We start from the raw sequence: 57,671 nt of genomic DNA on the forward strand, positions 1-57,671 counted from the left end.
TATGACTCCTCAGTTGAAGGAGCCTCGATGGTCTGCCCGCCTCAGGCGGCGCTCAACTCAGGCGCAAACCTCGTATCTACGTCTCGACCTCACCGCGCACGCCAATCCCGCGCAGCGGGTTCGTGCATCGGCCAGTTCAAGCCGAAATACAGCACCTGAATCAACGTCCGGTTCCGGGATGCCGCGCGTTTTTAACGTAGCGCCAGCTTAAAATGCCGCCGCCGTCAGGCGGCCGGTAACATCATGACGGGTAGACCGCGACGTTGATATTCCGGGCAAGGGTCAACAACTGATCGGGATCGCTGCTGCGGCTCTCGATCGTGATCTCATCGACATTATCGAAATACCGCTCCGGCTGAACCAGGTCGACCGTGCCGCCGGCCATGACGGGCGTATTGGCATAGCTGACCCGCACGTCACCGGCATCGTTCCCCGGCACGGTGACCGAGACGATATGGCTGGTGTTGCACATCCGGTGGATCGAAATGACGATGCGGCTAGCCTCCAGCCGCGCGCCGCTGAAATCGACCGCACACATCACAGGCACCCGGGCAACCAGCCTGAGCGTCGCCGTGGAGGCGTAAGCGGCAGGTGCCTGCGCGAGCGCCGACACCAGGAAAAATGCTTTGATGATCTTGCGCATGAACGGCCTCCGAAGAGACCCTTAGGACCCAGACTATGCCGATTAGCCTGCGAGACAGGGTTAATCGCCGATTAGGGCTGCATCGCTCAATTCTCCGAAATGGAGACGGTGATCACATCCTTATACTGCCCGGCATAGCTGCGCCGAATGTCGCCAAGCGTGACCGCAAGTTCATAGGCGCCACCCGACAAGGTCGCCGGTGGGTTGCGCGTGAGCGCCGTCGGCGACCGGAGGTTGATCTGCTGGCCGTCAAAGCGCGTGCTATAGCTGATCGGCGGCAGGGCGGCATTTTCCATATGGCGCAACACCCCACCATTTTCGGACGACAGGGAGACGGTCACGCTGCCGTTCGACCAGATATTGACGAACACGCGCTCGCTCTGCCCGCTATGCGCTTCGCCGAAATTGATCGATGCGGGCGCCATCGAGAGCGGACCGCCATTACCTCTGGCGGCCGCGCCGGAGATGTTCATTTCGATCCGCGCCGGTACCGCGACGTTCAGGCTGGCATTGGGACTGGTCAGAGCCAGTTCGCTATCGGCATCGCCGACCAGGCGCAGCGCAAGGTCGGTCCGATACAGGCCGCGCCGCATGATCTGCTGTGCCGGTATAACGATATGGATGCCGATCATGCGCTGCTGCCTCGCCCCGATCGTCAAGGAAAACGGCCCAATCTCGCCGGCTTCACCCCCGCCTCCTCCGCCGCCATTATCGACGCGGTAGAGGAGCCGGTCGGCACCGGAGAGGAGCGAACTGCCGCCGGTCGAGGGACGGGCGAACAGGCGCACGGTGCAGGCCGTATCGCCCGTGTTGGAGAGCTCCACATTGATATCGGCGACCTCGTTCGACGGCGCAAACGGGTTATAGGTCAGCGATACCACCGGCGTGACGGTGCGCCCAGTCACTGTGCAGGCAGCCTCGGCTTGGGTGGCAGCGGTGATTGCGAGGAACGCCGAGAGCAGCGAGCAGATCTTGATCACGGCTGATAGTCCTTCACGACGATGGTTCCGGCATTGACGATCGACGCCGCATCCTCAGCGACAGTCACCGTGGCGATCGGCGCGGCGGCTCCCGCGGGCCGCAGCGAATAGGAGCCGGGCGCGAGCTTTTGCGCTACCAGTCGACCCGTCCTGTTGGTGAAGAACTGGATCGCCTCGCCCTTGCCAGAAACCGGCGTCAACAACCCGGCAACATAAGGAATGGGGGCTCCCTTGCCGTCCAGCAGCGAAGCAATCAGCGTATGCGAGGCAGCCGAGCCGATCTCCCACAGATAGCCGCTCGCCGCGCCGGGCAGGATGTCGATCCGCCCGGCTCCGATATCGTAACCGGGCGGGAGGTCAGCGACCTTCACCTCAAGCACGTCGGGCTGATAGCCACGCTGCACCGGAACCAAGGCCGGACCCAGCACGCCCGTCCTTGCGGCTGGCCCAAGGCTGTAACGGCTGCTCACCTCGACCTGCGCGCCCTTCAGGGTCGGATGCCCGGCGACGATGGTGAAACCGCGATCCGCGTTACGCCCGAGCGCCAGGCGGTCATCGCTATACCCGACACCGAAGCTCAGCTGGATATCCGACGTCTGCGTCTTCTGACCATCGACACTCTGATAATCATGGACCACCGATGCGCGGAAGCGGTTGAAATAATGTTCGACCGCGATGTTCGCGCCGCGCCCTCCATCCTCACGATAGACCGACGCCTCGGCGCTGGTCTGCCCCAGACCTTCATAGCCGATCAGCGAATAATCGGCGGCGACACGATTGCGTTCCGAATTGTAATTGGTGCGCACGGACTGATTGCGGCCAAGCGGGATATTGAGCGACAGGCTGACCCGGTGATCGGTGCCGCGATCGTCCTTGCGATAGCTATAGGTGCCGCTGGTGGAAATTCTGCCAAAGCTGCGCGACAGGCCGACGCTGGCGGTGATGAGGTCGCCGAACGGATCGCGGCCCTTGCTATAACCCGCGCCGACCGTGGCATAGAGTTTCTCGCTCAGCGCACGTTGATAGCGGCCATTGATCTCGTAGCGATACGTGTTCGGGCGACTGTCGGAAAAGGTCATCGGCGAGAAGGCGGCGGAGCGCGTGATGAAATCGACCGCGAGCAGATTCTGCCGTCCTGTGCTCGAGACGCTGTTGAGCCGGTAACTGATCAGGGCGGAATATTGCAGTTTCTCGAAATCGCTGCGATCGAGCGCACCCTCTACGCCGAACACGCCGAACGGCGTGCCCACCACGGCCTGACCGGTGAACAGCGCATTGGCACGATCCGCCTGAACGCTGCCGCCGAGCGTCAACCAGTCGGTCACGCCGCGAACATAATAGCCCGAAAACATCGGCGAATGGCGGTAGCGGGTGCTGGAAAATTGCGAAAAACTGTCCTGCTGCTGCCCGATATTGGCCGAAAACATCGACACGCCCTGTTCGAGCAGCAGCGTGTCGGAAAAGAATGACAGGTTCAGCGTCTCGCTGCGCCCACTATCGTCGGTCACGTTCAGCTGTACGTCGTTCAGTCCGTCAAGGAATGGAAAATCGCGCAGGTCGTACTGACCGGCCGGCAGCGTCAGCGTGCGATACAGCGCGCCATTGACCATCACATCGACCCGCGACGGCCGCTCGAGCGTCAGCCCGCCGCGCCCGGCCGGGCGAAGATTTCGATAGGGCTGGATGTCCTGATACGACCGTTCGACGCCAATCCCCAGCAGGTTGGACGAAACCTGATATGACCCGGTCGTCTGCGGATCGAGATCGCCGATCGAGAAGCGCACGGCGTTTTCGACGTTGTCGTGGAACAATGTCGTGCCGCGACGGAAGATGTGGTTATTCTCACGGATCCCGCCGAGAAAGGTGAGATAGACGCCATCCTTGCCGCCATAATTGGCGAAGCCGCGCACGGCGAGCAGCGCCGGGTCGCGATCGATCCCGCCGAACCCACGGCTATGCTGCAGGCGCTGTGACAAGGTGAAGGTCGCGCCAGCCGCGAAGTCGGACGGGTCGACCGTTGCGGCGAGGCCCAGCGAGCTGCGATCCTGGATCGAGATGACATTGGTCGCGCGGGCATTGACCGGCAAATCGAGTCGCAGCTGCAGCCCGGCCAGGTCGAAGACCAGCGGAATATCGTCGCTGCGCAACTCCGCCACCGGCGCGAACGCCCGGTTGGCGATGCGCAGCTTCAGCTTGTCGAGGATCGAGGGTGACACGATCTTTTCGAGACGGGCGAGCAGTTGAATCGTATCAACCGATGCGTCGCCTGCGGCGTTGGTATCGACCGTCACTTCGCCGGCCGGTGCGCCATTCACCGTCAGGCCGATCGACAGTTTCACGCGCCGGGCGGCGCGCACCGGCGCTGGGCTGGTCTGCGGCGAGGCCGCCGCCGGCCCAGGTGCAGGCAGGGTCGATGCGGGCGGCGTCGGCGATGCGGTCATGGATTGCGCGCCTGCCGGCCCAGCACACCATATGATCGTGGCGGCGCTGGTCGACAACATCAGGGAACGGACAGGGCGCACGCCTTTTCGTCCGCGACTATTTGGCGGCGGTTTGCAGCGAGAAGCTCGCCTTGGCCCCCTCGCGGACGAATGCGGCACTGACCGGCAGCTCGATGATGCGGCTGGTTTCAGGTTCTATCAACGGCTGAGCCAATGCGTTGGACAATGCCTCGCCTTCCAGCGTCTCGACCTTGCCGTCGCCCCCGGTGAGCGTCCAGACACCGTTGCGCAGCCGCGCATATCCATTGCCGGAATTCTTCACCTCAATGCGCAACTTGGCCGTGGTCACGGCGGGCTTCACGTCGACGATCTCGAGTTGCGGCCTGGCGCCATCCGGCGACACGGCCGCCAGCGTGCCCATGTTGAACAGGAATTGCACGCCAGTCGATTTCTCGCCGCTGGTGTCGATCGGCAGTTGGACTACCGTGACGACATAAAGCACCGTTTTCGTGATCGCCGGATCGCCGACATATTGCACGCGGAAGGTCTGAAAGCCGTTGGGCGGAACGATCCCCTGCGGGGGGAAGATGAGGAAATCATCTTCGGCCGGTATGCGTTCTTCGGTGCCGTCGGGCAGGATTTTCCGGCGCTCGACCTTGAGTTCGACCGGCATTGGCTTGTCACCGGTATTTTCGACCCGCAGATCCTTCGAGGCGCCGCTTCCCGTCGGAGTAAGGTCATACGCCATCGGTTGGACGCGCACGGCCAGGGCCGGGGTCGCGATCAACGACATCATGGCAAGCGCCACGATCAGACGCTTCAACTTACTCTTCACGGTCTGCTCTCCCCCCCGGGAAAAATCAGTTCGGGGTGATTTCTATGGTGATGACATCGGTATAGTCGCCGGCGAGCAACCGCCCCGGTACGACCGGTATTGTGATGCTCAGCATGCCCGACGTTCCGGTGACTGACGCCAATCCGCTGATCCGCGAGACGAGCGGCGCGGTGAGCGACGTGTCCGCAATCGCGATCGAGACGTCGCCGTCCTGCGACAGGCGGTAACCAATCCGCTGAGCGCCGCGCACCAGGGCGCCGCCGTTCAGCGAAGAGACCTGCCTGGTGAATCCGTTGGTGTCGTTGCAGTGATAGATCACCGGCGTCATCGACTGCGCGCCGCGGATGTCGAGGCTGACGATTGCCGATGGCGACGTGACCTCGACCGTGCACACCGGCGCCACCACGCCGTAGATCATAGTGGTGGCGGTCGCTGAAGGCTGGACCGGGGCCGTCACGATGGCGGCCATTGGCAGGAAGAACAGCGGCACCGGCAAATTCCTGGTTCAAAAGGTAGAGGGCGGCCCGAAGGCCGCCCTCATGCCAGCTCAGTTCGCGGTAAGCGTGAACGAGATGGTGTCCTGATAGGTGCCGGCATAGGCCGGGCCGTTCGGTGCAGCGACGTTGACCGACATTGCGAACGTGGTCGCATTGATCAGGGCAGCGTTGCCGCCGAGTTGTGCGCTGTTGATCGACGTCGTGCCGTTCAGCGGAACCGCACCGAAGCCGCCGAGCGTCAGCGTGTAAGGATACTGGGTCGCGCTCACGCCGTTCTGATCAGCCAGATGGCCGTTGTGCAACGACGACACCGAACCGGTGAAGCCAGCCGCATTGTTGCACTGTGCCGTCACGTCGCCGACCGCTGTCGTGCCGCTGAGGTTGATTGCCGTCGTGCCAGGCGCCGAAATGGTGCAAACCGGTGCGACCTGGGCATAGATGGTGGTGTTCGCGGTGTTCGCGAGAGCCGGCGTTGCCGAGACGATGACCGAAGCAGCGGCAGCAATAAGAATCTTCTTCATTTTCGTACTCCAATAGATCATGAAATTATAGCATCGGAGCATCCGAGCTATTTTATTTGGGCATAGCCAGCCGTTCGAAGAAACGACCATTCTCCGTCAGCTGCGTCATGATGTGGTGTTGGGTTACGCCAAGCCGTTGATAGCTTTTTTAGTTCGTCGCCGAACCATTCCCCCGCCACTCCCCGTCACGAGCCTCCCGACTCGTTAACGTCTTCTTAAGGCTTGTCTTGGGTAGGCGGCAATCTGGATTCTTTCTTAACCCCCATAGATTTCCTTACAATTATTGGCACTGATTGTGCCAAAATCGCACGTCGCAGGAGTGAGTCGGAACCCTTTCAAATCTTTTGAAGATTCCTGATCCAGCGCAGGGACATTATGGTTAAACTGCCATATTGGATGTTTTGGCCGATGTTGGCCATGACTCGGGGGAGGCGTTCGAATGACTATCACGACGCTCGACCAGCGTGGCATCGACGAGCCGCATTTTCTCGGATCATCCCAGTTGCAGGCAGGAATGATCGTCCGATACGAACAGCCCGCCGCTGAGCTGATCGATCATATCACAGGCTATCATGTCTACGGAGCAAGCGGCGCCGCAGCGATGAACCGGATCGACTGGTTTCTGCCTGGTACCGCCAATATCCGCGTTACCTTGAACGCTGGCCCGATCGAGATCGGCATCGGCCGCCGTATCTTCTCGCCCTTGCCCGAGGCGAGCCTGTTCGGCCCCACCAGCCGCGCAATCCGAGCTACCACCAATGGCGGTGTGATGGTCGGTGTCGGCGTCAGCGCACTGGGGTGGGCGCGGTTGTCCCGGCGATCCGCGGAAGATTTCCACAATCGGGTGGTGCCGCTGTCGGAAGCGATGGGGGACCGCTTCTCAAACCGGCTGACTCAAGAGCTTCAAGACTCGGAAGGCGGATCGATGGTCAAGCCACTGCTCGACGCCTTGTTATTGCCGCTGCTGAGCCTGGCCCATCCCGACGAACCCCTAATCCGCGAATTCGCTGCATTGCTGATGGTCGAAGGCGTGATCGACGTTGGCATCGTCGCTCGCCGGCTCGGCATTTCAACCCACAGCTTGCGCCGGATTGCGACGCGCTATTTCGGATTTGTCCCGAAGGTCCTGCTAATGCGCGCTCGGTTCCTGCGGTCGCTGATCAAGCTGATGACAAGTCCGGACCGGCGCGATTATTCGACCATTGATCCCAGCTATCATGACGCGTCGCATTTCCTGCGCGACGCGAACACATTTCTCGGCATGACGCCGCGTCGCTTCCTCTCGTTGGAGCGCCCGTTCCTAGATGCCAGCATTCATGAGCGGGCGGCGGTTCTGGGCTCCGCCACCCAAGCGTTGCATGACTTCGACCTTGCCCGTGAACGGCTCAGGATTTCCCGAAGTGCGATCTAGGTTGTGGTGACGATTTAACTATTTAAGCCAGAGCATGATGCTGGCGAGTTTGACGAAGCCGAGGAAGCTGTCGGCGAGTTTGTCGCATCGGGTTGCGATGCGACACCACTGTTTGATGCGAGCGAAGAAGGCTTCGATGCCCCATCGCTGCTTATACGCAATGCGGTCATAGCTGCGCTGATATTTGCGGCGCGTGTGCAATCCATCACCTCGCGACGTCCCGGTTGTTGCCAGCGCTATTGCTGCGCTCCTCCAAGCCGCCGTGGCGTCGGCCATCCTCGCGGGGATGAAAATTTAACGAGCAGGGCGAACCGTTCGCTTCAATCGTATCGCGAAAGCTCCCCCTCCAGCCGCTTGACCAACGCGTCAATGTCTGCCCGTATGTTCGCCTCTGAACGCATCCGTGCGCGCCGACCTTCTTCCAGAAGCGCTCGCCAGTGCGCGAGTGTTTCCCGGTAAACGGGCTGCCCTCGCAATCGTGAACAGCTCCCGATCGCGCCACGCAGATTTGTCGAGATGGTGCCTTGAAGTTCCATTTCGTGGTGCTCGCTAACCATTGTTACGTTGTGTCGTCGCAGGTCGATACGGTGCGGGTGATACATTCGGCATGGGCAGAACATCCAGCTAAGCGCCCGTCCGTTTCCAACGCTGCCCCCCTGGGAAAAGGAACCGAAACCCCAGCAAACGGAAACGGACGGACGCTGATCCAGCTTTCGCTGGAACTCGATCAGGCCACGAGTCGCTCGTGGTCGAACCCGATATCGCGCCGAACTGTAACTTGCACGACGACATTCCAGCGCAGCTTGAGCAACCTCACGTGCCCGCCGCGGATTACGCGATTCTTCCCTGTCAGAACTCTGGCAAACTGCCGTCCAACCCGACGGGCGCTATCACCGGCGCGCCATCGCATCACTGAGAAGCCGATCAGCGCCGCGCTTGCCACACCGAGCATGGCCTGTCGCGCCGCTGCCACTTGCGCCCCGACCCGTGACCGGTGTTCGAATATGGCGAGATCGACGCTTCTCCAGGCGACTTGAAAGCTTGGTGGTACCGGCTTCCAGCTACGATCAGTCGATGTCGACGACCGAATCATGTCGTGGCTGCAACGCGTGCATCGGCTGAACTGGAAGCCCTGGTTCTCCAGCGACACCTTCGGCACCGTGTGGCCGGACAGATTGCAGAGCAGGTTCATGGCGGTCTCCTTTGATCTTCCTTGCATTGGTGAGCTTGAGATGAAGTGAGGCGAGCATGCGCAATTCGGAGTTTCTGTGATCGAGGACATAGTCCAAATCCCAGGTCTCAAAGCTATGGCCCATGCCGACGATCAGGATCTTGCAGGCTTGGCCGCGCCGTTCGTTCAGCCTGGGGACGATTGCAAGTCGGCCCCGGCTGTCGAACCTTGATGGTGCAGCGAAACCGAAAGTACGCCTTAAGGTGTCTAACTGCTGACCGTAGGCAATCCCCCTTCGGCGACGCGGCGGTGCTCAAAGCGATCGATCTTTTCCTGAAGAAGGAAATTGTCGACTGCAACCGTGCAATATATGCATTCATCCATATATACATATAAACTGTTGTTGGATTTGCATTAAACTATTGCGACATAAAATCATCTGGCATCATTATCGCGCCAGGCCCGTTAACGTTACAAATTGCGCTTCCAATGAACAAACGACTCATGACCTCCTCCATCCTGTTGACGGATGGTTTGGCTTTGCAGCCTTGTTAAAGATATATTGTAGATTACCCTAAGGGTTGCCCGGTAAGGGTTTTTGCGGATCGCGGATTTCATCGACAGCGCTGCGCGTGGCATAATCGACTGAATTCGATGATCCCGAACAACCTGAACTCCGGACGCGAAAGCGTTCGGAGGCTTGCTATATCAAGTCTCGAGAGTCGCGGAGCTGAGTGGAGCTGGCCGTCGTCGTTGCTTGAGAGTGGCCTCGTTTTCAGCGGAATGCGCTCGATCGAGCGTTTGACGACGGGAGGGAGCTGTTCGGTTCCCTCCCGCGCAATTCAGCAGCGACGAGCATCCAGGCTCAGCCGTCCGCCGCCGAACACCACCAGCTGAAGCAAGCCACCAGCGTTCGATGCCCCCAGGAGGAATCGAACGAACGTATGAAGCCTGCGGTCATTTTATCAAGGAATTTCAACGTAGGAGCGCTGTGCGCAGCCGCAGAAGAGGAAACCTACCGGCTCTCCAAGGGCTTGGTTTCAAAGCGCGAATTTCAATGAACTCTCGCCGGAAGACACAGTAGCAGACACAGCAATTTTCGCAAGGTTTCCACTGAGCCGTCAGGTAGCCTGATCGAGCCGTTATCGGTCTCGATACGAGTAGCTCGTGACCTCCGCGACCGATTGGAAAACGACGGTCGGATCTGACTCGGCTATTAAGCGGCGCTCGATGCTGGCCTCTGCCCAGGCAAGCCAATCCACACCGTCCTTACCATCGATGACCGTGCCCTCGTCCATACCGGCCGCTTTCAGAGCATCGAGATATTCCCGTGCCAGATGGGCGTCCTTCGCTGCGTCGAGTTCGTCATCGGACAACGCGATAGCGCGAGGAATTGCCCACAGGTCATAATAATCCTTCATACGACCGTTCAGCACGCCGAGTGCCACCATCGCCTGGAATTTCTCGGCGATGACCGTGGCCGGCTGATAGGCGCGCACCTGCGGCACCGGCAGTTCCAGCAAAGTCGGGTAGTCAAGCCGCTGGGTGGCATCGGCCAGCGCGTCACCGAAGCCGATGTCGATCGTGACGGGGATACGGGTCCGTTCGAGATAGGCAGCGGTCTTCAGCCTGACGCCGCCAGAGCGTCGATATCGAAGACGAGGCCGTCGTCGGCCCCGATCGACATGATCTCGCGGAAATCGTCGATGAGCCGATTGGGATCTGCGGATCCATGTCCAAGGAAATCGGCATCGCGCGTCACCCGATTGTCGTCGGCGACCCAGACCGTGACGAGCATCCCGCCTTTCAAGACGAAGCGCTCGGCATAAGGCGGTAGAGCAGGCGCTCGAGCGCAAAGCGCACCAGCAGGATATCGAAGGTGCGGCCTTCGCGCCGCGCGATAGCGAGAAGACGGTCCTTCACCGACTTCGCGAGGTTTGTTGGCGCCTTAGCCATTGGAGGTGAGCGCTTCGAGATAAGGCTGCATCACCTTCCAGGCTCCGCCAGCCTGCGCACTTTGCGCGATCGCGCTCGGGGTCGCCTTGCGCTGCTGGAGAGCGGCGCGCAGGCCCTCGACGGCAACAGACCGGTCGACCAGCTTGGGATTGCGGAAGAGGTCGGCGAGCGTCTTGGGGACCGAATAGACCGGCACGGAAACGGCGGCGATCTCATGATACTCAATCCCTTGGCGCAGATAGGCTTCGGCAAAGCGGACGGTGCGGATCGGTGGATAGGCCTGCACTGGTGCCCAGTCGCTTTTTCCGATCGCCATCCAGATGCGCCGCGGCATCTGGTCGGTCAGATCGTGGAAGGCCAGCGCCGAGACGAGAGCGACCACACCTTTAGGCACGCGCATCGCTGCCTCTGCGAGGATCTGGTTCTCCTCGATCTCCGCGTCGCGTTTCTGATACAGACCGCGCGCAATCCGCTCGATTTCGCCCGCCTCAACCGCACGAGCAATCGTCTGCGCGCTAATCCCTGCGTCACGCAGTTCCTGCGCACGCATCATTGTACGCGTATCGAGCAGGCTGCGAAGCCTTTCGACCTGAGTAAGTGATGTCGACGACATGTGACAAAACCTCTGATTCATCGCAACTCTATCAGAGGTTTTGTCACATGTCGCTAGTAGCATGATCGGCGGACCGTCTGAGCCAGCAGCCTTCGCGCAGCGCAAATCCACGAAACTTTGATGCCCTCAGGAGGGAATCGAACGAGCGTACGAAGCCTTCGGTCATTTTATCGAGTGATTTCAACGCAAAAGTGCTGCGTTCAGCCGCAGAAGAGGAAACCTGATGGACGCCCAAGCAACTGACTTCAAAGCGCGATTTCCATCGCCTTCTCGCCAAGGGACACATTATCACGCGCACGTCGCGGCGCAACCCTTAGGCTTCCAAGCGAAACAGCGAAAAAGCTTCGGATACTCTCGCGAGGACCGTATTTCGATCGATCACGCTTGCTTATGGGCTCGATCGAGCACGCGGAAATTCGCGCCGTGATCGATAACGTTTCCATTTATCGATCAAAACTTGGTTGATGAATTAAGAAGTACGATTGACAGATACTCGGAAGCATCCCTTGCAATACATTACATGAGCTAGAATGTTTACCTATATGGCAGAAATATTTCACTTGAAATATCTAAGTACGAGTGCTCCAAATTGCGCCTAGCCGACAACTCTGTTAGCTAATTTTTTGGAGCCATATATGCGACGGCCAAGGGTTGCGTGGTCAGCGGCGTACGCGACCGGAACTCTTTCGGCGGTTCTGATTATCGGTTCTGCTTCCCCTGCCTTTGCGCAAAGCTTGATTGATCTCAAACCGCCTGCGCAGATCACATCCGACGAAAACGGAGTTGATGTCACAAATTTGAAATATCGTTTCTATCTTGACGAAGGTTCCATCGGCAGCGGGGATGGAATCCTGAAGATGCAACGGCAGTACGGGCCGGCCGGAGTCACCACCAATTGGCCAGGAATTATCACTCGCTACATAGATGAGGCCAGCCGAGTCTACGTAGTTGTCAGATTTGGCCAGACAGCCAACGTTTTTGACCTGATGACCGGCCAGCCTGGCAACGCAATCGATCCTAACAATCCCACAGCCGGCACCTTTAAGCCAAGAAATGGTGACGGCTCAACCCTTGTGACACCCGATGGCTATGGGCTGGTTTACACGTCTCGATCCGGCGAAAAAATTACCTACGGCCCGCCGCAAAGTGGGGGGAATCACGCCTATGGGTATGAGCTCCCATTTTGCGGGCCGCCAAGTCAATATCGGAACAACTGCCTGCTAGCACCTCTTTCGAAACAGACCGGACCTGGAGGTTTTACGACCTTTCTCTGGAACGGTACCAGGCTTGAAAAAATCCAGAACAATTTCGGTTATGCCGTTGAAATTGATTATGTGTCGAATGTTGCGGATGACGGCCTGTGTGCCGGCGGCGATCAAAGCTGCGACTGGAATCGCCGTTCTCATATGACATTCAAGAATTTGAATGCTCCAGCGCAATCTTGGCCTGTCGTAACCTATACTTACCCCTCATCGACCACGACACTTGTTACAGATCCGTTAAACAGAACATGGCGCCTCAATCTTCAAAATGGTGAATATGCGGGCGGCAATCCCGGCATGTTAAATAGCGCCAGATCCCCCGGCTCATTGACTGATAATCTTGTTATAAATTGGAGTAGTCAATATTATCCCGCAGCGATGATTACCGCTATCACCAAAGATGAAATAACAACTCAATACAGTCACACTGATGAAACATTTACTTGGCCTGGTACGTCTATTTTGAAATCGACAAGGCTCACTGTTTTTGTGACAAATTCCACTAATAATGTTAAAAAGTATGTCACGGATACCGATTTCACTGTATATCCAAACAATACGCAAATTTCTAGTACAATTGATGAGCTGCAAAATGTAACACTGTATGGATATGATTCATTCAATCAAATCATAAGCAAAACTCGTCCAGAAGGTGACATTGTTCGATACAGTTATGACAGTCGTCACAATGTGACGGAAGAGCGTCATATTGCCAAAATTGGCTCAGGTTTACCTGACATCGTATTATCGGCAAACTACCCGGCAAACTGCGCAAGCGCTACAAGTTGCAACAAAGCGAATTGGACCAGGGATGCTAGGGGATCCCAAACAGACTATACTTATGACGCAATCACCGGAAATATATTGACGATCACATCTCCCCCGGCAACAAATGGCATTCGACCTCAGATAACGTACAGTTACGTAACGGCGAATGGTGTACAGTTATTAAATAGTGCTTCAACTTGTCAGAATACAGCTTCGTGCGCTGGAACAGCGGACGAGATAAAAACCACATTTGGATATAACGCCAATCTGCTGCCGGCCAGCATCACCAAGGCGGCGGGCAATGGTAACCCCACAGCGACCACCACAACCACCTATGACGCTATCGGCAATCGAGTGAGCATTGATGGACCGTTACCGGGCGCGGACGACACCACCATCTACCGCTACGACGCCGACCATGAGATAATTGGGGTAATTGCTCCGGACCCCGATGGCACAGGTCCACATAAGCGCCAAGCGACGCGGATTAGCTATAACACAAATGGTCAGCCAACTCAGCGTGAGCTTGGCATAGTGGCGGGAACAAGCGATAGCGATTGGTCGGGATTCGTAAGCACGCAAGCCATAACGACGACCTATGACGCGAACGCACATAAGATTAGTGATGCGACAAGCTCAGGGGGAACGATTTATAGTCTGACGCAATATAGCTATGATGCCGACGGCCGGCTCGACTGCACCACTGTTCGGATGAATCCGGCGGCATATGGATCACTGCCCGCATCGGCTTGCACTGCGCAAACAACAGGAGCCGCAGGCCCGGATCGGATCAGCAAGACGAGCTATGACGATGCTAGCAGAATGGTCAAAATGACCTCGGCATATGGTACAGCAGCGCAAGCAGACGATATAAGTGTGACCTATACCAACAATGGGCAGAGGAAGAGCGTAGCTGACGCGAACGGCAACACGACCAGTTACACATATGACGGGCTGGATCGGCTGACGAAAGCGAACTACCCCTCATCCACAACAGGGTCGGGGGCCAGCTCGACCACCGATTATGAACAGCTCGGCTATGATGCGAACGGTAATGTGACCAGCCGGCGACTGCGGGACGGCCAGTCGATCGCCTACACTTACGATGCATTGAACCGATTGACTTTGAAGGATCTTCCGTCATCCGAAGCAGATATCTCCTATAGCTATGATTTGCTCGGGCGGCCGACCTCCATCAGTTCCAGCGCACAGACATTGTCGTTCACCTTTGACGCTCTGGGTCGCAATCTCACCCAGGTCGGGCCAGGCGGCACCGTCTCTTCGCAATATGATCTAGCAGGCAGGCGTATCCGGTTGACCTGGCCGGATGCGTTCTATGTCACTTATGATTATGACGTTACGGACAATGTGACGGCGATCCGCGAGAATGGCGCGACAAGCGGCCCGGGCGTACTGGCGACGTACAGCTATGACGATCTGGGACGGAAGCTGAGCCTGACGCGCGGCAATGGTACCAGCGCGACATACACGCCCGATCCGATCTCGCGCCTATCGTCACTGACACAGGACCTGCCGGGTACGGCACAGGATCTGACATTGGGGTTCAGCTATAATCCGGCGAACCAGTTATCAGGCACGACACGTTCGAACGACAGCTACGCCTGGACTGGCTCTGTCAACGTCGATCGCCCCTACACGATCAATGGGCTCAACCAAGCGACGGCGTCCGGGTCGACAGCGCTTGGCTATGATGCGCGGGGCAATCTGACCAATTCGGGCACGACGACCTATGCGTATAGCTCAGAGAATCTGCTGCAGTCCTCCGGCGCGAACACGCTGATCTATGATCCCCTGATGCGGTTGTACCAGGTCAACACCCAACAGCGGTTCGGCTATGACGGGCAGAACATGATCGCGATATGGAACCCTGTGACCGGTGCGCTGGGGAGCCGGTTCGTCTATGGCCCCGGTGATCAGGCGCCAGTGGCGACCTATGGCCCAAACGGCGACCGGTTCTGGCTTCCGGCAGACGAACGCGGCAGCGTGATCGCGGTGACCGACAGCACGGGAGCTGCCATCGGCGTGAATTCCTATGACGAATATGGTATTCCGGGCGCAACCAACACGTCGCGCTTCCAATATACCGGGCAATATTGGATATCGCAGCTGGGCCTCTATTACTACCGGGCGCGTTTCTACTCCGCGACGCTCGGGCGGTTCATGCAGACCGACCCGATTGGCTATGACGATGGGATGAACTGGTATGCCTACACCAAGAATGACCCCATCAATGGAACAGATCCTAACGGGCTTGAGTGTGGAGCGCTTGACGATTCTGCTTGTGATATTGGTGTAGCGCCACCGCCTCCTTCGGATGATATCGTTGTAACAGCGAGCGGATTTTCTGCACCCGAGCCCATCTCGATAGCTGGAATAACGGTAATTCCGAATAGTGATCCTGCCGCTTCTGACTTCGAGCCGCATAATGAGGACACGAGTGACATCATCGTCAACGGGCAGAGTCCCAGTGATGACGAATCAAGCGACGTCCTAGTCATCGCCCCGAGAATTATACTGGCAAAGGGTACTCAGCCGCAACCTCAGGGACCAGGCGGTGGCCCATATTCCGGTTGTGTGCAAATGTTTCACGCTTGCCATGCGCGCGCGCACTCGTTTCCCAGCGATAAGGATGCGCGTAATGCATATCTCGAATGTAGAGATGCGCTGCGGGTGTGTACCACGATTGAAAATAATCCAGAAACGGATGGTTTTGTCTACGTCAGAGGAGTGGGTTGGGTCTGGATTTCTGGAGGAAATAGTTATTTTCTTCCGGTTCCTCGTTCGTGGCGCTGATCGTGATTATTGCACCCCTTTTTCTATCTATGATCTTTGCGGGCGCAGTTGATCGAAATTTGAAGGAAAATCAGATTATGAGCAATCCGCACCATAGTTTTAAGGAATTTGAAGAAGCATGCAAAACTAACTTCGAATCCATGGTGGAAGGTCCCGTAATCATCATCTCTCATACGTTCAGTGATCACGAACCGCACAACACTTATATATCAACCTACCAGTATAATATCGCAACATCTGATGGTGGGCAACGGGGACCATACAAATTTGAATGCCGTCAAATAGAAGGCGAGAGAATGTTTATTTACTCAGAGATATAGCGCCGAAACACAGGCGCAGATTGCCGTTGCCAAAGATGCGCACGCGGAAATAGTCACCCTGCAGTACATGAGGTGCTGGAACGTACATCGCATTGGTGACCTAGGTGGCAATGCTCATACCTTCTGAAATGGGTGGGTTGCCGTCCAGCTCGAGGAAGACGCGCTCGACATCGCGCAGCGTGTTACGCCGGTCATAGTCCGCCCAGTAACTGCGCGCCTCATTGAGGGCGCGCTCGATAATCAGTCGCGAGCCGATTTTAAAACCATCATGCGATCGGAACCGACGATCCAGGGTAGCGAATGTGTTGGCGATACCACGCAAATAGATCTCGCGGCGATATTTCCAGATGTGGCCAAACGTCGACGCGCAATTCCCGGCCTGGTGTCATTAGTAGATGTTCTGCCATTGTTCTCACCTCCCGCGTCGTTTGGACAAGAGACGATGGCATATGATCCTGCCGCATTTGAAGGCGATTGGTGGCTTCTGATCGAGGAGCAGCCACTTGAACGCATACCGGAGAAGAAATGGACGCTGGGCGGCGGTCGGATCATTCGCCGCGGTGAAGACGTCGGCACTTACGCGCTGACCGAGCACCGCCTGACGCTGACCGTCACAAGCACGCTCGATGGCGATCCGGACGTCTATTGGTTCAGCATCCCGGCGGACCAGTTGCCGCTACCGGATTTTGATGAGCCCGAGGTCAACTACCTATCCGGGTATATCGAGGAAGAGATTCAACTCTACTGCACCCTTATTCGCGAGGAGCCGTGGCTGAAGACGCTTCCAGTGACCCCATATCAAGAGGCCGAGGTTGTGGTGATCCGCGACCTGTTCCAGCCCCGGCACGATCCCGTCCCGGCGCGGGCGTAGCCGTCCTAGCGCACTATTCTTTCGCCGGCAGCGCTGATGGGTAGCTCTTCTCATACGTATTAGTTCTTGGCCCTCGCATTTTAATGCCTGGACCTCGCATTAATATAAAAGGGAGAGTTGAGATGAAATTATTTGCCGCAATCTGTGACCGCAACCATATTGGTGTTGGAAGTCCGGTTCGTTTCCTTCCTGCTCAGGGACGTTGCGTCCCCCTATGCAATGATCGGGCAATTCGGATGGCTGCTAGGCGCCAGCATTCTGCTGGCTGCCGGAACCGGCATGCTGCAGCTCGATGCCGCCGCGCGCGGTAAACGCCGCGCAGCCGCGATAGGCTTACTCGCGGCAGGATCGCTCGGCGCATTGCTCGGGGCCTTCAGCCCGCTCGTCCTCGGCGTGGGCGTCGCGGCGGCGGCGCTGACCGCATTGAGCATTGGTCAGCGGGTGGAGATGACGGGCTTCTTCGCGGGAGCAGTCACGATGCTGGCCGTACTGGCAGCGGCACTCCAGTTGCTGCTGCCGGCCGGCGCGCATGTGCTGGTTTGGCCGCTGCTGCTGTTAGCGGGCATCTCGGCCCTACTGATCCTCACACCAAACGGAGCGGCGCTGCCAGCGGTGCGTGCCACAATCGCTATCGCCGCCGTTCTACTGATCGGCATGATGGCATCGCAAGCCTATGGCTTCTTCGTCCTGATGGGCCCCACCCTGCCGGCGATCATCGCTCCCTTCGTCGCTCTGGCGGTGCTGGCCTTGGCGCCCTTGCTCTGGTTGCTGAAAGGATCGGCTTGGGTGGGGACGGCCAGCCTCGTTGCGGGCCTCATACTGTCCGCCGTGGCCGGGATTGAAGGGCGGGCACCGTCCGCGGCCAGCCCCGAGATGGTCGAGGTCTTCTATCTCGCCGACATCGATGCGCGGACCAATTATTGGGTCAGCAGTAAGTTGGATCCTTCGGGATGGGTCAAGACTGCAATGGAGCAGGACGGCGATACAGTCCGACGCGAGTCGATGGAACCATTGCTGCCCGAACCGCCATTGGTCGCCAATGCGAAGCCGGCCGCATTCGTCCGGCCTGTGCTCAACCTCGCGATTCTGGGCGATGGCGCCGCCCGTCGGGTCGGCATCCGCGCGATCAACGCCAATGGCGGCCGCTACATGCGGATCTTTGTGAAGCCGTCGGTCGCGATCCCGCGGCCTACGCTCGCGGGGCGGCGGTTGCCCGGGACACTTCCAGCCGGCAAATGGTCGCAACTGACCTTCCACGCCAGTGGCACGGAGGCAGTGGAACTGACCTTGCCAACCGTCGGGCAGCGCGGATGGATCGATGTCCGGCTCGTCGAGGTTCGCGACGGCTGGCCGGCGGGCGCTAAGGCGCTGACTAAGCCGGCCAATATCCTACCGTTCCGGCGCGCTGACACGAGCATGATCGTTGCCCGATCGGCTGTCACATGGTGATCGCCCCCGATCTTTCCGCCAAGTCATCAGCTACGGAAGCGCTGTTGGACGGAATCTGGCGTCGGGTATCGCTATCCATCGACGGAGGCTCACCGCAGGAAGACAGCACAGTGCTCTGGCTTCAGATCGACGGGATCTTCGCCGATCTACGAACTCCGCTTGGTGCCGGCGCGCGAACCGGTCCATCTGCCTGTTCCGGCCAAACTCGGCTCGTTCGCGACAGGCTGACCTTCCATCGCGATATTGATACCAGCCCAGACCTCATTAACGACAGCGCCCGCATCACACTGGATGGCGACGATCTGGTCGAGCGAGGTGTATTCCGCCTCGGTCGCCATAACGTCCTATACGAAGAGGTGTGGCGCCGCGATGCCGTGACCGGCAGCACTGGGTCGTTGGCGACAGTGGGGCATGAGCCCGGCGGCAAGCTCGCCGCGCGGCTGCTGCGCATCGGTGATGTCGGACTCATCGTCGTCAAACCGCTCGATTCAGCGCAGTGGGCGGCTGAACTTCGCCATGCCCCAACCGGCTGGAGCATCGTACGTGATATTGGCGCGGCGCACGCGCCCCCGGAGTTGCTCGGAACTGGGATCCGAATATGGCATGGCCTCCATTGGAGCTTGATCGATGGATAGGCGGATTGACCCGCCGGGATTAACCGCGGGCGTGCTCGGCGTCGGCCTGCTCAACACCGCCGTGGTCAACGCCTTTCCCTTCCTCGCCGGGACGCTGATGGACCGCGCGGGCATGAGTTCAGCGGGCGTCGGATTGTTGATCAGCATGGAACTGCTGGTCAGCGCGGTCGTCGCACTCGCCTTGTCGGCGCCTGGGTTGCGCCTGTCCCCGAGCCTGTGCGGACTGGCGGCGTGCGCCGCATTCGCGGCCGGCAATCTGCTGGCGATGCAGGCTGATGGCGCAGTGCTGGCCGCCGCGCGGTGTCTGGCCGGTGCCGGCGGCGGGCTGGGGCTCGCAGCAGCGGGACGCGCGATCGCTCATGCCTCGTCGCCCGCCCGGCTCGCGGCCACGGTCGCGCTAGTCCTGGCGGGGCTGGGTGGCGTCATCGCCCTCATCACGGGCTGGCTTGTGGCGCACCATGGCTATCCCGGCGGCGCCTTTTTTCTGGCGGCGATCGCGGTGATCGGCGCTCCGCTCACCACCTTCCTCCCACACTCAGCCTCAATAGCGCGGACGCCGTTCAGAGCGCCGGGCGGTGCAATACAATGGCCGGCCGCCCTGCCGCTCGCGATCGCCACCGGATTGGCGTTCCTCGCCTCCGGCGCGATCTGGAGCTATTGCGAGCGCATCGGCCTTACGGTCGGCCTGTCATCCCATGCGGTGACATTTGCCATTGGCCTGACCGCGCTTGCCGGCGTTGCCGGAGGCGCTGCTGCAATGGTGGTAGCCAACGCGGAGCGAAGCTTCCTGGCCGCCGGCATCGGGGTGGCGGTGTTTGGCGCATCCGCCACGGCCCTGGCTCTGGCGGGCGAACCCTATGGCTACGTCTTGGCACTCACATCGTTGTCATTCGCATTCATCTTCGTCTGGCCCTTCCTGCTGGCTTCGGCGGTGGAGATAGATCCCTCGGGCGGTCTCGCCAGCGCAGCCTTTGGAGCCCAAATGCTCGCAGGCGCATTCGCTCCCTTTCTGGGCGGTGTCCTTCTCCTTTCAGGCAGCTTCCGCTCGCTCGCCATGTTCGCGGGTTGCGGCACCGTCGCCGCGCTCGTCTGCATCGCTATGTCCTACCGCGCCTTGCGCAAGCGCGACAGCGCATTCGACGCTCGCTGAACAGCCCTACCTGGAGACAGAGATTCTGATGACAGCCCAAGCAAACCCATCTGTGCCTGCGACACTGGAAGCGTTGTATGTCCTGACCCGCGCACCGATCGCCGCCGCGGTGAGCCTACCGCCCGCCTGCTATGTCGACCCCGGGTTCCTGGCGGTCGAGCGGGAGCGGCTGTTCGCGCGCGAATGGCTATGCATCGGCCGCGCGGCCGACATGCCGGTGCCAGGCGACTATCTCAGCTATGACAGTGCGATCGGTCCGGTAATGGCAGTGCGGCAGAAAGATGGGAGCGTCGCGACGCTCAGCCGTTCATGCCGGCATCGTGGAGCACTGCTGGGCAGTGATGGAGCGGGGACCGCGCGCCTGTTTGTCTGTCCCTATCACAAATGGACCTATGAGCTGGACGGAACGCTGATCGGGGCACCAACGATGCATAGGAATCCGGCGTTTGATCGGGCCGCATGTAGCCTGCCGCGCTTCAGGACCGAAGTCTGGCAGGGTTTCGTATTCTTCAACGCAAACCCCGATGCACCCGAGTTGGCACCGCGCCTGACCGCGGTCTCCGAACTCTGCGCGCGCCACGGCCTCGATGCGCTGGAGAGCCGGTTCGCGATCGACGAGAAATGGGACGCGAATTGGAAGGTGGCGTTCGAGAATAGCTGCGAGACCTATCATCATATGGGTGTCCACACGGCAACGCTCGAACCCGTATTTCCGACCCTAGGGGTCGTGTGTGAAGATGGCGGCGACCTGCACAATCTCCATTACGCGCCCGCGAACCCGGGCTTCGCCTTCGATGCACCCCCCGGTGATGCCACGCTGCTCGACGATGATCTGCGTCGGCTGGTGATATTGGGCATCTATCCCAATCTTGTCATCGCCTTCTCCGGCGCGACCGCGACCTGGTTCAGGTTCACGCCAATCACCGCGGATACGACCACGCTCCATGTCGGCTGGCTCACCCCGGTCGGACACGATCCCCTACGACTTGAGCAGGAGCATGCGACGGTCGAGCGGATTCTTCTCGAGGATCGGATATCGTGCGCAGCAGTACAGCGCGGACTTGCCGGGAGAGATGCCAGCCAGGGTCCATTGTCGCCTCTCGAGCGCCCGATCGCCGAGTTCGCACGCTATCTTGCCGGTCGGCTCGCAGTTGGCGAGACCGTCTTCAGTCCTGCAGAAGGCTGAGCGCGAGCCGGGCGGCTTGAGCCTGCAGCCTTTCGAGCTCCGCAACACCCACCGGACCGGACGCGCCGGCATAGGGCCAGGCAAGTGACACCAATATTGCGCCGAACATTATCGAAAAGAAGTTCGAATCGACCGGGCGAGTGAACACTTCGGTTGCCACGCCGCGCTGATGAGCGGCACGGAAGGACTCCGTTATCTGAGCCACAGCGTTGATGCTCGGAGCCTCCTCGATCGGGCCGAGCGCGGTCGAGATCGGACCGAACCCGCCCGGCGTGGCAAGGTCGCGCAGGATCAACCGGCCATAGCCGGGCTTGTTCGCGAAGAACCACACCAATCCGCGTGCCCAACTCTCCACCCATGCGACGGGAGGGAGTTCGGGATCAGGGGTCAGGAACTGCGCGAGTTCCTCGACCATCGTGCGGGCGAGCTCCGCGATGATCGCTTCCCGGTTCTCGAAATGACGATAGATTGAAGGAATCCGGATGCCGATGGCGTCGGCGATGTCCTTCAGGCGCATTTCTTCGACGCCATCGCGGGCGATCAGGCGCGTTGCCTCTTCCATGATCAGTTTGCGCGTACCTACCGGCTCGTTCTGGCGTAGCCGGCGGCGCGGCGGTCGCTCGCCCATCAATCGCTCCTCCATTTGGCGCGTAGCACAAAACAGAGCAGGTTCCAGGTTCCGTCGGAACCGGGTGTGAGCCGGCCTCGACGCCGCGGTGACCCCGCTGACTGTTAAATACGCTAACGCGGCCGAGGGCCACCGAGAGCGAAGCGCAGGCCGCGGCTGATCGACGCCGGCACGACGCTGACATGCGTTTCGCCCGCAAATTCGACAAAGCCTATCGCTTGGCGATCCATCCGGGAAAGCCGGGCGCCGAGCTTGCGCGCGTTGTCGACCGTTCGGATACGATCGATATAGGCGGCGAAGTCCGCGCGGCTCATGCCCGGTGGTACAGGTGTCGCGGTGGCGGAGCTTTCAAGGCCACCAACCGTCACGAGCATCCGCGATGCCTTTCCGGTCTTGAGCGCGGCGGCAAAGCGCGCCTCATTCGACAACACGACCGCGTTCCCGAACGAAATGGACGGACTGGCCGAAATCACGCTGCGAAACGCCTGTGGATGCTTGAAGGCCGCGTCGAGCGCGAACAGCCCACCCAGCGAATGGCCGATCAGCACATCCTGCATCGGATCGACGCGATAGCTGCGTTGGAGGTGCGGTCCGAGGTCTTCCTTGAGGAAGCGATAGAAGTCATCTGCGCCTCCGACCGGCAATCCACCCATCTCGGGAACAACTACCCCCGGTGGTGGCAGCGGTGTGTAATCGAGCACCCGGCGCTGCGCGATATTGCCGAGCGACGCTTCTGGCTTAGAGGCATCGAAGGGATAGCCGACGCCCACGATCAGTGCCGGCCGGATTTCGCCGGCCAGCTCTAGTATCCGCGCGGCCTCGACCGCTGTGGCGAAATAGCCATTGCCGTCCAGGATGTAGACCACGGGATAGCCGCTAGCGGGCGGTGGCCCGACCGGCTCGGACACGAAGATCCGATACACAGCCGTGCCGTCGTTCGACTGGAGATCGAACTGGCTGGCATAAAGTACCGTGGCCGGCTCGGCCGGCGTCGACCGCGCCGCTGGCTGCTGCGCCGCAGCCCGCACTGCCGGCACTGCCGGCACTGCCAAGGCGAACAACAATGCGCCGACGGCAACGGAAAGTGACAGGCGCGCCATCAGAAATCACCCCGCACGGTGATGCCCAGCGTCCGGGGTCTGACACGAAGCGCGCCGGCTTCGCCGAGCAGTACGCCGCCTACATGGGTACCGTCGACTGCGCTCATCTTGCCATTGGAATTGAAAAGATTGGTGGCGAAGGCGACCAGTTCAACGCCGGACAGGCGAACGCCCGCGCGCAGGTTCACCGTAGTGAAATCACCGAACGGAACACCCAGTTTGCCGAAATCGGAATACTGCCTGCCGACATACTGTGTATCGGCGCGAAGATACACTTCCCGCTGCGCAACCGTGAAATTGACCTGACCATAAGCGGCAATTTTCAGTCCGGGGTTGGCCGGAAGGCGATCGCCATCGTGTGCGCCGACCTGTCCGCTCACCCGCGAAATATCCGGCACGTCCTTCGTCAACTCGCCACGGCTGAGAGATAGCGATCCGCCAACTTCGACACCGCGCACCGGGACCGCGGCAAGTTCGGCCTCGAATCCGTAAACACGGGCGTCGCCCGCGTTGCCGATATAGGAGATGCCCCGGTACAAGGACGCCTGGATGTTCGACCAATCGATATAATAGAGCGTGGCGTTGAGCTGCAGCGCGCCTCCCGCGAGACGCGCGCGTTGGCCGATCTCGTAGTTCCACAGGCTATCGGATTTATAGGTGAACGGCGGCGGTGTCGGGCTGAGTCCGGCGGTGAGGTTCGGACCGCCGGTCCGAAATCCACGTGATGCCTGGGCGTAGACTGTCCAATTGTCGTTCGGCCGGTAGGTGACCGCGAAGCGCGGGTTGACTGTCGTCTCCGACTGTTCGCCGATCGTGTCGATGATGACGTCGGGCGAGAAGGATCCTGTGACGAGGACGCCCGTCGAGTGCGTGGTGAAGGCTACTCTCGATCGGCCGACACGCACACCGGCAGTTAGATCCAACCGATCGCCGATCGTATATGTGGCCTCGCCGAACAGTGCCCTCTCAGTCTCTATCGAACTGGTCTGGACGTCCTGGATAGAGCTGATGCCGACAAGCGTTCCGATCGTCGGGGAGTCGATCGTCTGACCGCCATCCCCGTCGATATGCTGATAATAGCCGCCCACGGTCCAGCGGAACGGTCCATTGCCAATCGATGAAAACCGGACCTCCTGCGTGAAGGTGCGCGATTGCGAGGGCGTAACCGTCTCTGCGGGCTCGACAAGGTCAGGAATGCCCAGAGCACCGCCGAGCAGTGTGACATAGGCGCCAGCATTGCCGATCGCGAGCAGATCCTTGCGCGAATAGCTGGTCGACGAGGTCAGTTCGACGCTACCCAGGTCATATCTCCCCACCAGGTTGAGGATGAGATTTTCGAGATCCACGGCGGGTTCGACGAGGCTGGCACGGCTGCGATTGCGTCCGGCCGGCTGCACATAGGAGCTGTAGCCCGTTGATCCCGTCCGGCTGTCCTGGTACATACCGGTCAGCAACAGCGACAACTGCTCACTGGGCGCGATCCCGATCATAAGGCGGCCACCGGACTGGCGCACCCAGTCGACGTCATTGCGACCGGTCAGGCGGTTGTCGACCACGCCGCCGATGCGGCCTGTGTAGCCCACCGCGCGGATAGCGACCTTTCCGTCGACTAGTGGCAGGTTGACCATCGCATCGATATCTTCCGACATATCCCCGCCGCTGGTCGTGCGTACGCTCGCCTGAACCTTCGCCGAATAGTCGCTGAATTCGGGCTTGTTGGTGATGATCCGCACGGCACCGCTGAGCGAGCCTGAACCGAACAGTGTTCCCTGTGGCCCGCGCAGAACTTCGACGCGCCGAATGTCGAAGAGGCGCAGGTCGGTGGTGCTGAGGCCGCCGGCGCCCGGATCAGCGGGCAAGTCGTCGATGAACAGCGCGACGGTCGATTGCTGCAATCCTGAGGTGACGCCAGTGGTCACGCCGCGAACGACCAGGTTGGCCTGGTTCGCACCGCCGCCTGCATTGGAGAGCCCCGGCGCGTTCGCCACAATATCGTCGAGCTGGACAGCACCACGTCGCGCCAGGCTCGTACCATTCTCCGCCGAGATGCTGATCGGGACATTGCGCAGGTTTTCGCTCCGCTTTGTCGCAGTGACCACGATCTCCGCCAGTTCGTCGCCGCTCGCGTCCGTCGAAGTGGAGGATGAAACTGGCAAGTCTTGCGCCTGCGCCGGCGCGATGATCGCGAGGCTCACAAGCCCGGAACCGGCGGTTATGGCGCGACGGAATTGCTGACGGTGACGGCTCATGGACTCCCCTATCGATTTGTGACCGCGTTCCCGGTCTATCGGCATTGATCGCTGATGTGGTACATCAGGCATTTTTAAGCTAATTAATTTAGCCTATAAATGCAATTGGCGAAAAATGTTAGCAAATATGCTGTAATATCAGTGTGTTGATTATCGGATAACGGCGATATTTGGTTCGCGTTTCGATTTTTTTGGTCCGTGGGTCGCGACCACCGCAAGAGAAGCGTCGTCAGAGGGTCTGAGTATGTGGAGGGCATAGGAGGATGGTATTGGGCCGTGTTCGTTCACGAAAAATGCACTGCCTGGCGCTACGAGGTCCACTTCGGAACCAATCGCGTCGATACGGACAACTTCATCTGGTGACGTCCCGAGCTATCTGAAACTTGCGAATGTATCGTGGGTTCGAGAGAGTGACCGTCCGTCGAACTGAGCCTGCAAAGGGCTGATTTCGGGCGGAAAAGTCGGCATGGTGCTTTTCATGGTACGCGGCGAGAAAGACCGAAGCAGGATCGCGATAAATCAATCGCTTAGCGCCTGAGTTCGAATCCCTCCCGCTCTAGCTCCCGAGCCAAGTACCGGTATAACCGGCATGGCGGGTCGCAACATTCGCAGTCATTTGAAGCGGCTCTATCAGTGGACAATCTTAGATTCCCCAGATGGTGCCGGGACGTCCCTCGAAATGGTCTGCCCCTCCCATCTCGGTCCTGTTAATTTTGGCCGGCCCGGGCGCGCGACTAACTCACGCCTGGACCGGAGGCCCGAATGATACCTGCGACATTCCTGACCAGACTGATTATTCTCAAGGTTGCGATTGTTCTCACGGGCATCTGCGTAGCGCTTGATAGGGCGCCGGCCGCATTTCGGTGGCAGAAATGATCGAGCGGGCGTGGGAGCAAAAGATCGAGCCGCTCACGGTGCGTATATCGACCGCCGTCCGGATCACGGGTCTTAGCAGGTCCCGTATCTACGAGCTGATCCAGTCCGGCGATCTCGAGGTCGTGAAGGTCGGGCGAGCCACGCTTATCCAATATGGTAGCCTGAAGGCGCTCACAGTGGCTTCCGGGACAGCGCAAGGCTGACTCGTCGGAAGAGCGATTATAGGCCCCACGGAGCATCATCTGTATGATGCCCGCTGGGTACAATGATTTCACCTCCGCGGTCGACCGCACGGGCGCCCTGTCTTCGATTTGCCAGCCTTGGGCTTGCGGGAAACTGCCTTCGCTGGCCGGGGCGCTTCCGCTGCATCACGCAGGCCGTCCAGATAGTCCGACCAGTGCTGCATCATGGCAACGCGCTCGTCCCAATATTCGCCACGCGCATATGCGCGGCGAACGGACGATGCCTCCTGATGGGCAAGCTGCCGTTCGATCGCATCAGGGTTCCACCGGCCCATCTCGTTGAGCAGAGTCGCCGCCATCGCACGAAAACCATGGGCGGTCATCTCGCCGGTTTCGTAGCCCAGCCTTCGCAATGCCTGATTGACACCATTCTCCGACATGGGTCGCCTCGGGCGTCCCATGCACGGGAACAAGTGCTGACGATGCCCGGTGATTTCCCGCAGTTCCTCGATCATGCCGAGCACCTGCCGAGAAAGCGGCACCTTGTGCGCCCGCCGCATCTTCATTCTTTCGGCGGGGATCGACCAGATCGCCTTTTCGGCATCGATCTCGCTCCATTCGGCCTGGCGCAGCTCGCCGGGTCGGGCGAATAGGTGTGGCGACAGCCGCATGGCCATGCGCGTGACCGCCTGGCCGGTATAACCGTCCATCGTCTTCAGCAGGATGCCGACCTCGTCGGGATCGGTGATGGCCGCGTGATGCGTGGTTCTAGGAGTCGTCAGCGCACCGCGCAGATCGGCCGCCACATCGCGATCGCAGCGCGCGGTCGCGATGCCGTATCGGAACACGCGGCTCAATATGCTTCGCATGCGGCGGGCGCTTTCGTATCGCCCCTTCGCCTCCACCTTACGCAGGACCGATAGCGCCTCGGTCGGTGTGATCCCGTTGATCGGATGGGAGCCGATCAGCGGATAGGCCATGCCGAGCAGCCAGCGAATCTTGTCCAGCGTGATCTCGGCGCGACCTTCCCGCTCGCACTTTGCGATCCATTCGAGCGCGACATCCTTGAAGGTGGTGGCGACGGCGAATCGGGCCGTCACCTTTTCGCGCTTCTTCTCGAGTGCCGGGTCGAGCCCGGCAGCGATCGCTTTCCTCGCCTCGCGGCATTTCTCGCGGGCATCGGCGAGCGAGGTGGCCGGCCACGGCCCGATATGGAGCGTCTTCTGTCGACCCGCATATCGATAGCGGAAGCGCCAGAGCTTCGAGCCGGTTGTCTGAATGGCGAGGACCAGCCCTTGTCCGTCGGAGAGATTGTACGGCTTCGCCTTGGGCTTGGCGGAGGTGATCTGGAGTTGTGTCAGCATCATCGTGATCCCGGTTTTCTCCGGGTCCACCCAGCAGACACAAAATGAGACTCTTTTTGTGTCTCTTTTGCTGGAATTAGCTGGATCAACCCGGACGGTTGCCAGCGATCGTCGATGAATTGTGCTTTGAAACCAGCCGCTTGCTGGACGCCTCTGGACGAATCCAGAGGCAAAAACTGGTGCCCAGAAGAGGACTCGAACCTCCACGACCTTGCGATCGCCAGCACCTGAAGCTGGTGCGTCTACCAATTCCGCCATCTGGGCACGGGGTAGGCGGGGGGCTCTAGGGGAGCGGTGGCGGCCTTGTCAACACGCCTCCTGATGCGGCAAGGGGTTCGGCGCACGCCACGGCATTAATGGGCAGGATTTTATGAGCATGAACGGCAAACTGGTGACGCTGATCGGTGGCGGCGGGTTCCTGGGGCGCTATGTCGCGCAGGAATTGCTCGCGGCAGGGGCACGGGTGCGAATCGCGCAACGCGATCCGCGCGAGGCGCTGTTCCTGAAGCCACAGGGCGGATTGGGCCAGACTCAGTTCGCCGCAGTCGATGTGACCAAGCCGGACAGCGTAGCCCGCGCCGTCCAGGGATCGGATGCGGTGGTCAATCTGGTCGGCATCCTGTCGGGCGATTTCGATGCGGTGCAGGCGCGCGGGGCGCGGCACGTCGCCGAAGCGGCCAAGGCAACAGGTGTCGGCGCATTGGTGCACATCTCGGCACTTGGCGCGGATGCCGAATCACCTTCGAGCTATGGCCGGACCAAGGGCGAAGGCGAAGCCGCCGTGCTGGCAGCCTTCCCGGGCGCGATCATCCTGCGCCCATCGCTGATGTTCGGACGCGAGGATCAGTTCGTCAATCGCTTCGCCGGGATGGTCGCAAGCGCCCCGATCGTGCCGGTGTTGCGCGCGGGCGTGAAGCTCCAGCCGCTTTATGTCGTCGACGCAGCACAGGCGGTGGTGCGGGCGCTGTCCGACCCAGCCGGGTTTGCCGGCAAGGTTTTCGAGCTGGGCGGACCCGACATCATCACCATGGGCGGCCTGATTCGCTGGATCTCCGGCGCGATCGGCCGTGACCCGACGATCATCGAATTGCCCGATTTTGCCGGAGCGGCGATCGCGAGTTTCGGCTTCCTACCGCTCGCCCCGATCACGCGCGACCAGTGGCGCATGCTGCAGCGTGACAATGTGGTTGCGCAAGGCGACAAAGGGCTCGCAGCATTCGGCATCGACCCAACCCCGCTTGCCGCGGTCGCACCCGGCTGGCTGGTGCGCTATCGTCGGCAAGGGCGTTTCGGCGTCCGGGCCGCGGCGGCCTGAGGCCGATATTTTTCCGCATCGTTGGAACATCGCGGCGAACGCCGCACCAAGGGGGTATCCCGCGTGAACGATCTGATCATCATCATCCTGCTCGGCATCGTCGAGGGGGTGACCGAGTTCCTCCCCGTATCCTCGACCGGCCATCTGATCCTCGCCGGGGCGCTGCTTGGCCTGCCCCAGGCCGATGCGACTTTCGACATCGTGATTCAGCTCGGCGCGATCCTCGCGGTGGTCGTCTTGTTCTGGGGCCGCTTCATGAAGGTGGCGCACGGATTGCTGGCGCGCGATCCGGCGGCTATCCGCTTCACCCGCAATGTCCTGCTTGGCTTTCTTCCGTCGGCGGTGGCCGGAGTAATCGCCTATAAGGCAATCAAGGCCGTGCTCGAGGCACCGACGATCGGGCCGATGGTGGTAGCCATCTCGTTGATTGTCGGCGGCGTGCTGATCCTGCTGATCGAGCGCCTCTCCAAGACCATCACGACGCGATCGGTCGAGGATATGCCCTGGCGTACCGCGCTGATCATCGGTGTGGTGCAATGCCTGTCGATGATCCCGGGCGTCAGCCGCTCCGGTGCGACGATCATGGGTGCACTGACCCTGGGCGTCGATCGTGAGACGGCGGCGGAATACAGCTTCTTTCTTGCGATCCCGACGATGATGGGCGCGACGACGCTCGCGCTGTACAAGGGCCGGCACGAACTGGGCGATGCGCACCTGACCGCGATCGGCATCGGCTTCGTGGTATCGTTCCTGGTCGCCCTGCTGGTGATTCGCTGGTTCGTCGCGTTCGTCGGCAAACATGGATTTGCACCCTTTGCCTGGTATCGGATCATTGCCGGGAGCATCGCCTTGATTGCTTTGTTGGCGCATTGATACCGGATCGGCCATAAATTCACGACGGAAAGTTGCGGAAATCGGACATTTCAGACTTCCTACCGGTTAATAGGTAAGCTGTACTTACCTATTTGTTGATTTTCCCGTGACTTCGGCCGCCCGCACGGCTAAGGCGAGCCTCGTCAAGTGAGCGAGGCCGATGTCTGAATCCATGCTGAAATTCGTGGGAACGCCTCAAGCCTTTCCTGGCAAGCGTGCGCCGAAGCTGCGTGCGGAGGACTTCCGCGAGATCGCCGATCGCTATGCGCCGCCTGCCGCCGAGGATCAGGCCGGACGCTGCTCGCAATGCGGCGTGCCCTATTGCTCAGTGCATTGCCCGTTGCACAATCATATCCCCGACTGGCTGCGCCTGACCGCCGAAGGGCGGCTGCGTGAGGCGTTCGAGTTGAGCAATTCGACATCGACCATGCCCGAGATTTGCGGCCGCATCTGCCCACAGGACCGGCTGTGCGAAGGCAATTGCGTGATCGAATTCTCTGGCCATGGCGCGGTGACGATTGGGTCGGTCGAAAAGTTCATCACCGACACTGCCTGGGAAGAAGGCTGGGTCGAACCACTCGTGGTCGGCGCGCCGCGCGGGCAATCGGTCGGCATCATCGGCGCGGGGCCGGCGGGACTCAGCGCAGCGGAGTATCTACGCGGCTATGGTTATGACGTGCATGTCTATGACCGCTACGACCGCGCCGGCGGATTGCTGACCTACGGCATTCCCGGCTTCAAGCTCGAGAAACATGTCGTCACCCGCCGGGTCAATCGGCTGAAAGAAGGCGGCATCGTCTTCCATGATAATTTCGAGGTCGGTCGCGATGCAAGCATGACCGAATTGCGCCAGCGCCATGACAGCGTGCTGATCGCGACCGGCGTCTATAAACCGCGCGCGATCAAGGCGCCGGGCGTCGGCAGCAACGGCGTGGTCGATGCGCTCGATTTCCTCACCGCATCGAACCGCAAGGGTTTCGGCGACGCCGTGCCCGCCTTTGATGACGGGTCGCTCGACGCGGCGGGCAAGCATGTCGTGGTGATCGGCGGCGGGGATACCGCAATGGATTGCGTCCGCACCGCCGTGCGCCAGGGCGCGGCCTCGGTGAAGTGCCTCTATCGCCGCGACCGCGCCAATATGCCGGGATCGCAGCGTGAAGTCGCCAACGCCGAGGAAGAAGGCGTCGAATTCGTCTGGCTCTCCGCCCCCGAGGCGTTCCTGTCGGGCGACAGCGTTACTGGCGTGAAGGCCAGCCGCATGCGGCTTGGCGCACCCGATGCGAGCGGGCGGCGCGCGCCGGAGATTGATCCGGAGGGCGGTTTCGATGTGCCCGCCGATCTGGTGATCAAGGCATTGGGTTTCGACGCGGAGGATCTGCCGACGATGTTCGGCGTGCCTGAGCTTGGCGTGACGCGCTGGGGCACGCTGCTGGTCGGCAAGACGCTGATGACCAGCCTCGACGGCGTGTTCGCGGCCGGCGACATCGTGCGCGGCGCCAGTCTGGTCGTATGGGCGATCCGCGATGGGCGCGATGTGTCCACGGCGATGCACCAGTGGCTGAAGGCGAAGGCGACCAGCGCGAGGGTGGCGGCGTGACGAGGCTTGCAATCACTCCGTTGATGCTCGCTCTGGCTGTTTCCACCTATGCCTACCCTGCAATAGCGAGAGCACAATCGGCACCCGTCGAGGCGGCCGCCGCCCCCGCAAATCTCCCCCTGCGCCTAGGGGAGCTCTTGATACCGAACAAAATGATGGCGGACAAAGCGGCGGAAGGTTTCGACAGAAACTTCAAAGCAAGTTTGGCTGCAAGTCCCGCACTAGACAAGCAATTTTCCGGCGCTCAGGAAGCTGCCGGAACTGCGGCGCGTAAGCTCCTGATCGACGCAGTAAACGCCAACATAGGCAACCTTCAGTCTGAGATAGCCGCGCTGATCAAAAATGAGTTCAGCGATAGCGAACAGCGGCAATTATACGTGTTTCTGATTTCGCCGATAGGGCGCAAGCTCGTTGCGATGGGCGACCAAGCCCTCCCGTCCGATGACACACGCAACGAACCAGTTGCCAATGATTCGGCGCCGACGATCAAACTCCCCGACAGCGTCGACGGCAACGCTCTCGACAAGTTGAGCGCTGTGGAAAAATCATCCCTCGCCGCGTTCAGTGTAAGCCCGGCCGGGGAAAAGCTGAGCATTGTAACTCCCCGACTTGCACAGTTGATGGAGAATTGGGCTAACACGCTATTGGCTACAAACCGGCCTCTCGTTCAACAAGCCATGGCGGTCGCTATACGCGATTATCGCGCCAACTTGGAATCGAAGAAATGATCGTCGGAACCGAACATGGTTGCGGCGCCTGGAGTAGTATGGACCGCTCCAAAATCGAGGGCAGCGCTCGTGGTACCGGCTTGGTCGCAGCGACCGACGGCAATGCCTTGCTATGCATCATGACGACGCGAAACCCCGCGACCAAACATCTGCCGCCAGCACCCAGGCGGGACAAGAAAGGGCAACCCTGATGAGCAGCCAGATCGCCAATCAGGTGGAGCGCGAACGCCTCGCCCGTGACGGCATGTACCGCCCTGAATTCGAGGGCGATGCTTGCGGCGTCGGCCTGGTCGCGGCCACTGACGGCAGTGCCTCGCGGCGTGTGGTGCAGTCGGCAATCGATGCGCTGAAGGCGGTATGGCACCGCGGCGCTGTCGATGCCGATGGCAAGACCGGCGACGGCGCCGGGCTGCATGTCGATCTGCCGCTCAAATTCTTCGATGATGCGGTCGTCGCCTCGGGGCACAAGGTGCAACCCAACCGGCTCGCGGTCGGCATGATCTTCCTGCCGCGCACTGACCTCGGCGCGCAGGAAGCGTGCCGTACGATCGTCGAGAGCGTAATCATCGAGGAAGGCTATTCGATCTATGGCTGGCGCCAGGTGCCGGTCGATGTCTCGGTAATCGGGCAAAAAGCGCAAGCGACGCGCCCCGAGATCGAGCAGATCATGATCGCCGGGCCGCTGCCCGATGATGCCAGCGCGGCGGAATTCGAGAAGAACCTCTATCTCGTCCGCCGGCGGATCGAGAAGCGCGTTATCGCGGCGCAGATCCAGGGCTTCTATATCTGCTCGCTGTCGTGCCGCTCGATCATCTACAAGGGGCTGTTCCTCGCGGAATCGCTCTCGGTCTTCTATCCCGACCTGCAGGACCAGCGTTTCGAAAGCAGGGTCGCGATCTTCCATCAACGTTATTCGACCAACACTTTCCCGCAATGGTGGCTGGCGCAACCGTTCCGCTGCCTTGCGCATAATGGCGAGATCAACACGATCCGCGGCAACAAGAACTGGATGCTGAGCCACGAGATCCGCATGGCCAGCCTCGCGTTCGGCGATAATTCGGAGGACATCAAGCCGGTCATCCCGGCCGGCGCGTCCGACACCGCCGCGCTCGACGCGGTGTTCGAGGCGATCTGCCGCTCCGGCCGCGATGCGCCGACCGCCAAGCTGATGCTGGTGCCCGAAGCATGGCTGGGCAAGGACGAGATGCCCAAGGCGCATCTCGACATGTACAAATATCTCGCCTCGGTGATGGAGCCGTGGGACGGCCCCGCCGCGCTCGCGATGACCGATGGCCGCTGGGCAGTTGCCGGCATGGACCGAAATGCGCTGCGTCCACTGCGCTATACCCGCACCTCGGACGGACTGCTGATCGTCGGATCGGAAAGCGGCATGGTCGTGGTGCCGGAATCGACCATCATCGAAAAGGGCCGGCTTGGCCCCGGCCAGATGATCGCGATCGATCTCGACAAGGGCGAACTGCTCAAGGACCGCGAGGTCAAGGACCGGCTGGCGGCCGAGGCCGATTATGGCGCGATGATCGGCAATTTTACCGCGATCGACGACCTCCCCGCCCCGCCCGCCGATGCGACGGTGCGCTTCGGCCGCGCCGAACTGATCCGGCGCCAGGTCGCGGCCGGCCAGACCCTGGAGGATATGGAGCTGATCCTGTCGCCGATGGTCGAGGGCGCAAAGGAAGCGATCGGATCAATGGGCGACGACACGCCGCTCGCGGTCATTTCCGACAAGCCACGATTGATCAGCCAGTTCTTCCGGCAGAATTTCAGCCAGGTGACCAATCCGCCGATCGACAGCTTGCGCGAACGCCATGTCATGTCGCTCAAGACGCGCTTCGGCAACCTCGCCAACATCCTTGACACCGAGGATCGGCGCGACGGCGTGCTGGTGCTTGAATCGCCAGTGCTGACCGGTACCGACTGGGCGCGGTTGAAGGCCTATTTCGGATCGGCGGTGGCCGAGATCGACTGCACCTTCGAAGCGAACGGCAAGGCCGAAGACCTGCGTACCGCGATCGCGCGGATTCGCGCCGAAGCCGAACAGGCGGTGCGCGAGGGCAAGAGCGAACTGTTCCTGTCCGACATGAACATCGGTCCCGACCGGGTCGGCATCGCCGGCGTGCTCGCGGCGGCGGCGGTGCATACGCACCTCGTGCGCAAAGGCCTGCGCTCCTATGCCAGCGTCAACATCCAGACCGCCGAATGCCTCGACACGCATTATTATGCGGTGCTGATCGGTGTCGGCGCGACCACAGTCCATGCCTATCTGACCGAAGCGTCGATCGTCGACCGGCACGAACGCGGCCTGTTCGGCGATCTGACACTTGAGGATTGCTTCAAGCGGCACCGCAAGGCGATCGACGAAGGGCTGCTCAAGATCATGTCGAAGATGGGGATCGCGGTGATCTCCAGCTATCGCGGCGGTTATAATTTCGAAGCGGTCGGGTTGAGCCGCGCCCTGGTCAACGACCTGTTCCCGGGCATGCCGGCGAAGATCTCGGGCGAAGGCTATGCCTCGCTGTTCGTCAACGCGGCGGAGCGACACGAGGCGGCCTATGATCCCGCCATCGCCACGCTGCCGATCGGGGGCTTTTATCGCCAGCGGCACACCGGCGAGGCGCATGCCTATTCGGCACAGCTGATGCATTTGCTGCAATCGGCGGTCGGCAACGACAGTTATTCAACCTATCTGCAATTCTCCCGCGGAGTGGAGGCGCTGCCCCCGATTTATCTGCGCGACTTGTTGCAGTTCAATTTCCCCGATGAGGGCGTGGCCGTCGATCAGGTCGAGGCGATCACCGAAATCCGCAAGCGCTTCGTCACCCCGGGCATGAGTCTCGGCGCGCTTGGACCGGAAGCGCATGAAACGCTGGCGATCGCGATGAACCGCATCGGCGCCAAGGCGGTGTCGGGCGAAGGCGGTGAGGACAAGAACCGCTACACGCCTTACGCCAATGGCGACAATGCGAACTCGGGCGTGAAGCAGATCGCTTCGGGCCGCTTCGGCGTCACCGCCGAATATCTCGGTGCGTGCGAGGAAATCGAAATCAAGGTCGCGCAGGGGGCGAAGCCTGGCGAGGGCGGGCAGCTGCCCGGCTTCAAGGTGACCGAGTTCATCGCCAAGCTGCGCCATGCGACGCCAGGCGTGACGCTGATCAGTCCACCGCCGCATCACGACATCTATTCGATCGAGGATCTGGCGCAGCTGATCTACGATCTGAAGCAGGTCAATCCGCGCGCTCGCGTTTGCGTGAAGCTCGTCTCGTCCGCGGGCATCGGCACGGTCGCGGCGGGCGTGGCCAAGGCACATGCCGATGTCATCCTCGTGTCGGGCCATGTCGGCGGGACCGGCGCGTCGCCGCAGACCAGCATCAAATATGCCGGCACGCCCTGGGAAATGGGCCTGTCGGAGGTCAATCAGACACTGACGCTCAACGGCCTGCGCGGGCGGATCAAACTGCGCACCGATGGCGGGTTGAAGACCGGCCGCGATGTGGTGATCGCCGCGATCCTCGGCGCGGAGGAATTCGGTATCGGCACGCTGAGCCTGGTCGCGATGGGCTGCATCATGGTCCGACAATGTCATTCCAACACATGCCCGGTCGGGGTGTGCACGCAGAATGAAACGTTGCGCGCGAAATTCACCGGCACGCCGGAAAAGGTCATCAATCTGATGACTTTCATCGCCGAGGAAGTGCGCGACATCCTCGCCCGGCTCGGCTTTCGCAGCCTCGACGAAGTGATCGGGCGCACTGAGCTGCTGCGTCAGACCAGCCGTGGCGCCGAGCATCTCGATGATCTCGACCTCAACCCGATTCTCGCCAAGGTCGATGCGCCGGACGACCAGCGGCGCTTCTCGCTGACCAGCTTCCGCAACGAAGTGCCCGACAGCCTCGATGCGCAGATGATCAAGGATGCGGCGGCGGTCTTCTCACGCGGTGAGAAGATGCAGCTGACCTATTCGGTGCGCAACACGCACCGTGCGGTCGGCACGCGGCTTTCGAGCGAGATCACCGCCAAGTTCGGCATGTCGACCCTGGCCGATGGGCATGTCCATGTCCGGCTGCGCGGTTCGGCCGGTCAGTCACTCGGCGCATTCCTGTGCAAGGGCGTGACGCTGGAAGTGTTCGGCGACGCCAATGACTATGTCGGCAAGGGGCTCTCGGGCGGCAAGATCGTCGTGCGACCGGTGGTCAGCTCACCTTTGATCAGCCAGCAGAACACGATCATCGGCAACACCGTGTTGTACGGCGCGACCTCGGGCAGCCTGCTCGCGGCGGGTCAGGCGGGTGAACGCTTCGCAGTGCGCAATTCGGGCGCAACCGTGGTGGTCGAGGGCTGCGGCGCGAATGGCTGCGAATATATGACCGGCGGAATCGCGGTCGTGCTCGGCGCGGTGGGGACCAATTTCGGCGCGGGCATGACCGGTGGCATGGCCTTCATCTATGACGAGGACGGCAGCTTCGCGCGCCGCGCCAATCCGGAAAGCATCACCTGGCAGCGGCTGTCGTCGATGCACTGGGAATCGGTGCTGCTCAACCTGGTCCGCGCGCACCATGCCGCGACCGATAGCAAATGGTCGGGCAGCCTGCTCGACGATTGGGGCCGGGTGGTCGACCGTTTCTGGCAAGTCGTGCCGAAGGAAATGCTCACACGGCTGAGTCATCCGCTCGATGACAGCGTGGAGATGGTCGCGGCGGAATAGGCCGGGGTCGCGCACCATCGCCGGCTATGCTAAGGATATCATTGGTATTCGAGTCGATGGTGTCGCGATGAGACGGATCCTGTTGCTTTCCCTGGGCCTTGTCATGGCCACCCCGGCCATGGCGCGAGAGCGCATTCCCGCTGCGCAACGGTCAGCGGAAGGGATGGCGCGCACCCTGTCCGATCCCGAGGTTCAGGACGGTGTGGCGGCAATCATGGGCGATCTGGCCAACGCTCTTCTCGACACGCGCGTTGGCCCGCTCGCGCGCTATACCGACCCACAGGATGACGTTCGCCCGGACGATACGCTGGGTGCGCTGGTCAGGCGCGACGATCCTGGGTTCGACCGGAATCTTCGCGATCAGACACGTGGCGCCGTTGCCACCGCCGGCACCATGGCGGGCGACGTGGCGGCGATGAGCGGAGAGATGAACGCCACCCTTGAGCGCCTGCGTCGCGTGCTCAAGTCGACCGGAAACGGGAAGAAAAGCCGATCTTCTTACGACAACTGACGTCAACCGCTGGACGTCCCTGCGCCTCGCGTTAAGTAGGCAGGGATGTGGCAACTCCATCAATTCCCCCTGTGTCCCTTTTCCCGCAAGGTCCGGCTCCTGCTCGGCGAAAAGAGCATCGGCTATGATCTCGTGCGCGAATCACCCTGGGAGCGGCGCGACGAGTTTCTCGACATGAATCCGGCCGGCCAGGTGCCGGTGATGACCGATCCCGCGCGCAAGATCCTGTTGATGGATTCGATGGCAATCTGCGAATATCTCGAAGAGACGGTCGAAAAGTCCGCGATGATCAACGGCACCGCGGTCAACCGCGCCGAAATCCGCCGGCTGGTCGCCTGGTTCGACACGCAATTCTTCGCCGACATCACCGCGCCGTTGCTGCGCGAGCGGATGGAAAAACGGCTGGTGACCAAGGAATCGCCCGATTCCAAGGTGCTGCGCGAGGCGATGAAGGCCGCTGTACGGCATCTCGACTATACCGATTATCTGCTCGACCATCACAACTGGATGGCCGGATCGACGATGAGCCTCGCCGATCTCGCGGCCGCCGCGCAGATTTCGGTGACCGACTATCTTGGCGGGATCGACTGGAAGAACCATGAACAGACCGCAAAATGGTATCGCGGACTGAAGAGCCGCCCGAGCTTCCGCCCTTTGCTGTCGGAACGGATGGAGGGGATCACCCCGCCCAAACATTATGACGATGTGGACTTCGATCTCTGATGCACGCAACGCATGACCCGGCGGCGGCGGCCGCAGCGACGATCGGTTTCGACGACTTTCTGGCGGTCGATATCCGCATCGGAACGATCGTCGAAGCGCTGCCTTTCCCGGAAGCGCGCAAGCCGGCGTACAAGCTGGCGATCGATTTCGGCCCGACGATCGGAATCAAGCGCTCTTCGGCACAAATCACCGAACATTATACGCTGGAAGAACTGCCCGGCCGCCAGGTTGCCGCGGTGGTCAATTTCCCGCCGCGCCAGATTGGCCCGATGATGTCCGAAGTGCTGACGCTGGGGTTCCCCGATGCCGAGGGGAAAGTCGTATTGTTCAGCCCGAGCGTAGCGGTACCGAATGGCGGACGGCTCTTCTGAGTCCACTATCAGACGCATGAGCAGCGGCTGAGGTGATGCACGAGGCTGTTTTCGACACTGAGAAAGAGCGCGCCGATATAAGTTCGGCAAAGGGTGACGTGCCCCATCCCGTATCATGGTTGAATCGCCGCTGGTGACAACGCTGCGCGCGCTGCGAGAGATATGTTACACCGGTTTGTTACATATCTCGTTCCGCCGGCGGATCGGCGAGAATTTCATATAACTCTTTATATATCAGATGCTTGCGATAGAAATAGCGGGCTAGAATCGCGGCACTTAGCACGATGCAGGTGCTTTCCAGGCCTTTTCCCGCTTCCACGGGAAAGGGCCTGGAAGAACCGCAATTCGCCACCGCTACCCCGCCAAGCTCCGCGAAGCCTGCTCGAACATATCCTTGGACAGGCCCGGCGTTGCGACGATCCGTTCCAATTCCGCACGCATCAACGCACCACGCTTTTCGTCGAAACGGCGCCAGCGACCGAGCGGCGGGATCAGCTTGGCGGCGGTCTGCGGGTTGAGCTTGTCGAGCGCGATCAGTTGATCAGCGACGAAGCGATAGCCTTCGCCCGACGCCTGGTTGAACGCGCGTTGATTGACGCTGAATGCCCCGACCAGTGCCCGGGCGCGGTTCGGGTTGGCGAGCGTGAAATCACGGTGACGCACCAGCTCGGCCACCATCGCCGGCGTGTCGTCACGCGCCGACAGCGCCTGGGTCGAGAACCATTTGTCGAGCACCAGCGCATTGTCGCTGTAGCGATTGTAGAAGATGTCGAGCGCGGCGATCCGTTCCGGCGCGTTGCCACTGACGAGTGTGGCCAGCGCGCCTTGCCGATCGGTCATATTGTCCGCCGCCTCGAACTGGCGGAAGGCCAGCGTCGCGGCATCGGCCGCGCCGCTGGCAGCGATATAGCCAAGCGCGACGGTCTTCAGCCGGCGCTGGCCCTTGGCCGAGGGCGAATATTCGAACTTCGCGGCCCGGGCACCCTCATAAGCCGAACGCCATAGCGCCTCGAGCGCTCGACCCAGGTCGCGGCGTAGCGCTTCGCGTGCACGGAAAATCGCTTCGGGATCGACCAGCGCCATCTGGTCGCCAATGAAACTGTCCGACGGCAACAGCACCGCTTCGGCGATGAACGCCGCATCGAGCTGCGGATTCTTGAGCGTGTTGGCGACCGCCGCGATCACCGCCGCGTGATCGGCCTGACCATGTTTCGCGCCCTCGACCAGCGTGTCGAGCATCAACTGCTGCATCGCTTCGTACCGGGCGAACGGGTCGTCGTCGTGCGCCGACAGGAAAGCGAGATCAGCCGCCGATCGGTCGGTCTCGACGATAACCGGTGCGGAAAAGCCGCGATTGATCGACAGGACCGGGCGTTCGGTGACGGTTTCGAAGCTGATCCGCTCCTCCGCATCGGACAGCAGAATAAGCTGTTCCGGCCCGATTGCCTGCGCAGTCTCGGCACCGAACAGTTTGAGCTTGAGTGGCAACACCATCGGCAGCTTGTCGGGCTGACCCGGCGTCGGCGGCATGCGTTGCGCCAGCGTCAGCACCGCGTGGCCGCTGCCGGGTTCATGGCTGAGCGATGCGGAAACGCGCGGCGTGCCGGCCTGCGAATACCAAAGCCGAAACTGGGCAAGGTCGATGCCGCCGCCCTCTTCCATGCTCGCAACGAAATCCTCGCAGGTCGCCGCCGTGCCGTCGAAGCGGTCGAAATAGAGATCCGTCGCGGCGCGGAATTTCTTCGGCCCGAGCATCGTCGCCATCATACGGATGACTTCGGCGCCCTTGTTGTAGATCGTCGCGGTGTAGAAATTGGAGATTTCGAGATAGGCGTCGGGACGGATCGGATGCGCCAGCGGGCCCGAATCCTCCGGGAATTGCGCGGCGCGAAGCCCGCGCACATCCTCGATCCGCTTGACCGCCGCCGATCCCTGATCGGCCGAAAAGCTCTGGTCGCGGAAGACCGTAAAGCCTTCCTTCAGGCTGAGCTGGAACCAGTCGCGGCAGGTGACGCGGTTGCCCGACCAATTGTGGAAATATTCATGCGCGACGACCGCGGCGATGGCGTCGAAATCATAATCGGTCGCGGTCTCCGCATCGGCCAGGATGTAGCGCGAATTGAAGATGTTGAGGCCCTTGTTCTCCATCGCGCCGAAGTTGAAATCGTCGACCGCGACGATGTTGAACACGTCCAGGTCATATTCGCGACCGTAAACGTCCTCGTCCCATTTCATCGAGGTCTTGAGCGCTTCGATGGCATGCGCGGTCTTGGGCAGATCGGCGGGGCGCACCCAGATACCAAGCGCGACCTCGCGGCCCGATTGCGTGACGAAGGTCGCACGGTTGGCGACCAGGTCGCCCGCAACCATCGCGAACAGATAGCAGGGCTTGGGATAGGGATCATGCCATTCGGCCCAGTGCCGCCCATCGCCAAGATCGCCCGCGCCGACCGGATCGCCATTGGCAAGCAGCACCGGGAAGCGATGCTTATCCGCCGCCATGCGCACCTTGTAGCGAGTCAGCACATCGGGCCGGTCGGGGAAGAAAGTGATGCGACGGAACCCTTCCGCCTCGCACTGGGTACAGAGATTGCCGCCCGAAGCGTAGAGCCCCATCAACTGGGTATTGCGCTCGGGTGCGATCTCCACTTCGGTTTCGATCACATGATCGGAACCGGTCAATGGGATGACCAGCGCATCATCCTCGATCCGCCAGTCGTTGATCGCCACACCATCGACCTTGACCAGGGACGGCGTCTGCCCCGCACCATCGAGGATCAGCGGCCGGTCATGCGCGCTGGTGCGCACCACGTTCAGCGTCGCCCGCACCCGGGTCGATGCCGGATCAAGGTCGAGGTCGAGCGCAATCTCCGGCACCTGCCAGTCGGGCGGGCGATAATCCTCACGGCGGGTGACGGCGGGATGGGCGGTGGCGGTCTGAACGTCTAACATCGACGCCGATCTACAGGACGCAGCAAGGGCTGCACCACAGAAATCTTGCAGGCATGCATGATCGCCGGAATTTCGCGTGCGTGCAGGACGGGACGCTGAACACGCACGGCAGGCCACTGAAATCTCATACTCTTGCGTGACCGTGCAGCAATGCTAGTCCGCTGATACACGGATGGCCGAAAAGGACCGGGAATGTTTCGAGTTATCGGCGCGGTAGCGCTTGCCGGCCTGGCCGGCGCGGCAATCGCCCAAAGCAAACCAGCCCCTGCTCCAGCCCCCACACTGACCCCGACATCCGCTCCCAAAGCCTCCAAGTCGAGCGCCGCCGCGATCAATGCGATCGTCAATGCCGTGCTGCCCGACGATCAGGCGGCGATGAAGGCGCATGTCATGTTTCTCGCCTCCGACGCGATGCGCGGGCGTGAGGCGGGCAGCCCGGAATTCGACATCGCCGCGCAATATGTCGCGGCGCAATTCTATGCCGCCGGGCTGCGTCCCGCCGGCCAGGATGGCGGCTATATCCAGAAGGTGCCGCTGACCACCTACAAGGCGGCCGACAAGGGCAATTTCGTGCTGACCCGGGCCGGCACGCCACCCCAGGCGCTGGTCTTTGGCGAGGATTACACACCGGGCGCCAATCCCGGCCGGCGCGAGACGGCGATCGACGCGCCGGTGGTCTTTGTCGGCTTCGGCATTGTCGCGCCGGATGCGAAGCGCGACGATTATGCCGGGGTCGATGTGCGCGGCAAGATCGTCGCCTATTTCGGTGGCGCGCCGAACAGCCTGCAATCCGAGGAGCGCGCGCATTTCTCGAGCCCCGCGACCAAGGCAGTGATCGCGGCGGAGCATGGCGCGGTCGGCACAATCACGCTCGACCGGCCCGGCCTGGTGCGCGGGCGAACCTTTGCCAGCCTGGTGCGCGACTGGGATCAGACACGCACGACCTGGGCCAATCCCGACGGGACCGGCGAGAATGCCGGAGTGCCGGGCCTGGGTACGGTCAGCGCGGCCGGCGCGGCCAAATTATTCGCCGGGTCGAAGGTCAAATGGGACGATGCCTTCAAACAATCGTCCAATAGCGAAACCCGATTCAAGGCGACCGAGCTGCCCGGAACGCTGACCGTCGCGCTGAAGACGAGCTTCGAACCGGAGACGAGCGCCAATGTCGCGGGGATCATCCCGGGCGGCGACCCGAAGCTCGGCAAGGAGATCGTCATCCTGTCCGCGCATCTCGATCATATCGGTATCGGCAAGCCCGACGCGACCGGCGACACGATCAACAATGGCGCGGAGGACAATGCGGTCGGCATCGCCTCATTGATCGAGGAAGCCAGGCGCTTCAAGGCAAGCGGCAAACCGCCACGCCGCAGCGTCATGTTCCTCGCCGTGACCGCCGAGGAAAAGGGTCTGGTCGGATCGGACTATTTCGCCAAACACCCGACCGTGCCGAAGGAGAATATCGTCGCCGACGTCAATCTCGACATGCCGCTGCTGACCTATCGCTTCGAGGATATGGTGGTGTTCGGTGCCGATCGCTCCACGCTTGGCCCGATCGTCAGCAAGGCGGTCGCCGGAGTCGGGGTGACCATGTCGCCCGATCCCGATCCGTCACAAGCGATCTTCGTGCGGTCGGATCATTACCGCTTCGTGCAGCAGGGCATTCCTTCGGTCTTTCTGTGGCCAGGTCAGGCGGGCGGCGGCAAGGTGGCCTGGGCAAAGTTCTTCGCCGATAATTATCATCAGCCATCGGACGAAGTGTCGCTGCCGATCGACTGGGCGCAAGGCATTCGCTTCGTCGATGCGAACTATGCGATCGCGCGCGAGATCGCCGATGGCGACGACCGGCCACGGTGGAACAAGGGCGATTTCTTCGGCCTGCTCTACAAGGGATATGGTGCGAAATAGAGCGCTGCCGTCAACCGCCGTCATGCCGAACTGCGCGGTCAGTGGCCCAAAGGAACTGTACCAGCAGAACGAACAGCCACGCCTGAATACTGAAACAAGGTCAGCATGACAGTATAGGGAAATTTGGGGGAACGACGATGCGCAAGGCAATCATCTGGGGCGGTCTCGCGCTCGCCGCCGTCACGCTGCCGGCCATGGCCCATGCGGCCAATCCCGGCTTCGACGTCGAACAGGCGACACGCGCTTATCTCGACATCCTGCAGGGACCAGCGCGCGCCAAATCCGATGCCTATTTCGAGGGCGGGTATTGGCTGACTTTGTGGTCGGCGCTGATCGCGATCGCTTCCTATCTCCTGCTTCTCCCGACCGGCCTGTCGGCGCGCTTTCGCGACTGGTCGGAGCGGCTGGTCAAACGGCGCTGGCTGCAGCCGGCGATCTACGCCGTGCCCTTCACCCTGGCGAGCACGCTGATCGTTCTGCCCTGGACGATCTACACCGGCTATTTTCGCGAGAAGCAATATGGGCTGATGAACCAGAGCTTCGCCGCCTGGTCCGGCGAACAGGCGATCGGCCTGGGGCTCGGCATCCTTCTCAACATGATCCTGTTGACCGTGCTGTTCGCAGCGATCCGGCGCTTTCGCCGGACCTGGTGGATCTGGGGCGCGGGCACGATGATCGTCTTCGCGCTATTCGGCGCATTGATCGCACCGGTGTTCATCGCACCATTGTTCAACAAATATACCGAATTGCCGAACGGGCCGATCCGCGACCGGATCGTCGCGATGGCCCGGTCGAACGCCATCCCCGCCGATCATATCTATCTGTTCGACGCGTCGAAACAGACCAAGCGTATTTCCGCCAATGTCTCGGGGCTTGGGCCGACGATCCGCATCTCGCTCAACGACAATCTGCTCAACCGCACCGCGCCGAACGAAGTCGCCGCGGTGATGGGGCATGAGATGGGCCATTATGTACTCAACCATGTGACCAAGATGATCGCGATGTTCGCGGCGATCTTCCTGATCGTGTTCGGCATCATCTATCGCGCCGGGCCGGCGATGATCGCGCGCCATAGCGCACGCTGGCGCGTCCGCGATATTGCCGACCCTGCGGCAACGCCGGTGCTCGCGCTGATGGCGGCGGTGGCGGCGCTGGTGCTGACGCCGGTGCTCAACACGATCGTTCGCATCAACGAAAGCGAAGCCGATGCCTTTGGCCTGAATGTCGCGCGCGAACCGGACGGTTTCGCAAAGGTCGCGATGCGGCTGTCGGAATATCGCAAGATCGAACCCGGCCCGATCGAGGAGATGTTGTTCTTCGATCACCCGTCGGGCGCGACGCGCGTGCGCATGTCGATGCAATGGAAGAAGGATCATGTCCCTGGTGCGACGATGGTCAAGCCGGACCTGAAGCTCGACCAGTAGCGGCCCGGACTGATGTCCTCGCTGCTGATCTTCGGTCTGGGATATACGTCGGGCCGGCTCGCGGATCGGCTGCGCGGCGAAGGCTGGCGTGTGACCGGCACCAGCCGTGACGGGCGTGACGGCACGATCGCTCTTGCCGATCGCACGCGGCTGCTGCCCGAGATCGCGGCGGCGAGCCATATCCTGTCATCGGTGCCGCCCGAGGGCGATGCCGATCCCGTGCTGACGGCCTATGGCGATGTGCTGACGGAGTCCCCGGCCTGGCTCGGCTATCTGTCCTCGACCGGCGTCTATGGTGACGCGCGCGGCGGCTGGGTCGATGAAAGCGCGCCAATCGCCGGCCGGCGCGCGGGTCGTGCGACCGCCGATGGCGCCTGGCTGGCATTGGGCGCCCGCATTTTCCGCCTGCCCGGTATCTACGGCCCGGGCCGATCGGCGCTCGACCGTGTGGCGGAGGGGCGCGCGCATCGTGTCGACGTGCCTGATCAGGTGTTCAGCCGGGTGCATGTCGATGATATCGTCAGCGGTGTCATTGCCGCGCTCAGCGCCCCGCCGGGCGCCTATAACCTTGCCGACGATGCACCATGCGGGCAGAATGACGTGATCGCGTTCGCCGCCACATTGCTTGGCCGCCCTGCCCCGCCTTTTGTCGATCTCGCCACGCTTTCACCGCCCGCGCGCGCTTTCTATGCCGAGAACCGGCGCGTTGCGAACGGCAAGGCGAAGCGCGTGCTCGGCTGGCGGCCGGCCTATCCCGACTACCGGTTCGGCCTGCGCGCCTTGAGTGCGATGACCAGCCCGATCATCGCCAGTGCCGCGCCGGCGCCGGCCAGCAGCGACCAGCGATAGCCCTCGAAGATCGTCGACAACAGCATTGCGATGACCGGTACGATCACCCCGGAATAGGCCGCTTTGGCCGGACCGATGATCCGGAGCACGCCGAAATAGAGCGTGAAGGCGATCGCCGAGGCAATCACCCCGAGATAGAGCACGCCAAGCAGATAGGCCGGGCGCAACTCGATCACCGGCGGCCCGGTCAGCGTCCAGGCGATCGCCGCGTCCATCCCGGCGCCGATCAGCATGGCGATGCCGAGCATGACAGCCATCGGATAATGTTTCGCGGTCCCGGTCGCCTGCATGATATTGGCGGTCGAGGCCGACATGATGGCGGCAAGCGTGAAGCCGATGCCCATCAGCGCCATGCCGGGCCCGGACGGGCTGTGACGCGCCTCATGCACGAACAGCAAGGCGACGCCGGCCATCGCTACCGCCGACCCGACGAGCAATTGCCGGCCAAGCCGCTGGCCGAGGAAAATGCGCCCGAACAGCGCGTTCGGCACCAGCATCAGTGCGAAGATCACCGCCACCAGCCCCGAGGTGATGTAGGTTTCGGCGCGGTAGACGAAGTTGAAATTAAGGCAGAACTGGAACAACGCCAGTCCGGTCGCGAAAGCCCAGCCGCGCGCATCGAGCGCGATGCGCTCGCGCCGGATCGCGGCATAGATCAACATCGTCACGCCGCCCACCAGGAAGCGATAGGTCACCGACCAACTCGGCGGCACCACGCCGAGCTGGTCCTTGATGACCAGCCAGGTCGAGCCCCAGATCAGCGTGACGATGGTGAAGGGGATCAGGACCGAGAGACGCGAGGATTGGGGCGGCCGGGCGTCACTGCCGATGACGGTCATAACCGCTCGGCCAACTTGCGTTCCCATGCCACCGCATCGCCGACGATCGTATCGAGATCATCGCGTTCGGGGGTCCAGTCGAGCGTGGCGAGGATCGCGCGGTTGTCGGCGATCAGCGCTGCCGGATCACCCGCGCGACGGCCTTCGAAACGGCGCTCGATCGTGCGGTTGGTGACGCGGTCGACCGCATCGAGCACCTGAGTGACCGAGAAGCCCCGGCCATAGCCGGCGTTGAGGATATGGCTCTTCGCCGGTTCGGCGATCAGCAGGTCGAGCGCCGCGACATGCGCCGCGGCAAGATCACTGACATGGATATAGTCGCGCACACCGGTGCCGTCGGGCGTGTCGAAATCAGTCCCGAAGATCGCCACCGCATCGCGCTTGCCGGTCGCCGCCTCTACCGCGACCTTGATCAGATGCGTCGCGCCGGCGGTCGACTGACCCGTGCGCCCTTGCGGGTCCGCCCCGGCAACATTGAAGTAGCGCAGCGCGGCATAGTTGATCGGGTGCGCCGCCGCGACATCGCGCAGCATCGCCTCGGTCATCAGCTTCGACATGCCGTACGGATTGATCGGCACGGTCGGGCTGTCCTCGGTGACTTTCTCCGTGGCCGGCGTGCCATAGGTCGCGGCGGTCGAGGAGAAGATAAAGTGCGGCACGCCCTCGGCGACCGCGCTTTCGAGCAGCGCGCGGCTCGCAACGGTGTTGTTGCGGTAATATTTGAGCGGATCACTGACTGATTCGGGCACCACCACCGACCCGGCGAAATGCATGATCGCCTTGATGTGATGACCACGAATCGCGGCGCGCACGCGGCCGTCATCCTCGATATTCGCTTCGATCAGTGTAGCGCGTGGATCGACCGCCCAGGCAAAGCCGGTCACCAGATTGTCGATCACCACGACGCGGTATCCGGCATCGAGCAGCGCGAGCACCGCATGGCTGCCGATATAGCCCGCCCCGCCCGTCACCAGCACCGTCATGTCGCGCATCGTCTTGACCTCGCTTCGTTCGCGTGTCCGCCTATCAGCGCGGATTGCCTCACGCCACCGCGTTCCTATCTTAGAAAGACAAATCGAGGAGCTTATCATGGCAAGCGAAGTCGCCACGCTGGCGGGCGGATGTTTCTGGTGCACCGAAGCGGTGTTCAACGATGTGATCGGGGTCGAGAAGGTCGAGAGTGGCTATATCGGCGGGACGCTGCCCAACCCGACCTATCGTCAGGTGTGCGGCGGTGATACCGGCCATGCCGAGGCGATCCGCGTGACCTTCGACCGCGACCAGGTCAGCTATGGCGATTTGCTCGACATGTTCTTCGCGACGCATGATCCGACACAACTCAATCGCCAGGGCAATGACGTCGGCACGCAATATCGCTCGGCGATCTTCCCGCATTCGCCCGAACAGGAAACCGAAGCCCGCGCGGCAATGGCGCGCGCTGCAGTCGATGTGAGCGGCCCGATCGTAACCACGATCGAACCACTGACCGAATGGTATCCGGCCGAGGATTATCACCAGGAATATTGGCAGGGCGACGGGCAGCGCAATCCCTATTGCCAGGCGGTGATTCCGCCCAAGCTGAAAAAGCTTCGGAAGAGCTTCGCTGCGCGGATCAAGGCGGAAGCAGCCTGACTTCCAGCCCCTCCCCGCAACGGGGAGGGGCCTCAACTAATTCAGAGCGCTTCGCCTTCGATCGGCGGCTTGGCCTTCGCATCAGCGCCGAGCGCCTTGTAGACCAGCCCGCCAAGGATACCGCCGGCGATCGGCGCGACCCAGAACCACACCAATTGCGTCAGCGCCCAGCCGCCGACGATCAGCGCCGGCCCCGTGCTGCGCGCCGGGTTGACCGAGGTGTTGGTGATCGGGATGCTGATCAGATGGATCAGGGTCAGCGCGAGGCCGATCGCGATCGGCGCGAAGCCGGCCGGCGCGCGCGTGTCGGTCGATCCCATGATCACGAGCAGGAAGAAGAAGGTCAGCACGACTTCGGCGATCAGACCGGCCTGGAGCGAATAATGGCCGGGCGAATGATCCGCCAAACCGTTGGCGGCGAGGCCATTGGCGGCGAGCGAATAATCGGGATTGCCGCTGGCGATGCAATACAACAGGCCCGCCGCGACGATCGCGCCGACGACCTGAGCAACGACGTAGAGCGGAATGTCCTTGGCCGGGAAACGACCGCCGGCCCAGAGCCCGACGGTCACAGCGGGATTGAGATGGCAGCCCGAGATATGGCCGATCGAATAGGCCATGGTCAGGACGGTCAGGCCGAATGCGAGCGAGACGCCGGCCAGGCCGATGCCGACTTGCGGAAAGGCAGCGGCAAACACCGCGCTGCCGCAGCCGCCAAAGACAAGCCAGAATGTACCGAGAAACTCCGCGAGACCGCGTTGCGTATTGGTCATGTCGTCCTCCCTGGGGTCTATGTCCGGGGAAGATGACCTATCGTTGCGTCTTCGTAAAGATACTCAATCGCGATGGGCGGCGCGGCGCAATCGATCGTTGATCGCAATGCCGAGACTTTCCTGCGGGATGGGTGCGATGGCGATACGGGGGCGGTCATTTGCGTCGGCACGGTGCAGCAGGTCGAACAATCGTGCGGCGGCTTCGCGGAGATCACCGGTCGCGGACAGGGTGTCGTCGCCGGCGACCGCGCCAAAGCCGATCAGCCATTCGCCTTCATCTGCCTCCGTGACCTCGAGGCGCAACGGCTTGCTGGGTGCGTAATGGCTTTCAAGCTGGCCGGGCGCGGTCACCAGATGCCCTCCCGGCAAAGGCCGGGATTGGGCGGCGGACGGCGTCACTGGACCCCGGCCTTTGCCGGGGAAGCAAGTCTCTATGTCACTGGCGGTAATCGGGCCCGGGCGCAGGATTTCGATCCCGCCTTCGGTCGCGACGATCGTCGATTCCAGCCCGGCCTGGGTCGCGCCGTCATCAATCACCAGGGGGATCCGTCCATCGAGACTGGCCAGAACATGCGCCGCGCGGGTCGGGCTGATCCCGCCGCTCGCATTGGCGGAGGGTGCGGCAAGCGGCCGGCCCGCGGCGACGAGCAACGCACGCATCGCGCGGTGCGCCGGCACGCGGATCGCGATGGTCGACAGCCCGGCCGTGACCAGCGATGCGACCGGCGCCGTTCCGGCAAGTGGCAGGACCAAGGTCAGCGGCCCCGGCCAGAAGTCATCGGCCAGCCGCAGCGCGACCTCGTCGAACACCGCCAGCTGTCGCGCGGCCGCCAGATCGGGCACGTGCACGATCAACGGATTGAAGCTCGGCCGGCCCTTGGCGGCGTAGATCGCGGCAACCGCAGTCGCATTGGTCGCATCGGCGGCAAGGCCGTACACCGTCTCGGTCGGCACGGCGACGATTCCACCCGCCATGATCAGCTGCGCCGCTTCGGCGATCGCATCATCGGCATAGTGCAGGACGCGAGTCGTCATCGTTGGGCTTGGAACGGTCATCGGGCGCGCTATAGCCGCTGGAAGCCTGAGAGATAAGAGGACCTGCCCCGTGTTCACGCCAGCCACCGCAGACCAGCGTTTCGTGCTCGATCATATCGTCGGAATCGGCGATCTGGCGGAAAGCGAGCGCTTCGCCGCCGCTTCGTCCGATGTGGTCGACGCCGTGCTCGAAGGCGTCGGGCAGTTGGCCGAGGGCGAATGGGCGCCGCTCAACCGCGCGGGCGACACCGTGGGCGCGAAGTGGACGCCGGAGGGCGTGGTGATGCCCGACGGCTTCGTGAAGGCCTATCACGACTATGTCGAAGGCGGTTGGGGCACGATCGGCGTCGCCGAAGAGTTTGGCGGGCAAGGCCTGCCCTTCGCGATCCAGACCGCCGTGCTCGATACGCTGGGCAGCGCCAATATGAGCTTCGCACTTGCCCCGACGCTGACCGTCGGTGCGATCGAAGCGCTGGCGCACCATGGCAGCCCGGAACAACAGGCGCTCTATCTGCCGCATCTCGCGACCGGCGAATGGACCGGCACGATGAACCTGACCGAACCGCAGGCCGGATCCGATGTCGGCGCGCTGCGCACCAGCGCCAAGCCGATCGGCGACGGCAAATGGTCGATCAAAGGCACCAAAATCTTCATTTCGTTCGGTGATCACGACATGGCGCCGAACATCGTCCACCTGGTCCTCGCGCGCACCCCCGACGCACCGGCAGGAACCAAGGGCATCTCGCTGTTCCTGGTGCCGAAGTACCGCCTCAACGATGACGGCACACCCGGTGCGTTCAACGATGTTCGCGTCGTGTCGATCGAGCATAAGATGGGCCTGCACGGCTCGCCGACCTGCGTGCTGAGCTTCGGCGACAATGACGATTGCATCGGCGAACTGATCGGCGGCGAATATGGCGGCATCCGGGCGATGTTCACCATGATGAACAATGCGCGGCTGAATGTCGGGCTGCAGGGCGTGCAGATCGCCGAGCGCGCGACTCAGACCGCGGTCAGCTATGCCCGTGAGCGGATCCAGTCGGCGCGCGCCGGATCGTCGAGCCGCGAGTCGGTCGCGATCATCGAGCATCCCGATGTCCGTCGCATGCTGCTGCGCATGAAGGCGCAGACTCAGGCGGCACGTGCTCTGGTCTATCTCGCCGCGGCACAGGTCGACCGCGCAGCGCTGGGCGAGGCGGGTGCGCAGGACCGGCTCGAGATCCTCACGCCGCTCGCCAAGGCGCATGGCACCGATATCGGCTGCGAAGTCACCTCGATCGGCATCCAGGTCCATGGCGGCATGGGCTATATCGAGGAGACCGGCGCGGCGCAGCTGTTCCGCGAGGCGCGCATCACCCCGATCTATGAAGGCACCAACGGCATTCAAGCCGCCGATCTGGTCGGGCGCAAGCTCGGGCTCGCCAATGGCGGCGTGTTCGCGCAATTGATCGCCGATATGCGCGCCGAAGCGGAGGATGCCGGGCTGATCACGCTGATCGACACCTGCGAAGAGATCGGCCGCGGGCTGATGACGCTCGACGCCGACGACAAGCTCGCCGCAAGCTATCCGTTCCTGACCATGCTCTCGACCGCAGTGTGCGGCTGGTTGATGGAGCGGCAGGGCCGGATCGCCGCGACCTCGGAGGGCGACCCTGCCTTCCTGGCGATGAAGACGGCGGCGGCGCGCTTCTATGTCGCGCAGATCGTACCCGAAGCGATGGGCCTGAAGGCAGCGGCGACGGCGAAGGCGGATGTCCTGTACTCGATCCCGGCGGAGACGTTTGCGGCCTGAGGATCAGAACATCTTGCGGATACTCAGCCGCACGGTGCGGCCGAGCGGGTCGAGATAATCGGGCTGGTAGCTGATCGGCGTCTCGCCATTCACGTCGGTGACGCGCTGGCGGCTGTCGAAGACATTGTCGAACGACAAGGTGATGCGCGTGCCGCGCAGCCAGGGATGTTTCTTGAGCAGATCGAGCCGCTGGCCGAGATCAGCGAACAGCCGCACGTTCAGCGTGGTCAGCGCCGAGAAGGCAAGCGGTTCGGGCGCGGCGGGCGTGCCGCCATTGACCCGCGTGCCGCTGCGGTAATTGCCCGATAGCCGCAGGCCCGCGCCATTGTTGCTATAGCCCGCCTGCACCTGCACCTCATGCCGCGACTGGCCGCCGCCGCTGCCGATCGCATCGCCGTTGAGCAGATCGAGGCTGGGCCCGCCATCGGCAACCAGCACCTTGTCGGTGAAGTGCCAGGTGTGGAAGACGCCGAATTGCAGCCGTCCGCCACCCCGGCCACCGCCGCGACCACCAAAGCCGCCGCCGCCACGCCCACCGCCGAAGCGTGGCCGGGCGCCATCGGGGGCGCCGCCATCGGAAGCAGCACCAGGCGCCGCTCCATCCGGCCTATCGCCCCCTGCCCCGTCGCGGCCAGGGCGACCGCCGCGATCGCCGTCCTGCCCCGGCCGCCTCAGGCCCTCGAACGGATTGGGGCCAGTGCCGGCGCGAAACGCCTCGATCTCCTTCTGGACCTTAGACTTGAGGCTCTTGGAGAAGTTGATCCCCCAGCGCAGTTCCGATCGCTCGCTGCGCGCGAAGTTGATCGGGCGCGTATCGACGCGGATCAGCGCTCCGGTCGCATCGCGCGTGAAGCGGCCGGGAAACGCCGCCTCGAGCGACGCGCTGGCCGAAGGAAAGGACGCGGTGGGATCGTCGACCCGACTCTTTACATAACTGGCGGTGAAGGTCAGGTCGGTCTTGCTGAACGGATTGAGCGTCAGTCCGAACTTGGTGACATGGCTGTTATCGGCGCGCAGGTCGGGATTGCCACCCGAGAGGATCGTCACCGTCGTGGTCTGGCTCTTGAGATAATCGAACACCCGGACATTGGGGGTGAGGATCACCGGATTGGCGAGTTGCTGCGCGGTCGGCGCGCTGTCCTGGTCGGTGTGCGACACGATCAACCGCACCCCCTCGACCGGCGACCAGTTGGCGCCATAGCCGAAAGTGGTCAGCGTGCCGAAGTCCGACAGATGGTCCGCGGCAAAATTGACATTGGCGGAAAGCTTGCCGAGTGCGCTCAATACATCCTTCGATTTGTTGGCGATCGGCAGGTCGATATTGATCTGGCCATTGACCAGATCGCGCGACACCTGGCCGGGAGAGACGATGTCAGCGCGGTAGGTGCGGCTGGAAAAGTCGTTGCTCTGCGCGCCGACGCGGATGCTTGTCGCGACAGCGCCGGCCGGCAGCTTGAACAGGCTGCCGGTGAACAGGGCGTCGACGTCGAGATTGCTCGAGGTCGCATAAGCCCGGTTGGCGCGCCCGGGGCCGAACTCCGCCAGACCGAGCGGGCCGAACGGGTTGGCGGTCGGATCACCGGCATTCAGCCGCGCCTGGAACGCCGCGGTATCGACACCGGTATCGGTGATCGTCCTGTTCTCGCTGCGGTCATAGGTGCCGGTCAGCGACCATTGCCAGGTCGAGATCGCCCCGTTGAGCGTCGTTCCGAGATGCGCCGAGACCGTGGAGTTGCGCTGTTCGAGCGGCGAGAAGGCGTCGAGCGACCGGTTGAGCGTGACGTCGCGGGCAAAGGGAGAAAAGGGGTTGCCGGCGGCAAGGCCAAGCGAAACGCCGGGCAACCCGTTCGTGCTGATGCTGTCGCTCGTTTCGAGTTCGCCGTTCAAGGTGGCCGAGACATTGCCGAAGATGGTCCGGGCATAGACCATATTGGCGCTGAAATTGCTGCTCGACGGCAGCAAGGTGCGATAAGGACGCGGATCGCTGGCCGTCTGGCGATTGGCGGTGGCAAGGAAATCACCGAACGACGGAATGCCGGAAGCCGCGCCCGCGGGCACGCCGGCGACGGTCACTGGCGATCCGAATTGCGCGCTCAGTGCCGGATCGATCTCGCCGGTCGGATTAGCCAGGCTCCGCACACCCACGATATTGCCCTGGGTCGAGAATTGGCTTGGCTGCGGATTGATATCGCGTTCCGCCTCGGTCAGGGCCGAATTGCCCTGATACTTAAGATGCAGGTTGAAGCGTCCGCCGCGCCGGATGCTGAGCAGATCGGCATCGCCTTGCGCGGTGTTGCGCCCGCCGGCGGTCGGCACCCGGTCGGCCGCTTCGAGCGTGGTCGATTTGAAGCGACGGCGCAGCACCACGTTCACCACCTTCTGATCGGCGCGATAGCCATATTTCAGCGCGACCTCTTCGGGCAGGATCTCGACGCGTTGAATCGCCTCGGTCGGAATGTCGCGGATCTCGGTAAAACCCGAGATGCGCTTGCCGTCGAGCAGCACCACCGGCGCCCCGCCGCTGCCCCGCCCGCTCGCGGTCAGCGGTGCGAGTTCGTCAAGCAAGTCGGAGATCGAACTGACGCCATAGGAGCGGATCTCCGCTGCGCCGATCTGCTTTTCGGGCGGGATGTCGCCGATCACCGACCCGGGCGGGTTGCGCGACCCGCGAACGACGATGTCGGGTTCATCTGACGATGCCGATGGATCGCTATCGCTGCCCGGCTCTTCTTGTGGCGGCCGCTGCGGCGCTTCCTGCGCAAAGGCCGGTACCGTCACGGTGGTGGACATCAGGAACAGGAAGAAACTCAAACGCCGCATGACCACTCCAGTCATTCTCTTCCCCACTGCACCTAGAGAGTAATTGTCTCAAGAGTGTGCCAGCTATCTGTTGCACCCGGGGGAAACATGTCGGGCAGCAGGGGCATTTCGCCATGAACCATGCAGGAGGCCCCCGACGAAAGGCGAAGCGCCGATGCTCGATCGGCGAGTCGATAGCGCGGGGATGGCGATCATCGTCACCTGTTATGCCTGTTATTTCGGCCGGATTTTTTTGGCCCTGTTAAGTTGGATTTCCGATCAGTTTTTCTTCTTATTTTCCAAATATTTGTGCCTGACCCACCTGTTATCGAATAACAGGTGGCATAAACAGGTGAAATAACCGCCGAAACGACCTGTTTCCGACCGGAACAGATGGCGGTCATCCCGTGATGATTGTGCAGAGCTGAGAAAGAGCGGGGCGGAACGCGGGTCAGCGCTCCGTCCGGCTCCACCTTGTCATGGCGCGGATCGGGGTTGAATCGCGAGCTGGATGCCCTTCCATTCGAAGCTCGTCCCGGGCGCTTGCCCGGGCAGGCGGTCGGCTCGAACCACTGTTTCCCTAATCGCGCAACGCGGCCGAGATGGCTTGCAGCCCGCCTTCCAGTTCATCGGCGGTCGGCCAGCCATAGCCGAGACGGAAAAAGGTGTCGGGCAGTTCGAACCAATGGCCCGGGCCGACATAACAGCCATGCTGTTCAAGCAAGCGCTTGTAGAAGGCGTCAGTGCCGCCGCGCGGTTCGCCGCGCATGCGCGGGAAGCAGACCACGCCGCCCGCGGGCGCGACCCAGTCGAGCAATTCCTCGCCCGCCATCCATTCGGTGACGCGATCGCGGCGGCGGCGCATTTCGGCGAGCGTCGGGGTGAGGAGTTCGTCGCGACGGGAGAGGATCTGTTCACCGACCCATTCGTCGATCACGCTGCCGCAAATGCTGATCTGCTCCTTCGCCGCGAGAAAGCGTTCCTGCAGGCCGGTGTCACGAGTGATGATCCAGCCGATGCGGATGCCGGGCACGCCATAAGCCTTGGACAGCGAGGCGACGCTGATCACATGATCGCCAAGCGACGCGGCGAGCGGCAACGGCCCGTCGAAGGACAAGTCGCGATAAGTTTCGTCGACCAGCAGGTAACACCCCGTCGCCCGGGCGATCGCGACAAGGTCGCCAAGTTCGACCGCGCTGAGCATCGTGCCGGTCGGATTGTGCGGACAGGTGACGCTGATGATCCGCGTCTTCGGCGTGACCGCCGCGGCGATCGCCCGGGGGTCGATACGGAAGCCGCTGGCGAAATCGAGCTCGACATGCGTGACGGCGCAACCGATCGCGCGCGGCGTTTCGAGATTGGTCGCATAATTGGGCCGCACCACGACGAGATGATCATCGGGTCCGAGCAATGCCGTGGCGATGATGAACAAGGCGCCAGCCGCACCGACCGTGACCAGCACATCATCGGCGGCGACCCCGCCGCTCGTCTCGGCGATCAGACGGCGAAGTCCGCCCCCGCCGCGATGCTCGCCATAGAGCAGGGTCAGGTCGGGAATGGTGAGGCCAAGCCCGGCGATGCTGCGGTCGGCGACCGAACTTTCCGACAGATTATAGCGGATCCGGCCATAGCCATATTCTTCGGGCGATTCGACTTCGATCGGCATCCGGACGTAGCGCATCGATATTCCTCTCTCTGGCGGCCAGGCGACCGATGGTTGGGTGGGCATCTTGCGCCCCGCGCGATTCTCCCATCGTGCGATACCCTCGCCAAGCTGTCACGGCATCGATTTCCGTTCAGGCGTCGCAGTGCAACGCCATCGTCCCGGGGAAGGTCGGCAGCACCGCGTTACGGCCGCAACCGTCTTGACGCGCCATGCGTCGGCGGTGTGCATTCACGCCCCCCGCAGAGGATGCGAAGGATGGCACCGGATCGACCTAAATCGAAAAGGACTCCAAGCGTCAGTCGCGCACGCCCTTCAGATCACCGCGTTGATCGACCACCGTGTCGGCTTCGAAGCTGGCCACCGGATAGGCACAATAGTCGGCCGCATAATAGGCGCTGGGGCGATGATTGCCCGAAGCGCCCAATCCGCCGAACGGCATCGACCCGGCGGCGCCGGTGGTCGGCCGATTGCGATTGACCACGCCCGCGCGGATACGGTGCAGGAATGTTTCCCATAAGGCATCGTCATCGGTGATCAGCCCGGCGGACAGGCCGAAGCGCGTCGCATTGGCCGCCTCGATCGCGGCGTCGAAATCGGCGACGCGGATAATTTGGAGTACCGGACCGAACATTTCCTCATCGGGCGCGTCCACCCCGGTAACCTCAAGGATGACAGGCGTGAGGAAAGCGGTGGGACGGCCCGCCACGGTCTCAAGCCTGCGGATGATTTGCGCGCCGCGCCGCACGAGTTCGGCGACCTGCTCGGAAACGCGCGTGGCGGCGGCAGGCGAGATCAACGGCCCCATGAACGGCGCGGGATCGTCATTCCACGCGCCGATCACCAGCCGGTCGGCCAAAGCTGCCACGGCAGCGACGATCGCATCGCCAGCGGCACCCCGCGGCACGATCAGGCGGCGCGCACAGGAGCAGCGCTGGCCCGTGGTGATGAAGGCCGAGGCGATGACGATCGAAGCGATCGCGTCGGGCTCACCGTCCCAGGCGATCAGCGGGTTGTTACCGCCCAGCTCAAGCGCGAGGATCACTTTCGGCCGATCGGCGAAAATGCGTGCGAAATGCGCACCCGCCCCGGCCGAGCCCGTAAAGAGCAGCCCGTCGATATCCTGATCGAGCAGCGCCGCGCCGGTGTCGCGCCCGCCCTGCAGGACAGTGAAGACGCCGTCGGGCACACCCGCCTCGCGCATTGCTTCCCCAACCAGTTCACCGGTCAGCGGGGTTTCCTCGGACG

General features: G+C 61.9%; 44 protein-coding genes, 1 tRNA gene and 2 pseudogenes (1 of these 47 running past the window's edge). 22 read left to right on the top strand and 25 right to left on the bottom strand.

Features of this window, described 5'->3' with window-relative positions; genetic code table 11:
• Positions 1–241: 241 nt before the first annotated feature.
• The 6 genes from OO12_RS01725 to OO12_RS01750 all read right to left on the bottom strand — a co-directional run bounded on the left by OO12_RS01725 (position 242) and on the right by OO12_RS01750 (position 5,917).
• The gene (locus OO12_RS01725; RefSeq protein ID WP_034156916.1) at positions 242–643 is read right to left on the bottom strand and encodes a hypothetical protein; all 402 of its coding nucleotides are present in this window, start codon (positions 641–643) and stop codon (positions 242–244) included.
• Positions 644–729: 86 nt separating this feature from the next.
• Positions 730–1,623 carry a hypothetical protein gene (locus OO12_RS01730; RefSeq protein ID WP_034156917.1) on the bottom strand — a complete coding sequence of 298 codons (894 nt, stop codon included), beginning with the start codon at positions 1,621–1,623 and terminating at the stop codon, positions 730–732.
• On the bottom strand, positions 1,620–4,064 hold the full coding sequence (locus OO12_RS01735; RefSeq protein ID WP_034156918.1) for a fimbria/pilus outer membrane usher protein: 2,445 nt from the start codon (positions 4,062–4,064) through the stop codon (positions 1,620–1,622). Before OO12_RS01735 ends, OO12_RS01730 begins: the two co-directional genes overlap by 4 nt.
• A gap of 97 nt (positions 4,065–4,161) precedes the next feature.
• The gene (locus tag OO12_RS01740) at positions 4,162–4,899 is read right to left on the bottom strand and encodes a fimbrial biogenesis chaperone (protein ID WP_152616213.1); all 738 of its coding nucleotides are present in this window, start codon (positions 4,897–4,899) and stop codon (positions 4,162–4,164) included.
• Between the two features lie 25 nt (positions 4,900–4,924).
• On the bottom strand, positions 4,925–5,389 hold the full coding sequence (locus OO12_RS01745; RefSeq protein WP_034156920.1) for a hypothetical protein: 465 nt from the start codon (positions 5,387–5,389) through the stop codon (positions 4,925–4,927).
• Between the two features lie 57 nt (positions 5,390–5,446).
• Positions 5,447–5,917 carry a hypothetical protein gene (locus tag OO12_RS01750; RefSeq protein ID WP_152616214.1) on the bottom strand — a complete coding sequence of 157 codons (471 nt, stop codon included), beginning with the start codon at positions 5,915–5,917 and terminating at the stop codon, positions 5,447–5,449.
• Between the two features lie 439 nt (positions 5,918–6,356).
• Between OO12_RS01750 and OO12_RS26625 the strand changes: the two genes are divergently transcribed.
• Entirely contained in the window at positions 6,357–7,328 is a 972-nt protein-coding gene (locus tag OO12_RS26625; RefSeq protein ID WP_052215415.1) for an AraC family transcriptional regulator, read from the top strand.
• Positions 7,329–7,346: 18 nt separating this feature from the next.
• Here OO12_RS26625 and OO12_RS01760 read toward each other — a convergent pair whose 3' ends face one another.
• The 5 genes and pseudogenes from OO12_RS01760 to OO12_RS01775 form a co-directional block, all read right to left on the bottom strand.
• Positions 7,347–7,604, bottom strand: a complete 258-nt coding sequence (locus tag OO12_RS01760; protein ID WP_268747907.1) for a transposase — start codon at positions 7,602–7,604, stop codon at positions 7,347–7,349.
• 451 nt (positions 7,605–8,055) lie between these two features.
• A complete protein-coding gene (locus tag OO12_RS01765) occupies positions 8,056–8,520 on the bottom strand; it encodes a hypothetical protein (RefSeq protein WP_152616215.1) in 465 nt (154 codons plus the stop codon).
• A 1,121-nt stretch (positions 8,521–9,641) separates the two neighbouring features.
• Positions 9,642–10,297: pseudogene (locus tag OO12_RS01770) on the bottom strand (nucleotidyl transferase AbiEii/AbiGii toxin family protein).
• An 8-nt stretch (positions 10,298–10,305) separates the two neighbouring features.
• The gene (locus tag OO12_RS28855) at positions 10,306–10,455 is read right to left on the bottom strand and encodes a hypothetical protein (RefSeq protein WP_200887364.1); all 150 of its coding nucleotides are present in this window, start codon (positions 10,453–10,455) and stop codon (positions 10,306–10,308) included.
• On the bottom strand, positions 10,448–11,068 hold the full coding sequence (locus OO12_RS01775) for a type IV toxin-antitoxin system AbiEi family antitoxin domain-containing protein (protein ID WP_034156923.1): 621 nt from the start codon (positions 11,066–11,068) through the stop codon (positions 10,448–10,450). The genes OO12_RS28855 and OO12_RS01775 overlap by 8 nt, the downstream gene beginning before the upstream one ends.
• Before the next feature lie 734 nt (positions 11,069–11,802).
• Between OO12_RS01775 and OO12_RS27345 the strand changes: the two genes are divergently transcribed.
• Both OO12_RS27345 and OO12_RS28860 read left to right on the top strand, forming a co-directional pair.
• Entirely contained in the window at positions 11,803–15,912 is a 4,110-nt protein-coding gene (locus OO12_RS27345; protein ID WP_160296709.1) for an RHS repeat domain-containing protein, read from the top strand.
• Positions 15,903–16,232, top strand: coding sequence for a hypothetical protein (locus OO12_RS28860; RefSeq protein ID WP_200887365.1), 330 nt, complete (start codon positions 15,903–15,905; stop codon positions 16,230–16,232). Before OO12_RS27345 ends, OO12_RS28860 begins: the two co-directional genes overlap by 10 nt.
• 100 nt (positions 16,233–16,332) lie before the next feature.
• Here OO12_RS28860 and OO12_RS29020 read toward each other — a convergent pair.
• Positions 16,333–16,596 (bottom strand): annotated as a pseudogene (locus OO12_RS29020) (DUF4942 domain-containing protein); the annotation flags it as partial.
• 78 nt (positions 16,597–16,674) lie between these two features.
• On the opposite strand from OO12_RS29020, the gene OO12_RS01790 reads away from it, so the two are divergent.
• From OO12_RS01790 to OO12_RS01810, 5 genes are all read left to right on the top strand, one after another.
• On the top strand, positions 16,675–17,103 hold the full coding sequence (locus tag OO12_RS01790) for a hypothetical protein (RefSeq protein ID WP_034156925.1): 429 nt from the start codon (positions 16,675–16,677) through the stop codon (positions 17,101–17,103).
• A 219-nt stretch (positions 17,104–17,322) separates the two neighbouring features.
• A complete protein-coding gene (locus tag OO12_RS01795; protein WP_034156926.1) occupies positions 17,323–18,552 on the top strand; it encodes a hypothetical protein in 1,230 nt (409 codons plus the stop codon).
• Positions 18,546–19,187 (top strand): hypothetical protein, encoded by a 642-nt coding sequence (locus OO12_RS01800; RefSeq protein ID WP_034156927.1) that lies wholly within the window; start codon positions 18,546–18,548, stop codon positions 19,185–19,187. Before OO12_RS01795 ends, OO12_RS01800 begins: the two co-directional genes overlap by 7 nt.
• Positions 19,180–20,337 (top strand): hypothetical protein, encoded by a 1,158-nt coding sequence (locus OO12_RS01805; RefSeq protein ID WP_152616217.1) that lies wholly within the window; start codon positions 19,180–19,182, stop codon positions 20,335–20,337. The genes OO12_RS01800 and OO12_RS01805 overlap by 8 nt, the downstream gene beginning before the upstream one ends.
• Positions 20,338–20,365: 28 nt before the next feature.
• Positions 20,366–21,523, top strand: coding sequence for an aromatic ring-hydroxylating oxygenase subunit alpha (locus OO12_RS01810; protein WP_082006281.1), 1,158 nt, complete (start codon positions 20,366–20,368; stop codon positions 21,521–21,523).
• Here the strand turns inward: OO12_RS01810 and OO12_RS01815 are convergent.
• The 3 genes from OO12_RS01815 to OO12_RS01825 form a co-directional block, all read right to left on the bottom strand.
• On the bottom strand, positions 21,504–22,151 hold the full coding sequence (locus OO12_RS01815) for a TetR/AcrR family transcriptional regulator (protein ID WP_160296710.1): 648 nt from the start codon (positions 22,149–22,151) through the stop codon (positions 21,504–21,506). The two genes, OO12_RS01810 and OO12_RS01815, sit on opposite strands and share 20 nt — an antisense overlap.
• Positions 22,152–22,264: 113 nt before the next feature.
• On the bottom strand, positions 22,265–23,251 hold the full coding sequence (locus OO12_RS01820; protein WP_034156930.1) for an alpha/beta hydrolase: 987 nt from the start codon (positions 23,249–23,251) through the stop codon (positions 22,265–22,267).
• Positions 23,251–25,500 carry a TonB-dependent receptor gene (locus tag OO12_RS01825; RefSeq protein ID WP_160296711.1) on the bottom strand — a complete coding sequence of 750 codons (2,250 nt, stop codon included), beginning with the start codon at positions 25,498–25,500 and terminating at the stop codon, positions 23,251–23,253. The genes OO12_RS01820 and OO12_RS01825 overlap by 1 nt, the downstream gene beginning before the upstream one ends.
• An 872-nt stretch (positions 25,501–26,372) precedes the next feature.
• Between OO12_RS01825 and OO12_RS01830 the strand changes: the two genes are divergently transcribed.
• Positions 26,373–26,579 (top strand): helix-turn-helix domain-containing protein, encoded by a 207-nt coding sequence (locus OO12_RS01830; RefSeq protein WP_034156932.1) that lies wholly within the window; start codon positions 26,373–26,375, stop codon positions 26,577–26,579.
• Positions 26,580–26,647: 68 nt separating this feature from the next.
• On the opposite strand, the gene OO12_RS01835 is transcribed toward OO12_RS01830, so the two are convergent.
• Together OO12_RS01835 and OO12_RS01840 are read right to left on the bottom strand one after the other, a co-directional pair.
• A complete protein-coding gene (locus OO12_RS01835) occupies positions 26,648–27,922 on the bottom strand; it encodes a tyrosine-type recombinase/integrase (protein ID WP_052215424.1) in 1,275 nt (424 codons plus the stop codon).
• A gap of 177 nt (positions 27,923–28,099) precedes the next feature.
• Positions 28,100–28,186, bottom strand: a tRNA-Leu gene (locus tag OO12_RS01840).
• 112 nt (positions 28,187–28,298) lie between these two features.
• Between OO12_RS01840 and OO12_RS01845 the strand changes: the two genes are divergently transcribed.
• The 8 genes from OO12_RS01845 to OO12_RS01880 all read left to right on the top strand — a co-directional run bounded on the left by OO12_RS01845 (position 28,299) and on the right by OO12_RS01880 (position 38,760).
• A complete protein-coding gene (locus OO12_RS01845) occupies positions 28,299–29,237 on the top strand; it encodes a complex I NDUFA9 subunit family protein (protein WP_034156956.1) in 939 nt (312 codons plus the stop codon).
• A 63-nt stretch (positions 29,238–29,300) separates the two neighbouring features.
• Positions 29,301–30,110 carry an undecaprenyl-diphosphate phosphatase gene (locus OO12_RS01850; RefSeq protein WP_034156957.1) on the top strand — a complete coding sequence of 270 codons (810 nt, stop codon included), beginning with the start codon at positions 29,301–29,303 and terminating at the stop codon, positions 30,108–30,110.
• 172 nt (positions 30,111–30,282) lie between these two features.
• A complete protein-coding gene (locus OO12_RS01855; RefSeq protein WP_443024536.1) occupies positions 30,283–31,707 on the top strand; it encodes an NAD(P)-dependent oxidoreductase in 1,425 nt (474 codons plus the stop codon).
• Positions 31,665–32,435: a hypothetical protein gene (locus tag OO12_RS01860; protein ID WP_034156934.1), complete on the top strand. Its 771-nt coding sequence runs from the start codon at positions 31,665–31,667 to the stop codon at positions 32,433–32,435. The genes OO12_RS01855 and OO12_RS01860 overlap by 43 nt, the downstream gene beginning before the upstream one ends.
• A 190-nt stretch (positions 32,436–32,625) precedes the next feature.
• Positions 32,626–37,155: a glutamate synthase large subunit gene (gltB, locus tag OO12_RS01865; protein WP_034156958.1), complete on the top strand. Its 4,530-nt coding sequence runs from the start codon at positions 32,626–32,628 to the stop codon at positions 37,153–37,155.
• 103 nt (positions 37,156–37,258) lie between these two features.
• Complete coding sequence (locus tag OO12_RS01870) at positions 37,259–37,666, top strand: hypothetical protein (RefSeq protein WP_160296712.1); 408 nt, start codon at positions 37,259–37,261, stop codon at positions 37,664–37,666.
• Between the two features lie 45 nt (positions 37,667–37,711).
• A complete protein-coding gene (locus tag OO12_RS01875; protein WP_034156936.1) occupies positions 37,712–38,389 on the top strand; it encodes a glutathione S-transferase family protein in 678 nt (225 codons plus the stop codon).
• Entirely contained in the window at positions 38,389–38,760 is a 372-nt protein-coding gene (locus OO12_RS01880) for a tRNA-binding protein (RefSeq protein WP_034156937.1), read from the top strand. The genes OO12_RS01875 and OO12_RS01880 overlap by 1 nt, the downstream gene beginning before the upstream one ends.
• 354 nt (positions 38,761–39,114) lie before the next feature.
• Here the strand turns inward: OO12_RS01880 and pepN are convergent, their stop codons facing one another.
• Complete coding sequence (pepN, locus tag OO12_RS01885) at positions 39,115–41,712, bottom strand: aminopeptidase N (protein WP_034156938.1); 2,598 nt, start codon at positions 41,710–41,712, stop codon at positions 39,115–39,117.
• Positions 41,713–41,904: 192 nt separating this feature from the next.
• On the opposite strand from pepN, the gene OO12_RS01890 reads away from it, so the two are divergent.
• The 3 genes from OO12_RS01890 (at position 41,905) to OO12_RS01900 (ending at position 45,890) form a co-directional block, all read left to right on the top strand.
• Positions 41,905–43,617, top strand: a complete 1,713-nt coding sequence (locus OO12_RS01890; protein WP_034156939.1) for a M28 family metallopeptidase — start codon at positions 41,905–41,907, stop codon at positions 43,615–43,617.
• Between the two features lie 137 nt (positions 43,618–43,754).
• Positions 43,755–45,041: a M48 family metallopeptidase gene (locus OO12_RS01895; protein ID WP_082006283.1), complete on the top strand. Its 1,287-nt coding sequence runs from the start codon at positions 43,755–43,757 to the stop codon at positions 45,039–45,041.
• Positions 45,042–45,053: 12 nt separating this feature from the next.
• A complete protein-coding gene (locus OO12_RS01900; protein WP_034156940.1) occupies positions 45,054–45,890 on the top strand; it encodes an epimerase in 837 nt (278 codons plus the stop codon).
• On the opposite strand, the gene OO12_RS01905 is transcribed toward OO12_RS01900, so the two are convergent.
• Both OO12_RS01905 and galE read right to left on the bottom strand, forming a co-directional pair.
• A complete protein-coding gene (locus OO12_RS01905) occupies positions 45,800–46,729 on the bottom strand; it encodes a DMT family transporter (RefSeq protein ID WP_034156941.1) in 930 nt (309 codons plus the stop codon). The genes OO12_RS01900 and OO12_RS01905 overlap by 91 nt on opposite strands.
• Positions 46,726–47,721, bottom strand: coding sequence for a UDP-glucose 4-epimerase GalE (gene galE / locus OO12_RS01910; protein ID WP_034156942.1), 996 nt, complete (start codon positions 47,719–47,721; stop codon positions 46,726–46,728). The genes OO12_RS01905 and galE overlap by 4 nt, the downstream gene beginning before the upstream one ends.
• Positions 47,722–47,818: 97 nt before the next feature.
• Between galE and msrA the strand changes: the two genes are divergently transcribed.
• Positions 47,819–48,361, top strand: coding sequence for a peptide-methionine (S)-S-oxide reductase MsrA (gene msrA / locus OO12_RS01915; RefSeq protein ID WP_034156943.1), 543 nt, complete (start codon positions 47,819–47,821; stop codon positions 48,359–48,361).
• A 41-nt stretch (positions 48,362–48,402) separates the two neighbouring features.
• On the opposite strand, the gene aqpZ is transcribed toward msrA, so the two are convergent.
• Positions 48,403–49,134: an aquaporin Z gene (gene aqpZ / locus OO12_RS01920; RefSeq protein ID WP_034156944.1), complete on the bottom strand. Its 732-nt coding sequence runs from the start codon at positions 49,132–49,134 to the stop codon at positions 48,403–48,405.
• 63 nt (positions 49,135–49,197) lie between these two features.
• Positions 49,198–50,169 (bottom strand): L-threonylcarbamoyladenylate synthase, encoded by a 972-nt coding sequence (locus OO12_RS01925; RefSeq protein ID WP_034156945.1) that lies wholly within the window; start codon positions 50,167–50,169, stop codon positions 49,198–49,200.
• 70 nt (positions 50,170–50,239) lie between these two features.
• Between OO12_RS01925 and OO12_RS01930 the strand changes: the two genes are divergently transcribed.
• On the top strand, positions 50,240–51,961 hold the full coding sequence (locus OO12_RS01930) for an acyl-CoA dehydrogenase (protein ID WP_034156946.1): 1,722 nt from the start codon (positions 50,240–50,242) through the stop codon (positions 51,959–51,961).
• Between the two features lie 3 nt (positions 51,962–51,964).
• Here the strand turns inward: OO12_RS01930 and OO12_RS01935 are convergent, their stop codons facing one another.
• The 3 genes from OO12_RS01935 to astD all read right to left on the bottom strand — a co-directional run.
• On the bottom strand, positions 51,965–54,781 hold the full coding sequence (locus tag OO12_RS01935; RefSeq protein ID WP_082006285.1) for a TonB-dependent receptor plug domain-containing protein: 2,817 nt from the start codon (positions 54,779–54,781) through the stop codon (positions 51,965–51,967).
• A 559-nt stretch (positions 54,782–55,340) separates the two neighbouring features.
• A complete protein-coding gene (locus OO12_RS01940) occupies positions 55,341–56,441 on the bottom strand; it encodes a pyridoxal phosphate-dependent aminotransferase (protein ID WP_034156947.1) in 1,101 nt (366 codons plus the stop codon).
• A 280-nt stretch (positions 56,442–56,721) separates the two neighbouring features.
• Positions 56,722–57,671, bottom strand: the 3' portion of a protein-coding gene (gene astD, locus OO12_RS01945; protein WP_034156948.1) for a succinylglutamate-semialdehyde dehydrogenase. 469 nt of this gene lie beyond the right edge of the window; 950 of the gene's 1,419 nt are visible here — the last part of the coding sequence; its start codon lies off the right edge, out of view; its stop codon occupies positions 56,722–56,724.

This window comes from Sphingomonas sp. ERG5, assembly GCF_000803065.1.
Classification (GTDB): Bacteria; Pseudomonadota; Alphaproteobacteria; order Sphingomonadales; family Sphingomonadaceae; genus Sphingomonas.

Excerpts from the sequence above, each read along its gene's own strand:
- OO12_RS01725 (WP_034156916.1), bottom strand. The coding sequence starts at position 643 with ATGCGCAAGATCATCAAAGCATTTTTCCTGGTGTCGGCGCTCGCGCAG.
- OO12_RS01735 (WP_034156918.1), bottom strand. The coding sequence starts at position 4,064 with ATGACCGCATCGCCGACGCCGCCCGCATCGACCCTGCCTGCACCTGGG.
- OO12_RS01750 (WP_152616214.1), bottom strand. The coding sequence starts at position 5,917 with ATGAAGAAGATTCTTATTGCTGCCGCTGCTTCGGTCATCGTCTCGGCA.
- OO12_RS26625 (WP_052215415.1), top strand. The coding sequence starts at position 6,357 with ATGACTATCACGACGCTCGACCAGCGTGGCATCGACGAGCCGCATTTT.
- OO12_RS01760 (WP_268747907.1), bottom strand. The coding sequence starts at position 7,604 with ATGGCCGACGCCACGGCGGCTTGGAGGAGCGCAGCAATAGCGCTGGCA.
- OO12_RS01765 (WP_152616215.1), bottom strand. The coding sequence starts at position 8,520 with ATGAACCTGCTCTGCAATCTGTCCGGCCACACGGTGCCGAAGGTGTCG.
- OO12_RS28855 (WP_200887364.1), bottom strand. The coding sequence starts at position 10,455 with ATGGCTAAGGCGCCAACAAACCTCGCGAAGTCGGTGAAGGACCGTCTT.
- OO12_RS01775 (WP_034156923.1), bottom strand. The coding sequence starts at position 11,068 with ATGTCGTCGACATCACTTACTCAGGTCGAAAGGCTTCGCAGCCTGCTC.
- OO12_RS01790 (WP_034156925.1), top strand. The coding sequence starts at position 16,675 with ATGGCATATGATCCTGCCGCATTTGAAGGCGATTGGTGGCTTCTGATC.
- OO12_RS01795 (WP_034156926.1), top strand. The coding sequence starts at position 17,323 with ATGATCGGGCAATTCGGATGGCTGCTAGGCGCCAGCATTCTGCTGGCT.
- OO12_RS01800 (WP_034156927.1), top strand. The coding sequence starts at position 18,546 with ATGGTGATCGCCCCCGATCTTTCCGCCAAGTCATCAGCTACGGAAGCG.
- OO12_RS01805 (WP_152616217.1), top strand. The coding sequence starts at position 19,180 with ATGGATAGGCGGATTGACCCGCCGGGATTAACCGCGGGCGTGCTCGGC.
- OO12_RS01810 (WP_082006281.1), top strand. The coding sequence starts at position 20,366 with ATGACAGCCCAAGCAAACCCATCTGTGCCTGCGACACTGGAAGCGTTG.
- OO12_RS01815 (WP_160296710.1), bottom strand. The coding sequence starts at position 22,151 with ATGGGCGAGCGACCGCCGCGCCGCCGGCTACGCCAGAACGAGCCGGTA.
- OO12_RS01820 (WP_034156930.1), bottom strand. The coding sequence starts at position 23,251 with ATGGCGCGCCTGTCACTTTCCGTTGCCGTCGGCGCATTGTTGTTCGCC.
- OO12_RS01825 (WP_160296711.1), bottom strand. The coding sequence starts at position 25,500 with ATGAGCCGTCACCGTCAGCAATTCCGTCGCGCCATAACCGCCGGTTCC.
- OO12_RS01830 (WP_034156932.1), top strand. The coding sequence starts at position 26,373 with ATGATCGAGCGGGCGTGGGAGCAAAAGATCGAGCCGCTCACGGTGCGT.
- OO12_RS01835 (WP_052215424.1), bottom strand. The coding sequence starts at position 27,922 with ATGCTGACACAACTCCAGATCACCTCCGCCAAGCCCAAGGCGAAGCCG.
- OO12_RS01845 (WP_034156956.1), top strand. The coding sequence starts at position 28,299 with ATGAACGGCAAACTGGTGACGCTGATCGGTGGCGGCGGGTTCCTGGGG.
- OO12_RS01855 (WP_443024536.1), top strand. The coding sequence starts at position 30,283 with ATGCTGAAATTCGTGGGAACGCCTCAAGCCTTTCCTGGCAAGCGTGCG.
- gltB (WP_034156958.1), top strand. The coding sequence starts at position 32,626 with ATGAGCAGCCAGATCGCCAATCAGGTGGAGCGCGAACGCCTCGCCCGT.
- OO12_RS01870 (WP_160296712.1), top strand. The coding sequence starts at position 37,259 with ATGGCCACCCCGGCCATGGCGCGAGAGCGCATTCCCGCTGCGCAACGG.
- OO12_RS01875 (WP_034156936.1), top strand. The coding sequence starts at position 37,712 with ATGTGGCAACTCCATCAATTCCCCCTGTGTCCCTTTTCCCGCAAGGTC.
- OO12_RS01880 (WP_034156937.1), top strand. The coding sequence starts at position 38,389 with ATGCACGCAACGCATGACCCGGCGGCGGCGGCCGCAGCGACGATCGGT.
- pepN (WP_034156938.1), bottom strand. The coding sequence starts at position 41,712 with ATGTTAGACGTTCAGACCGCCACCGCCCATCCCGCCGTCACCCGCCGT.
- OO12_RS01890 (WP_034156939.1), top strand. The coding sequence starts at position 41,905 with ATGTTTCGAGTTATCGGCGCGGTAGCGCTTGCCGGCCTGGCCGGCGCG.
- OO12_RS01895 (WP_082006283.1), top strand. The coding sequence starts at position 43,755 with ATGCGCAAGGCAATCATCTGGGGCGGTCTCGCGCTCGCCGCCGTCACG.
- OO12_RS01900 (WP_034156940.1), top strand. The coding sequence starts at position 45,054 with ATGTCCTCGCTGCTGATCTTCGGTCTGGGATATACGTCGGGCCGGCTC.
- OO12_RS01905 (WP_034156941.1), bottom strand. The coding sequence starts at position 46,729 with ATGACCGTCATCGGCAGTGACGCCCGGCCGCCCCAATCCTCGCGTCTC.
- galE (WP_034156942.1), bottom strand. The coding sequence starts at position 47,721 with ATGCGCGACATGACGGTGCTGGTGACGGGCGGGGCGGGCTATATCGGC.
- msrA (WP_034156943.1), top strand. The coding sequence starts at position 47,819 with ATGGCAAGCGAAGTCGCCACGCTGGCGGGCGGATGTTTCTGGTGCACC.
- aqpZ (WP_034156944.1), bottom strand. The coding sequence starts at position 49,134 with ATGACCAATACGCAACGCGGTCTCGCGGAGTTTCTCGGTACATTCTGG.
- OO12_RS01925 (WP_034156945.1), bottom strand. The coding sequence starts at position 50,169 with ATGACGACTCGCGTCCTGCACTATGCCGATGATGCGATCGCCGAAGCG.
- OO12_RS01935 (WP_082006285.1), bottom strand. The coding sequence starts at position 54,781 with ATGCGGCGTTTGAGTTTCTTCCTGTTCCTGATGTCCACCACCGTGACG.
- OO12_RS01940 (WP_034156947.1), bottom strand. The coding sequence starts at position 56,441 with ATGCGCTACGTCCGGATGCCGATCGAAGTCGAATCGCCCGAAGAATAT.